This is a genomic window from Exiguobacterium acetylicum DSM 20416, assembly GCF_000702605.1.
In the GTDB taxonomy this organism is placed as follows: Bacteria; Bacillota; Bacilli; order Exiguobacteriales; family Exiguobacteriaceae; genus Exiguobacterium_A; species Exiguobacterium_A acetylicum.
Genome location: NZ_JNIR01000001.1, coordinates 2,536,931 through 2,593,679, shown reverse-complemented (window position 1 = coordinate 2,593,679; position 56,749 = coordinate 2,536,931). Strand labels below are relative to the sequence as shown.

At 46.7% G+C, this 56,749-nt stretch carries 58 protein-coding genes and 1 pseudogene (2 of these 59 cut by a window edge); 25 read left to right on the top strand and 34 right to left on the bottom strand.

Annotated elements, in window-relative coordinates; all coding sequences use genetic code 11:
* The 3 genes from P401_RS0113720 to P401_RS0113710 all read left to right on the top strand — a co-directional run.
* Positions 1 to 1,018, top strand: partial view of a glutathionylspermidine synthase family protein gene (locus P401_RS0113720; protein WP_029342930.1) — the 3' portion only. Its footprint begins 206 nt before the window's first position; the window shows 1,018 of its 1,224 coding nt (coding positions 207-1,224); its start codon lies beyond the left edge, outside the window; the stop codon is at positions 1,016 to 1,018.
* On the top strand, positions 1,015 to 1,650 hold the full coding sequence (locus P401_RS0113715; protein WP_029342929.1) for a Rossmann-fold NAD(P)-binding domain-containing protein: 636 nt from the start codon (positions 1,015 to 1,017) through the stop codon (positions 1,648 to 1,650). The genes P401_RS0113720 and P401_RS0113715 overlap by 4 nt, the downstream gene beginning before the upstream one ends.
* Before the next feature lie 239 nt (positions 1,651 to 1,889).
* Positions 1,890 to 3,383, top strand: coding sequence for a peptide MFS transporter (locus P401_RS0113710; RefSeq protein ID WP_023469735.1), 1,494 nt, complete (start codon positions 1,890 to 1,892; stop codon positions 3,381 to 3,383).
* A gap of 43 nt (positions 3,384 to 3,426) precedes the next feature.
* On the opposite strand, the gene P401_RS0113705 is transcribed toward P401_RS0113710, so the two are convergent.
* Entirely contained in the window at positions 3,427 to 4,683 is a 1,257-nt protein-coding gene (locus tag P401_RS0113705) for a purine/pyrimidine permease (protein WP_231681714.1), read from the bottom strand.
* A gap of 173 nt (positions 4,684 to 4,856) precedes the next feature.
* Between P401_RS0113705 and P401_RS0113700 the strand changes: the two genes are divergently transcribed.
* A complete protein-coding gene (locus tag P401_RS0113700) occupies positions 4,857 to 5,552 on the top strand; it encodes an alpha/beta hydrolase (protein ID WP_029342928.1) in 696 nt (231 codons plus the stop codon).
* A 107-nt stretch (positions 5,553 to 5,659) separates the two neighbouring features.
* On the opposite strand, the gene P401_RS0113695 is transcribed toward P401_RS0113700, so the two are convergent.
* From P401_RS0113695 to P401_RS0113675, 5 genes are all read right to left on the bottom strand, one after another.
* A complete protein-coding gene (locus P401_RS0113695; RefSeq protein ID WP_029342927.1) occupies positions 5,660 to 6,595 on the bottom strand; it encodes a carbohydrate kinase family protein in 936 nt (311 codons plus the stop codon).
* Entirely contained in the window at positions 6,582 to 7,517 is a 936-nt protein-coding gene (locus P401_RS0113690) for a PRD domain-containing protein (protein WP_236627121.1), read from the bottom strand. Before P401_RS0113690 ends, P401_RS0113695 begins: the two co-directional genes overlap by 14 nt.
* 34 nt (positions 7,518 to 7,551) lie before the next feature.
* Complete coding sequence (locus P401_RS0113685; RefSeq protein ID WP_023469730.1) at positions 7,552 to 8,964, bottom strand: sucrose-specific PTS transporter subunit IIBC; 1,413 nt, start codon at positions 8,962 to 8,964, stop codon at positions 7,552 to 7,554.
* A gap of 169 nt (positions 8,965 to 9,133) precedes the next feature.
* Complete coding sequence (locus P401_RS0113680; protein ID WP_029342925.1) at positions 9,134 to 9,937, bottom strand: endonuclease/exonuclease/phosphatase family protein; 804 nt, start codon at positions 9,935 to 9,937, stop codon at positions 9,134 to 9,136.
* 86 nt (positions 9,938 to 10,023) lie between these two features.
* Positions 10,024 to 11,691: a PTS transporter subunit IIBC gene (locus P401_RS0113675; protein WP_023469728.1), complete on the bottom strand. Its 1,668-nt coding sequence runs from the start codon at positions 11,689 to 11,691 to the stop codon at positions 10,024 to 10,026.
* Between the two features lie 257 nt (positions 11,692 to 11,948).
* Here P401_RS0113675 and P401_RS0113670 point away from each other — a divergent pair, with 257 nt between their 5' ends.
* Complete coding sequence (locus P401_RS0113670; protein ID WP_029342924.1) at positions 11,949 to 12,230, top strand: helix-turn-helix domain-containing protein; 282 nt, start codon at positions 11,949 to 11,951, stop codon at positions 12,228 to 12,230.
* A 55-nt stretch (positions 12,231 to 12,285) separates the two neighbouring features.
* Here the strand turns inward: P401_RS0113670 and queF are convergent, their stop codons facing one another.
* The 9 genes from queF to P401_RS0113625 form a co-directional block, all read right to left on the bottom strand.
* The gene (gene queF, locus P401_RS0113665) at positions 12,286 to 12,774 is read right to left on the bottom strand and encodes a preQ(1) synthase (protein WP_023469726.1); all 489 of its coding nucleotides are present in this window, start codon (positions 12,772 to 12,774) and stop codon (positions 12,286 to 12,288) included.
* 13 nt (positions 12,775 to 12,787) lie between these two features.
* Positions 12,788 to 13,504, bottom strand: coding sequence for a 7-carboxy-7-deazaguanine synthase QueE (queE, locus tag P401_RS0113660; RefSeq protein ID WP_029342923.1), 717 nt, complete (start codon positions 13,502 to 13,504; stop codon positions 12,788 to 12,790).
* Positions 13,501 to 13,956 (bottom strand): 6-carboxytetrahydropterin synthase QueD, encoded by a 456-nt coding sequence (queD, locus tag P401_RS0113655; protein ID WP_023469724.1) that lies wholly within the window; start codon positions 13,954 to 13,956, stop codon positions 13,501 to 13,503. The genes queE and queD overlap by 4 nt, the downstream gene beginning before the upstream one ends.
* A complete protein-coding gene (gene queC, locus P401_RS0113650) occupies positions 13,953 to 14,609 on the bottom strand; it encodes a 7-cyano-7-deazaguanine synthase QueC (RefSeq protein ID WP_023469723.1) in 657 nt (218 codons plus the stop codon). The genes queD and queC overlap by 4 nt, the downstream gene beginning before the upstream one ends.
* Positions 14,610 to 14,780: 171 nt before the next feature.
* A complete protein-coding gene (gene bshB2, locus P401_RS0113645; RefSeq protein WP_029342922.1) occupies positions 14,781 to 15,431 on the bottom strand; it encodes a bacillithiol biosynthesis deacetylase BshB2 in 651 nt (216 codons plus the stop codon).
* The gene (locus P401_RS0113640) at positions 15,428 to 15,796 is read right to left on the bottom strand and encodes a YojF family protein (RefSeq protein ID WP_029342921.1); all 369 of its coding nucleotides are present in this window, start codon (positions 15,794 to 15,796) and stop codon (positions 15,428 to 15,430) included. The genes bshB2 and P401_RS0113640 overlap by 4 nt, the downstream gene beginning before the upstream one ends.
* A gap of 61 nt (positions 15,797 to 15,857) precedes the next feature.
* Positions 15,858 to 16,673: a pyridoxine/pyridoxal/pyridoxamine kinase gene (gene pdxK, locus P401_RS0113635; protein ID WP_023469720.1), complete on the bottom strand. Its 816-nt coding sequence runs from the start codon at positions 16,671 to 16,673 to the stop codon at positions 15,858 to 15,860.
* A 131-nt stretch (positions 16,674 to 16,804) separates the two neighbouring features.
* Entirely contained in the window at positions 16,805 to 17,809 is a 1,005-nt protein-coding gene (locus P401_RS0113630) for an inorganic phosphate transporter (RefSeq protein ID WP_029342920.1), read from the bottom strand.
* Positions 17,810 to 17,825: 16 nt separating this feature from the next.
* Positions 17,826 to 18,443 (bottom strand): DUF47 domain-containing protein, encoded by a 618-nt coding sequence (locus P401_RS0113625; protein WP_029342919.1) that lies wholly within the window; start codon positions 18,441 to 18,443, stop codon positions 17,826 to 17,828.
* Positions 18,444 to 18,783: 340 nt separating this feature from the next.
* Here P401_RS0113625 and cbpA point away from each other — a divergent pair, with 340 nt between their 5' ends.
* From cbpA to P401_RS0113600, 5 genes and pseudogenes are all read left to right on the top strand, one after another.
* Positions 18,784 to 19,422: a cyclic di-AMP binding protein CbpA gene (gene cbpA, locus P401_RS0113620; RefSeq protein WP_023469717.1), complete on the top strand. Its 639-nt coding sequence runs from the start codon at positions 18,784 to 18,786 to the stop codon at positions 19,420 to 19,422.
* Positions 19,423 to 19,482: 60 nt separating this feature from the next.
* On the top strand, positions 19,483 to 20,253 hold the full coding sequence (locus P401_RS0113615) for a pyrroline-5-carboxylate reductase family protein (protein WP_029342918.1): 771 nt from the start codon (positions 19,483 to 19,485) through the stop codon (positions 20,251 to 20,253).
* 167 nt (positions 20,254 to 20,420) lie between these two features.
* Positions 20,421 to 20,978: a TetR/AcrR family transcriptional regulator gene (locus P401_RS0113610; RefSeq protein ID WP_029342917.1), complete on the top strand. Its 558-nt coding sequence runs from the start codon at positions 20,421 to 20,423 to the stop codon at positions 20,976 to 20,978.
* A 14-nt stretch (positions 20,979 to 20,992) separates the two neighbouring features.
* A pseudogene (locus tag P401_RS17820) lies at positions 20,993 to 24,209 on the top strand (efflux RND transporter permease subunit).
* Positions 24,210 to 24,428: 219 nt separating this feature from the next.
* The gene (locus P401_RS0113600) at positions 24,429 to 25,082 is read left to right on the top strand and encodes a C40 family peptidase (protein ID WP_050678422.1); all 654 of its coding nucleotides are present in this window, start codon (positions 24,429 to 24,431) and stop codon (positions 25,080 to 25,082) included.
* Between the two features lie 55 nt (positions 25,083 to 25,137).
* On the opposite strand, the gene P401_RS0113595 is transcribed toward P401_RS0113600, so the two are convergent.
* Entirely contained in the window at positions 25,138 to 26,091 is a 954-nt protein-coding gene (locus tag P401_RS0113595; RefSeq protein ID WP_029342915.1) for a LacI family DNA-binding transcriptional regulator, read from the bottom strand.
* A gap of 17 nt (positions 26,092 to 26,108) precedes the next feature.
* Entirely contained in the window at positions 26,109 to 26,369 is a 261-nt protein-coding gene (locus tag P401_RS0113590) for a hypothetical protein (protein ID WP_029342914.1), read from the bottom strand.
* A gap of 170 nt (positions 26,370 to 26,539) precedes the next feature.
* On the opposite strand from P401_RS0113590, the gene P401_RS0113585 reads away from it, so the two are divergent.
* Both P401_RS0113585 and P401_RS0113580 read left to right on the top strand, forming a co-directional pair.
* Positions 26,540 to 26,998: a MarR family winged helix-turn-helix transcriptional regulator gene (locus P401_RS0113585; RefSeq protein ID WP_029342913.1), complete on the top strand. Its 459-nt coding sequence runs from the start codon at positions 26,540 to 26,542 to the stop codon at positions 26,996 to 26,998.
* Positions 26,999 to 27,144: 146 nt separating this feature from the next.
* The gene (locus tag P401_RS0113580) at positions 27,145 to 27,777 is read left to right on the top strand and encodes an NAD(P)H-dependent oxidoreductase (RefSeq protein ID WP_023469709.1); all 633 of its coding nucleotides are present in this window, start codon (positions 27,145 to 27,147) and stop codon (positions 27,775 to 27,777) included.
* 50 nt (positions 27,778 to 27,827) lie between these two features.
* Here the strand turns inward: P401_RS0113580 and P401_RS0113575 are convergent, their stop codons facing one another.
* A complete protein-coding gene (locus tag P401_RS0113575; protein WP_029342912.1) occupies positions 27,828 to 28,553 on the bottom strand; it encodes a WecB/TagA/CpsF family glycosyltransferase in 726 nt (241 codons plus the stop codon).
* Between the two features lie 80 nt (positions 28,554 to 28,633).
* On the opposite strand from P401_RS0113575, the gene P401_RS0113570 reads away from it, so the two are divergent.
* On the top strand, positions 28,634 to 29,293 hold the full coding sequence (locus P401_RS0113570) for a uracil-DNA glycosylase (protein ID WP_029342911.1): 660 nt from the start codon (positions 28,634 to 28,636) through the stop codon (positions 29,291 to 29,293).
* A 50-nt stretch (positions 29,294 to 29,343) separates the two neighbouring features.
* Here P401_RS0113570 and P401_RS0113565 read toward each other — a convergent pair whose 3' ends face one another.
* On the bottom strand, positions 29,344 to 30,174 hold the full coding sequence (locus P401_RS0113565) for a Cof-type HAD-IIB family hydrolase (protein WP_029342910.1): 831 nt from the start codon (positions 30,172 to 30,174) through the stop codon (positions 29,344 to 29,346).
* Positions 30,175 to 30,352: 178 nt separating this feature from the next.
* Between P401_RS0113565 and P401_RS0113560 the strand changes: the two genes are divergently transcribed.
* The 6 genes from P401_RS0113560 to P401_RS0113535 all read left to right on the top strand — a co-directional run bounded on the left by P401_RS0113560 (position 30,353) and on the right by P401_RS0113535 (position 36,085).
* The gene (locus tag P401_RS0113560) at positions 30,353 to 31,558 is read left to right on the top strand and encodes a hypothetical protein (protein WP_236627120.1); all 1,206 of its coding nucleotides are present in this window, start codon (positions 30,353 to 30,355) and stop codon (positions 31,556 to 31,558) included.
* Positions 31,559 to 31,578: 20 nt separating this feature from the next.
* Positions 31,579 to 32,271 carry a response regulator transcription factor gene (locus tag P401_RS0113555; protein ID WP_023469704.1) on the top strand — a complete coding sequence of 231 codons (693 nt, stop codon included), beginning with the start codon at positions 31,579 to 31,581 and terminating at the stop codon, positions 32,269 to 32,271.
* Between the two features lie 23 nt (positions 32,272 to 32,294).
* Positions 32,295 to 33,653 carry a sensor histidine kinase gene (locus P401_RS0113550; RefSeq protein WP_236627119.1) on the top strand — a complete coding sequence of 453 codons (1,359 nt, stop codon included), beginning with the start codon at positions 32,295 to 32,297 and terminating at the stop codon, positions 33,651 to 33,653.
* A 93-nt stretch (positions 33,654 to 33,746) separates the two neighbouring features.
* Positions 33,747 to 34,124 carry a DUF1499 domain-containing protein gene (locus P401_RS0113545; RefSeq protein WP_029342907.1) on the top strand — a complete coding sequence of 126 codons (378 nt, stop codon included), beginning with the start codon at positions 33,747 to 33,749 and terminating at the stop codon, positions 34,122 to 34,124.
* Positions 34,121 to 35,548, top strand: coding sequence for a dihydrolipoyl dehydrogenase family protein (locus tag P401_RS0113540; protein WP_029342906.1), 1,428 nt, complete (start codon positions 34,121 to 34,123; stop codon positions 35,546 to 35,548). The genes P401_RS0113545 and P401_RS0113540 overlap by 4 nt, the downstream gene beginning before the upstream one ends.
* 3 nt (positions 35,549 to 35,551) lie before the next feature.
* Entirely contained in the window at positions 35,552 to 36,085 is a 534-nt protein-coding gene (locus P401_RS0113535; protein ID WP_029342905.1) for a DUF420 domain-containing protein, read from the top strand.
* Positions 36,086 to 36,127: 42 nt separating this feature from the next.
* Here P401_RS0113535 and motB read toward each other — a convergent pair whose 3' ends face one another.
* From motB to P401_RS0113520, 3 genes are all read right to left on the bottom strand, one after another.
* The gene (gene motB / locus P401_RS0113530; RefSeq protein WP_029342904.1) at positions 36,128 to 36,895 is read right to left on the bottom strand and encodes a flagellar motor protein MotB; all 768 of its coding nucleotides are present in this window, start codon (positions 36,893 to 36,895) and stop codon (positions 36,128 to 36,130) included.
* Complete coding sequence (motA, locus tag P401_RS0113525; RefSeq protein ID WP_029342903.1) at positions 36,870 to 37,655, bottom strand: flagellar motor stator protein MotA; 786 nt, start codon at positions 37,653 to 37,655, stop codon at positions 36,870 to 36,872. Before motA ends, motB begins: the two co-directional genes overlap by 26 nt.
* Positions 37,656 to 37,753: 98 nt before the next feature.
* On the bottom strand, positions 37,754 to 37,993 hold the full coding sequence (locus P401_RS0113520) for a hypothetical protein (RefSeq protein ID WP_023469697.1): 240 nt from the start codon (positions 37,991 to 37,993) through the stop codon (positions 37,754 to 37,756).
* Positions 37,994 to 38,153: 160 nt separating this feature from the next.
* On the opposite strand from P401_RS0113520, the gene P401_RS0113515 reads away from it, so the two are divergent.
* Positions 38,154 to 39,545, top strand: coding sequence for a TrkH family potassium uptake protein (locus tag P401_RS0113515; protein ID WP_034786146.1), 1,392 nt, complete (start codon positions 38,154 to 38,156; stop codon positions 39,543 to 39,545).
* A gap of 52 nt (positions 39,546 to 39,597) precedes the next feature.
* Here P401_RS0113515 and P401_RS0113510 read toward each other — a convergent pair whose 3' ends face one another.
* Together P401_RS0113510 and P401_RS0113505 are read right to left on the bottom strand one after the other, a co-directional pair.
* Positions 39,598 to 40,662 (bottom strand): SDR family oxidoreductase, encoded by a 1,065-nt coding sequence (locus tag P401_RS0113510; RefSeq protein ID WP_029342901.1) that lies wholly within the window; start codon positions 40,660 to 40,662, stop codon positions 39,598 to 39,600.
* A complete protein-coding gene (locus P401_RS0113505) occupies positions 40,662 to 42,797 on the bottom strand; it encodes a PAS domain-containing sensor histidine kinase (RefSeq protein ID WP_029342900.1) in 2,136 nt (711 codons plus the stop codon). Before P401_RS0113505 ends, P401_RS0113510 begins: the two co-directional genes overlap by 1 nt.
* Positions 42,798 to 43,110: 313 nt before the next feature.
* On the opposite strand from P401_RS0113505, the gene P401_RS0113500 reads away from it, so the two are divergent.
* Positions 43,111 to 43,497, top strand: a complete 387-nt coding sequence (locus tag P401_RS0113500) for a restriction endonuclease (RefSeq protein WP_230088865.1) — start codon at positions 43,111 to 43,113, stop codon at positions 43,495 to 43,497.
* Positions 43,498 to 43,668: 171 nt separating this feature from the next.
* A complete protein-coding gene (locus P401_RS0113495; protein ID WP_023469691.1) occupies positions 43,669 to 44,145 on the top strand; it encodes a hypothetical protein in 477 nt (158 codons plus the stop codon).
* A gap of 45 nt (positions 44,146 to 44,190) precedes the next feature.
* Here P401_RS0113495 and P401_RS0113490 read toward each other — a convergent pair whose 3' ends face one another.
* Entirely contained in the window at positions 44,191 to 44,814 is a 624-nt protein-coding gene (locus tag P401_RS0113490; RefSeq protein ID WP_023469690.1) for a DUF1836 domain-containing protein, read from the bottom strand.
* A gap of 119 nt (positions 44,815 to 44,933) precedes the next feature.
* On the opposite strand from P401_RS0113490, the gene P401_RS0113485 reads away from it, so the two are divergent.
* Positions 44,934 to 45,581, top strand: coding sequence for a diacylglycerol/polyprenol kinase family protein (locus tag P401_RS0113485; protein WP_029342899.1), 648 nt, complete (start codon positions 44,934 to 44,936; stop codon positions 45,579 to 45,581).
* Here the strand turns inward: P401_RS0113485 and P401_RS0113480 are convergent.
* From P401_RS0113480 to P401_RS0113470, 3 genes are all read right to left on the bottom strand, one after another.
* A complete protein-coding gene (locus P401_RS0113480; protein ID WP_051656314.1) occupies positions 45,513 to 46,445 on the bottom strand; it encodes a tetratricopeptide repeat protein in 933 nt (310 codons plus the stop codon). The genes P401_RS0113485 and P401_RS0113480 overlap by 69 nt on opposite strands.
* A gap of 141 nt (positions 46,446 to 46,586) precedes the next feature.
* A complete protein-coding gene (gene ald / locus P401_RS0113475; RefSeq protein WP_029342897.1) occupies positions 46,587 to 47,711 on the bottom strand; it encodes an alanine dehydrogenase in 1,125 nt (374 codons plus the stop codon).
* Positions 47,712 to 47,832: 121 nt separating this feature from the next.
* Positions 47,833 to 49,050, bottom strand: coding sequence for a PucR family transcriptional regulator (locus P401_RS0113470; protein ID WP_029342896.1), 1,218 nt, complete (start codon positions 49,048 to 49,050; stop codon positions 47,833 to 47,835).
* 144 nt (positions 49,051 to 49,194) lie between these two features.
* Between P401_RS0113470 and P401_RS0113460 the strand changes: the two genes are divergently transcribed.
* A complete protein-coding gene (locus P401_RS0113460) occupies positions 49,195 to 50,571 on the top strand; it encodes an alanine/glycine:cation symporter family protein (protein ID WP_029342895.1) in 1,377 nt (458 codons plus the stop codon).
* Positions 50,572 to 50,627: 56 nt separating this feature from the next.
* Here P401_RS0113460 and P401_RS0113455 read toward each other — a convergent pair whose 3' ends face one another.
* The 4 genes from P401_RS0113455 to P401_RS0113435 form a co-directional block, all read right to left on the bottom strand.
* Positions 50,628 to 51,485 (bottom strand): sulfite exporter TauE/SafE family protein, encoded by an 858-nt coding sequence (locus P401_RS0113455; protein ID WP_029342894.1) that lies wholly within the window; start codon positions 51,483 to 51,485, stop codon positions 50,628 to 50,630.
* Between the two features lie 115 nt (positions 51,486 to 51,600).
* A complete protein-coding gene (locus tag P401_RS0113445) occupies positions 51,601 to 53,157 on the bottom strand; it encodes a solute symporter family protein (protein WP_029342893.1) in 1,557 nt (518 codons plus the stop codon).
* Positions 53,154 to 53,480 carry a DUF485 domain-containing protein gene (locus tag P401_RS0113440; protein ID WP_023469682.1) on the bottom strand — a complete coding sequence of 109 codons (327 nt, stop codon included), beginning with the start codon at positions 53,478 to 53,480 and terminating at the stop codon, positions 53,154 to 53,156. The genes P401_RS0113445 and P401_RS0113440 overlap by 4 nt, the downstream gene beginning before the upstream one ends.
* 265 nt (positions 53,481 to 53,745) lie before the next feature.
* Positions 53,746 to 54,393: a TVP38/TMEM64 family protein gene (locus P401_RS0113435; RefSeq protein WP_029342892.1), complete on the bottom strand. Its 648-nt coding sequence runs from the start codon at positions 54,391 to 54,393 to the stop codon at positions 53,746 to 53,748.
* Positions 54,394 to 54,631: 238 nt separating this feature from the next.
* Between P401_RS0113435 and trhO the strand changes: the two genes are divergently transcribed.
* Positions 54,632 to 55,546: an oxygen-dependent tRNA uridine(34) hydroxylase TrhO gene (gene trhO / locus P401_RS0113430; RefSeq protein ID WP_023469680.1), complete on the top strand. Its 915-nt coding sequence runs from the start codon at positions 54,632 to 54,634 to the stop codon at positions 55,544 to 55,546.
* A 60-nt stretch (positions 55,547 to 55,606) separates the two neighbouring features.
* Here trhO and P401_RS0113425 read toward each other — a convergent pair whose 3' ends face one another.
* Together P401_RS0113425 and P401_RS0113420 are read right to left on the bottom strand one after the other, a co-directional pair.
* On the bottom strand, positions 55,607 to 56,389 hold the full coding sequence (locus P401_RS0113425) for an alpha/beta hydrolase (protein WP_029342890.1): 783 nt from the start codon (positions 56,387 to 56,389) through the stop codon (positions 55,607 to 55,609).
* A 15-nt stretch (positions 56,390 to 56,404) separates the two neighbouring features.
* A protein-coding gene (locus P401_RS0113420; protein ID WP_029342889.1) for a GGDEF domain-containing protein crosses the window boundary here: on the bottom strand, positions 56,405 to 56,749 show its final stretch. Its footprint extends 1,332 nt past the window's final position; the window shows 345 of its 1,677 coding nt (coding positions 1,333-1,677); the start codon falls outside the window, past its right edge; the stop codon is at positions 56,405 to 56,407.

Sequence of the window (56,749 nt, the reverse complement as noted above, 5' to 3'; positions counted from 1 at the left end):
CTTTCCAGTTGAAAGTCTCGCTTTTTTACGACTCGAGACGATGCGACCGTTGACCGTCATCGGACGCTTTGATTTCATTGCGACGGCAAATCGTATTTCACTCATGGAATGGAACTCGGATACGCCGACTTTCATTAAGGAAGTATTTGAAGTCAATGATGTCGTAGCGGAAAAACAAGGTTTTGAACGGGTCAACGATGGGGAAAACAAATGGCTGAAGGCAACGGTCCGTCGTGCGATCGAAGCCGCGACACATCGGACGAAACAGCATCCGCACGTCGTCTTCACCTCACATGGTGACCATATCGAGGATCGGTTGACGGCTGAGTATTTGCAGTCGTTTTGGAGTGATGCGACCTACTGTCCACTTCATGCTTTAGAGATTCGTCCGGAAGAAGGTTTGTACGATGAGGCAGGTAAAAGAATCGATATTTTATATCGTCAAACCTTTCCGATCGAGATGGCCTTACTTGACCGGGATGAGGACGGAAGAAATTTAGGACAATTACTCCTGCAACTCGTTGAGACGGGGCGACTGGAAATCATCAACCCGCCGTCTGCCTTTTTAATGCAAGCCAAGTCGGTTCTTGCATTAATCTGGATGTTGCATGAAACCAATCATCCGTACTTGAGCGAAACGGACCACATGATGATTGCGCGTTATTTTTTACCGACATACTTATCCGCTGATCCATTCATTTCAAGTCAGCGATCATTCGTTAAAAAACCGATCTTCGGCCGTGAGGGAGATACTGTGACGGTCCATGATGAACGCGGAAATATCATGCTAAAAAACGAACAGCATACGTTTCGTGATCAACCGGCTGTTTATCAAGCATATCAAGAATTACCGACGTACTCACTTCGGGAAGAGGGAGAAGTCGCGTATATGTACGGTGTCTTTATTTTAGGAGGAAGACCAAGTGCGATCGGTGTACGTGCCGGAGAACGGATCACTGGAAACCGTTCCTATTTCGTACCAATTGGTCGACAGCATGAAGGAGGGAGAAACGTATGAGAGCAGCAATTTTAGGAGCATCTGGTCTAGTCGGACAAGAACTCGTCGATCGTTTGTTGGCAGAAGATGCATACAGCGAGGTACATGTTCTCGTTCGCCGCCCGATGCGCCGTTTTCATCCGAAATTGGAAGAATGGGTGATTGATTTTGATCGTGTGACAGAAATTGAATTACCTGTCGTTGACCATGTCTATTGTGCACTGGGCACGACGATCAAACAAGCAGGATCGCAAGAGGCATTTCGTCTGGTTGACTACACATATCCGATTGAACTTGGTCGTGAATTGTTAGACCTCGGGGCGACACGATTTGCCTTGATTTCGGCGCTCGGTGCCCATCCGAATGCCAAAACCTTCTACAATCGCGTAAAAGGGGACACGGAAAACGGATTACGTGTACTGGGGTATGACGCGTTATTGATTTTTAGACCATCATTGTTACTAGGGGATCGAGATGAATTCCGCTTCGGCGAACAAGCGGCTGCGAAAATTTCAACGGTCTTACGCCCCTTGTTGAAGCGGAGCGCCATTGCTCCGATCGAAGCTGGTCAAGTCGCTGCAGCGATGATCCGTGAAACGTTACATGCACCGCCTGGAATTACAATCATCGAATCGAAACAGATGCAATCCTGAGCAGTCGAGTAGTCGACTGCTCTTTTTGTTATTCTTGTAACGTAAATAATATTTGACTCATCAAATGATTTGCGGTTGAATGGTAAAGTGCTGTCTCATATATAAAAAAAGAAGTGAGACAATTCAGGCAAAACAGTGTATTCGTATCCTATCTGTTTCGTCACGCTTATCGTTTGAGGAAAGCGGGAAAAGATGATGGATTATGCACTTATTTAGGATTGATGAAAGGAGCCGATCATATGGCAGAGTTTGATCGCGATCAGGTCTATAAGACCGTTCCGCAAAAAGGATTCTTCGGGAATCCAAAAGGGTTGTTCACCCTCTTCTTCACTGAGTTTTGGGAGCGTTTCTCCTACTATGGCATGCGTGCCATCCTTATCTTCTACATGTACGATTCAGTTGCCAATGGTGGGCTAGGTATTGATAAGACGACAGCTGCGTCAATCATGGCCGTTTATGGTTCGCTCGTCTACATGTCAGGGATCATTGGGGGATGGGTAGCTGACCGTTTACTCGGTACGTCACGGACCGTCTTCTATGGTGGTATCTTGATCATGCTAGGGCATATCGTCCTTGCTTTACCAGCAGGCATTACAGCCCTCTTCATCTCGATGGGACTCATCGTCATCGGTACTGGTTTCTTGAAACCGAACGTATCGAATATCGTTGGTGATTTGTACAGCAAGACGGATAACCGTCGCGATGCTGGTTTTAGTATCTTCTACATGGGGATCAACGCTGGGGCATTCCTCTCACCACTCGTCGTCGGTGAAGTGGCTGACCGCGGTGGATATCACGCTGGTTTCGCACTCGCTGCCATCGGGATGTTCGCAGGACTTGTCGTCTTCGTCTTGACGAAAAAGAAAAACCTCGGTCAAGCGGGTACGTATGTCTTGAACCCATTAAAAGGGGACGAGAAAAAACGTTTCATCACGATCGCATCAATCGTTGTCGTCGTCGTTGCGGTACTCGGTGTCGTTGCATCGATGACAGGACTGTTGACGATTTCTCGTTTTACTTTAATGGTTACGATTCTCGGGATCTTGATTCCGATTGCTTACTTCACAGTCATGCTTCGTAGTCCAAAGATCACGGATGATGAGCGCTCACGTTTGATTGCGTATATTCCGCTCTTCATCGCAGCAGCGATTTTCTGGGCAATCCAAGAACAAGGTTCATACGTCCTCTCCATCTTCGCAAGTGAACGGACGAACCTTTCATTCTTAGGATTCGAGATTCAACCAGCGTTCTTCCAATCGTTGAATCCGCTCTTCATCATCGTATTAGCACCTGTGTTTGCGAGCTTCTGGGTCAAACTCGGTGACCGTCAACCAACGACGATGCAAAAGTTCTCGTTTGGTCTTCTGTTCGCCGGACTTTCATTCATCGTCATGACACTACCAGGGATCCTGTTCGGTGTTGAGACATCAGTTAGTCCACTCTGGCTTGCACTGAGCTTCTTCCTCGTCGTCATCGGTGAGCTCTTCTTGTCACCAGTCGGTCTATCGGCAACAACAAAACTGGCGCCGGCAGCCTTCTCAGCGCAAACGATGAGTTTGTGGTTCTTGACGAACGCAACAGGTCAAGCGGTCAACGCACAAATTGTTAAATACTACACGAATGACACGGAGATTTTGTACTTCGGTATCACGGGTATCGTTGCCGTCATCTTCGGATTACTCTTGTTCGCTTTCGCACCAAAACTTCAAAAATACATGCGCGGCATTCGCTGATGCATGAAAAAGACGCTTTCTCAATCGAGAAAGCGTCTTTTTATTAATCGTTCGTCCGAATATGGCGTAACCCTTCTGCAAGCAAGGCGACCAATGTTCCGAGGACGAGACCGTTCGACATCAGGGTCGTCACAAGTGGTGGTAAATCGGCCGTTGCTCCTTTCGGTAGTAACAACGCACCGATACCGACGAGGACCGGGAGACCAACCGTGATCATCGCCGTTTGACGATTCAAGTCACGGGCTGCTTCCGTGACGCCGATGATTGCCATGCCGGCAACGATTGGTGCGACCATCGCATAACCGACAGCGACGGGGATTTTAGCGATCAATCCGACGAATGGTGTCACGATACTAAGGAAGAGACACGTGATGTTCGCATAGACGAACGCTTTCCGGTCCGTGTTATCTGTTGAGGCAATGAACCCAGCCGTTCCGGAAATCGCGACAGGACCGACTGTACCGAACAGACCAGCGAAGAGTTGTCCGATACCAGCCGTGATACCAGCTGTTCCGACTTGTCCTTTGACGGTTTCTCCGCGCTTGGCACTGATGATCCGTTCGATGACTTTAATGTTTGCTAAGACGTTCGTCATTAACAACAATGAGATGATGAGAGCTGTCGGTAATAAGCTCCAGTCGACATGAATACCGCCAAACGGCAACAAGCTCGGTAAAGTGAACAGTGGACCATCAAAGCTTGGCATCTCGGCACGACCGATTAATGCAAACATGCTCCAACCGACGAGTAGCGTGATTAATAAAGCATACTGGCGTAAGCGATCACTGCGTTCTAAATAAAGCGAGATCAAGACCGTCAGAATCGAGATGACGGCAGGTAATACTTGAATTCGTCCATCCTCGATATTGAGCAATCCTTTCATGACGGATCCGGACAGTTGTGCCGACAGCAACAGCATATAGACACCGATGACTTGCGGTGTAAAAAGAGGGACTAAGCGCCGTAAGACACCCGTCATCGTCAAGACGATACAGATGATACCGCTGAGTAGGAGTAAGAATCCAAGCGACTGTAACGTGTTTGAGTAACTGCCGTACAATGTGACACCAATCGACGAATAGAGAGCAAATACACCCCACCAAATTCCAGCAGGACCTTCCATGATCGGTAGACGATGTCCGAGCAGGACTTGAAAGAGACTTAAGATGGCAAATACGAATAGACAACGAGATAAGAAGGAAAGCGTCTCGGCACCCGAGAGTTCAAACGATGCTGCGATGGCAAGGGGCGGGGCAATGTTGGTACAAATGATGAATAAAAACCATTGAATCGTAGACACAAGGGTACGCGGCAAAACGTGAATCTCCTTTCGAAAAAACAATATTGGTTTCATCTTAAACCAATTCATGAAAAAGAGATAGGCATGCTTACAATGACTGAAAATTCTAATATTTGTTTTCATATGTGATTTAACACATAATATTGGGTATAACGGTAACAGGAGGGAATGACATGAAAAAGTGGATTATACGAATCATCGGAACGATTGCTGCGATCTTGGCACTGCTTGTATGTGCCTTCATGATCTGGGCACAGTTCGATTATGATGCTTCCTCGCAAGCGATATCTTACGTGGAAACAGAGACACCCCGTGAAGTGACGTTCGGGAAAGAGGCGAGTGACGTCGGATTCATTTTTTATCAAGGAGCAAAAGTTGATGCAGCGGCTTACAGTTATTACGGCAAACAACTAGCGAAAGAAGGGCACTTTGTCGTCATCCCGAAGCTACCGTTTCGAATTGCGTTGCTTGACTCAAACGAAGGACTCGCTATCATCGAGGAATATCCGCAGGTCAAAAAGTGGTATCTGATCGGGCATTCGCTCGGCGGAAGCGCGGCTTCGACGATCGTCGAACAACATCCGAAAATTAAGGGGATCGTTTTTCTCGCGTCCTATCCGATTGATTCGATTGATATACCCTCATTGACGATTTATGGTGGACGAGATGGTGTCTTACCCGTCGCTGATATCGAAAAAAGTAAACAGGACGTTCGAAAAGATGCGGTATTCCATGAAATCAAGCAAGGGAACCATGCAAACTTTGGTATGTACGGTCGACAAAAGGGAGACAATAGTAGCCCATTAACGCCAAAAGAACAACAGGACGAGTCATTAGATGAAATCAAACGATTTATCGATACACCTTAATCGATGCTCTTAGTGAATAAACGATTCATCAATCAAACGAAAAGGATGGAGAGATTTCGGCACTGAGTCCGGAATCTCTCCATCCTTATTTCTAATGAGTCATCGATTTAACTCAAGCGATGAGCGACTTCGTCAAGCGTTGGCAAAGCAGCCATCGCTCCTTTGACAGAAGCAGCAAGTCCGCCTGAAATTGCTGCGAATCGACCGATGTCGCGAAGTTCATCTTCAGACCAATCAAATGAAAAATCGCGTAACGCACACTGGTAGAGTAAACCGGACATGAAGGTATCTCCAGCACCTGTCGTATCGATTGCGTCGACCGTAATCGCATCGATGACAGCCATCGCACGATCCGTATAGAGAATCGATCCTTCACTTCCTCGCGTGATGGCAAGAAGACGAATCGGATATTCAGCTAACAATTCAGCAGCCCCGTCATCAAGATTCGTTTGTCCAGTTAGAAACGTCAATTCTTCCTCAGCAAGTTTGACAATTTGTGCATCCGGTAGGACAGACCGAATCGTCGTCCGCGCTTCGTCAAGATTCGGCCATAACGACTCTCGTAAGTTCGGATCGTAAGAGACGGGTACTTCGTGTGCTTTTGCACGTGCGATGGCTTTTCGTGTCGCGTTGACGGATTCTCCAGTAATCAAAGAGATCGAACCGATGTGTAATAAATCGACGGACGTGAAATCCTCTGGGACATGCGTTTCGTGGAATTGCATATCAGCGCGCTCCGCGTTGATGAACTCGAACGATCGCTCTCCATCCTGACCGTTCGTAACGAGCACAAGTCCTGTTTTTTGCGTCGAATCGTGGACGAGATGATCGGTACGAACACCATAATGATGTAACGTATCTTTCAAGAAGTGCCCCATCGAATCATCACCGACAGCTCCAAGAAAATAACTATCAGCACCTAATCGAGCGAGTCCGACAGAGACATTGGCAGGAGCACCTCCAGGATTTTTTTGAAACGTCATGTTATCAGCATCGAGAGGAATCAAATCAATCAATGCTTCCCCTAAACTAAAGATTTTCATACGTAGAACTCCTTTCAAGATCCGGACGAATCCGTTCGATGTGTAAAGCCATATAGCCGATTTCTGATTCAGGTACACGTGTATCGAGTTCGACAGTCAACCAATTGCCCATTTGACTCGCACAGGCATAAGCCTCGGCATAACGTGTTTTGACGGCAGATAAAATCACATCATCCATGTCGTGTAAGGTTTCTCCTTGTTCAATCCGGGCGAGGACCAGTTTCATATGCGTAAAGAAACGATAATACGTCATCGATGAGGTCTCGATCGTTTGTCCAAAAAAGACTTCGATCTGTTCACGTAGTTCATTGAGTAACGTGACCGTTTGTAATGCAGTAGCCATGTTCGGATGCGTTTGACGTGCATTATATAAGTGGAGCGCGATGTTCGCCGCTTCTTCTTTCGGTAGTGTGACCTGTAAAGCACGCTCGATTTCAAGAACTGCCCATTCTCCGATTGCATACTCCGGTCCATACAAAAGGCGAATCTCTTCTGCCAATCGATTATGCACGACGAGTTGTTCACGTGCTAATCGTACGCCGTGAGCAAGGTGGTCCGTCAGACTGACATGAATATAGTCATGAAACGGTGTCTGAAGCTCACCTTCTGCATGCGAGATGATCCGTTCCGATAAATCAATGATCTCGAGTGGTGTCGTTGTCAGAATCTCTTTAAACTGTTCTGCATTTTCAAATGAAGGGATGAACATTTTTTCGATTTTCGTCGCTTGAATCGGATCTTTTTTCTTTTTTCCAAAAGCAATGCCTGGTCCCATGACGATGCGTTCCTGTCCATTTTCTTTGACGACAACAGCGTTGTTATTGAGGATTTTATGAATAATCAGCCTGACGTCCTCCTTTCCGGTCTTTTCTTCTATTATAAAGCGAACTCCGGCGCTTTGCGAACCGACAAATGCGACCACCGAGCCCGAGGACTCGGTTTGGTCGCATGAAGGATTAAGCAGCAACGTCCGTTTCTTTTTGTTTTCGTGCATCGAGACGCATCAAGACGACAGTCGAGATGAAAGCAGTGACGACTGCAATGGCGAACCCAACGAGATAGTTAATCAAGTTTGATGCACCGAGTGGCGCGACGATCGCAATCATTGGAATTCCAGTTAATCCATAAGCGTTCGCAGCGACTTGTGTCAAGACGACATAACCGCCACCGATCGCACCACCAATGGCACCACCGATGAATGGTTTTCCAAGACGTAAGTTGACGCCATAAATGACGGGTTCCGTGATTCCGAGAAAGGCCGAGAACGCAGACGGTAGGGCGAGTGCTTTGAGTTTGACGTTCTTCGTTAAGAAGTAAACGGCAAGTCCGGCACCACCTTGAGCGACATTCGCCATTGACCAAATCGGTAAGAGGAAGTTCTTTCCGATACTCTTGTCGGCAAGTAATCCTGCCTCAATGGCATGGAAACTGTGGTGCATCCCCGTGATGACGATTGTCGAATAAAGTCCACCGAAGAGAAGACCGGCGACGACTGAGAACTGCTCATAGAAGAAGACGAGTACGAATGAAATGCCTTTTCCGAGTAACGTTCCAATCGGACCAATAACGATCAATGCCAAGAATCCAGTGACGAGGACAGTGACGAATGGTGTGACAAGTAGATCGAGTGTTTCTGGCGTCCGCTTACGAACTTGTTGTTCAATCTTTGCCATGACCCAAACCGTTAAGAGAACCGGGAAGACCGTTCCTTGATAACCGATCAACTCGATGTTCATTCCGAGGAACTTCATGACTTCCGGATCACTATTACCGAGCGTCCAAGGGTTTAAGAGGGACGGGTGTGTCATGATTCCCCCGATGACGGCACCGAGGTACGGGTTCGCACCGAATTCACGAGCTGCCGAGAAACCGATCAGAATCGGTAAGATGATGAAGGCAGAAGACGAGAACATATCCAGTAGTTGGACGATCGGTGAATCACCGTCAACCCAACCGAAGGCCTTGATCATACCGAGTAATCCCATCAAAAGACCGGCTGCGACGATTGCCGGAATGAGTGGAACGAAGACGTTCGAGAGCGAGCGGGCAAGACGGGCGAACGGATTTAATTTTTGCGATGCAGCCTTTTTAACGTCGAGTGGTTCTTCTCCATCGACCTTTACACCGGCAAGTGGTGCAAACGCAGCAAATACCTTGTTGACGGTACCGGTTCCAAAGATGATCTGGTATTGACCAGAACTTGAGAAGGCGCCGCTGACACCATCTAAGTCTTCAAGTGCTGCTTGATCGACCTTTGATTCATCATGCAAGACAAGACGTAAACGCGTCGCACAATGAGCAGCAGTGATGATGTTCTCGCGTCCACCGACGAGTTCGAGCACACGTTTAGCAGTTTGTTGATAATCCATCGGAAAAATCCTCCTTTTTCATGAAACGTGCTGAATGAGACAAAAAAAGGCAAGACCGAACGACACCTCTCCTAAGGAGGCATCATTTCGGTCTTGCCAGCCGTACTGTCACAATCCGCACTATTGATTTGATTTCATCATAAAGGAGAAAAGAAAGCGTTGTCAACAATCAATTTTCATTTTTTTGAATTTGAATATCGACCTCAACCCCGTAGTGATCGGAAACGACCGGTCCGTGAACCCCATCAAACACGACACCGACGCGTTCGACGTCAATTTTCCGATTCGATAAGACGAGATCGATCCGCAATCCTTGTTGATTGTCTTCCCATCCATCGATGTTGCCATTGATCGTCTCAATTCCAACCGTTTCCTTAGCTAGCAGGAAGACGTCGTGCAATCCCCGTTGCATCATATAGTCATAACCTGTATTTCGTTCTAAGGCATCGTTGTTGAAATCACCGAGGAAGAATGTCCATTCGAGTGGATCCATCCGAGCCATCAAATGATTGAATTGTTCCTGGAACGGTTCGACTTCATCTGCCCACCAGCCAAGATGGCATGTATTGAACGTAATCGGTATTCCGTCGACTTGGATCGTCGCACGAACGATTTTTCGCGATTTCCAATCGAATGTATCTTGACTGCGGCTGACATAATAACTGTCCGATTTTAAGATTGGATGTTTCGTCAAAAGAGCGAGTCCTTCTTCGTACTTATCATAGCCGATATGAGCAAAATCCCAGACGAGGGAGTAGGTTTGACCTTGGTCTTTTAACGCTTGCTGGATCAAATAGGCAAAGTTATCGTTGCGCACATCGTCATAGACGATGGGTGTATCCATCAATTGACTCACTTCTTGTAGTGCGATGACATCATAATCTTGAGCGAGAATTTGTTGGACGATCTGGTTTAATTTTTCAAGTGGTTGTTCTTCTTGCCACGAATGACAGTTTAATGTGAGTAGACGCATGAGTGGTCCTCCTGATTTTTCAAATAAGAAAGGTGAAACTCTTATAAAAGAGCTTCACCTTTAGGTAGTTCCCCAATCTCGCAGGTTTATGCGCCGATCCGGTCTTGGATATCTGATTTTAAGATATCGGCTTTTGGACCGTAGATGGCTTGCACGCCATTGTTCTTAAGGATCAGACCAAGTGCACCGTTTGCTTTCCAGTCTGCTTCTTTTGCAACAAGCGCTGGATCTTTGACAGTGACACGAAGACGCGTCATGCAGGCATCGACGTCCTCGATGTTTTGCTGTCCACCAAGCAAATCGATGATTTGTGAAGCTTGCGAACCGTCGGCAGGAGCTGATGTCGCAGCAGCCTCACCTGAAGCTTCAGTTGTAGATACGTTGATATCGTCCAGATAGTTCCCGTTACGACCTGGTGTCGCATAGTTGAACTTCTTGATGACGAAACGGAACGTGAAGAAGTTCAAGAAGAAGAAGAACACACAGACACCGATGAAACGAATTAAATCACCAATTAAACCAGCTTTTGCGATCAATGGAATCCGCGTCAAGAGTTCGATCGCACCGAATGCGTGAATCCGAAGATGCATGACATCTGCTAGTGCGAAGGCAACACCCGTCAATACAGCGTAGATGACGTAAAGAACAGGAGCGATGAACATGAACATGAATTCGATTGGCTCCGTGACACCTGTCAAGAAGACTGCAAGTCCAGCAGATAAGAAGACAGGTTTGTATGCTTTCTTCTTATCTTCATCAACTGACATGTACATTGCAACAGCAATACCGATCAATGAAGCAAGTGATGTGACGACTTGTCCTTCTTTAAAACGAGCAGGAACGACACTGTTGATTAAGTCATTGTATCCTTGTGTGTTACCGGCTTGTTTTAAGTTAACAAGGTCAGTGATCCAAGCTAACCAAAGCGGATCTTGACCCGCAACCGTCGATCCTTGAGCAGCACCTGTCAGGATTTTGTACGTTCCACCGAGTTCCGTGTAGTTCATCGGTACAGTCAACATGTGATGAAGACCGAACGGAAGTAATAGACGCTCGAGTGTACCGTATACGAACGGTGCAATGATCGGTGCAGAATCACGTGAAGAGGCAATCCAGCGACCGAAGTCATTTAATAAGCCTTGAACGAACGGCCAAACGAGTGATAAGGCGAATGCTGCCACGACTGATCCACCGATAACGACGAATGGAACAAAACGTTTTCCGTTGAAGAATGCAAGCGCATCTGGCAATTTACTGAAGTTATAAAATTTATTAAAGAGAACAGCACCAAGGAAACCAGAGATGATTCCAACGAATACCCCCATGTTGAGAGCAGGTGCCCCTAAAACTGAAGTGAAATAATCTTTTACGATGAGCTCAGAACCAAGCAATGAATCGACCGTTGCTTTTGGATCCGCGATCATGTCAGCGTTGACGCCGAAGATAGCTCCTGTGACGCGGTTGATCAAAATGAAGGCGAGTAACGCTGCGAACGCACCACCAGCACGTTCTTTTGCCCATGATCCACCAATCGCTACGGCAAACAAGACGTGAAGGTTCGTAATGATGGCCCAACCTAAATCTTCAACGATTCGAGCAATCGTTTGCATTAACGCGATATCGCCTCCGTACATGCCGATCAGTTTCCCGACCGAGATCATGATTCCTGCAGCAGGCATAACAGCGATGACGACCATCAACGCTTTACCGAGTTTTTGCCAAAAATCGAACGAAATAGCATTTTTCAAGATCATTCACTCCTTTTGTATCTCTTTTTCTCTAATATGTGTGTAAGAACAGTGCAATAATGTAAGCGATTAATGCAACCGTTTGCATATAGAATTGTAAGCGATAACTTTTTAAAAAGCTAGTGTTTTACAAGAAAAATATTTGAAATTTTATTTAGATTAAAAATTGGTAGTTCGGAAAGGTATTCAGATTTAAAAAAAGTGGGAATAAGACTACAGTGAACGTTGTCTAGTTTTAAAAGAAGAAAGGATGTTTGAAGCGGATGAAAGAAGGGATTCAACCGATCGGACAGTACGGACAGCGAATTCGTACATTACGAGAACGTCATCAGTTAGATCAGCATACATTAGCAGAGTTAACTGAGACGACACCTGAGATGATCCAGCGTATTGAAAGTAGCATTGCCCATCCCTCATTTTCAATGATTGAGCGACTGGCCCGTGTCTTACATGTCCCTTCGGATCACTTAATTCGGCATATCTGGCCACCTGAGGTCATCCGTCAGCATGATAGCACGTCCTTGATCGACCTTCCATCTAGTTGATGAGTATTAAAAAAGAGGAACAAAGGGATTTCCCCTTGTTCCTCTTTTAGTCGTCTTAACGATTATCGATCGTTTCAGGATAGAGATCGTGATTGAATAGACGGTGCTCTGCCATTTGTTCGTATTTTGTACCAGGCTTCCCATAATTGTAGTACGGATCAATTGAGATTCCACCGCGTGGCGTGAATTTGCCCCATACTTCAAGGTAGCGAGGTTCCATCAATTTCACGAGATCCTTTCCGATGACGTTGATGCAGTTCTCATGAAAATCACCATGGTTACGGAAACTGAATAAGTACAACTTCAGTGATTTTGATTCGACAAGTTTTTCGTCTGGGATGTACGAGATGTAGATTGTCGCGAAGTCCGGTTGATTCGTGATCGGACAAAGACTCGTAAACTCTGGTGCATTGAATTTCACGAAGTAATCATTCTCAGGGTGACGATTCGGAAACGCTTCGAGAACTTCTGGTTGGTATTCAAAAATGTATGGGACGGCTTTTTGGCCGAGTAACGATAAGTCGTTTAAATCTTCAGGTCGCATGAATCATTTCTCCTTAGACGCCACGATCGTTCGCGAAAACGAGGGCATGTAGTTGTGGTAGGACGCGCGCATGATTAAAGCGTTCATCACGAGCAACGCGTTCCCATAGTGTTTTTAAATCATGTAGCATGCGCGGAGCGATCGTTCCTTCTTCGTGCGGATCAGGATTACCGAGCGATAGATAAAGCGTCTTTAGCGCATATCGTTCTGAAATCATCGCCGCGAAGTCAAGGTCTTCCTCATTAAAGATGACGATTTTAACAGCACGTTGTTGTTCCGGTAAACGTTTGAAAAAGACATCCAACCGATCGAAATCAATCTTCATCCCGCTTGAAGGTGGTTTAGGGCTAAGGGTGACATCATCGATATCAAGCAACCAATTTTGCCAGTAAGAACCTTGGGTCTCAACGGACATCGTGATGTTTCGTTCTTTTAATGCCGTAACCAGTGTGCCGATTGATGCATGAAGTAACGGATTCCCACCAGAAATCGTGACATGTCCGTAAGAGCCGAGTGCATCAAGGCGTTCCACGATCGTCTCTGCCGTCAAGAGTTCTGGTTTTTCAGAGCCATCCCATGTGAAGGCGGAGTCACGCCACGAACAGGAGTAGTCGCATCCGCCGGTCCGGACGAACATCGTCTTTTGACCAATCGATCGTCCTTCTCCTTGAAATGTTGGTCCGAAAATCTCGAGAACCGGAATTTTTGGTGTTTTCGTTAAAGCACTCATGCTTCGTTCATCCACTCACGACGAACTTCAGCAAAAGCAGTCGGTGTCTCATAGAGTTTAACGAATTCGACACGGAGTCCACGTTCGTCTGGGAGGTGTTGTCCGAGCGTCTCGAAAATCCAAGCCGCCATGTTTTCAGCTGTCGTATTCATGTATGGTAATGATTCATTTAAATAACGGTGATCGAGAAGTGGTTCGAGATGTGTTTTAAAGATTTTCTTAAGATCACCAAAATCGAGTGTCATACCGCGGTGATCCAGAAAACCACTGATCCCCATATCGACATGGTACGTGTGACCATGAAGGGCACGGCATTTTCCATCGTAATCATATAAATGGTGCGCTGCATCGAACGTTAATTTTTTAACGATCATGACGCGGGATTTTGTATAGATAAGCGAGTCGCCAGTCGGGCGCTCGACCGTTTCAGGTGCTTCGTAATTGAATGTCATGTGTGTTGAACCTCCTTGATGTATGCATCTAAGCCATTTTTACGTAATTCACAGGCTGGGCATTCGCCGCAACCATCTCCAATGACGCCGTTGTAACACGTCAACGTGCGATTTCGAACGAAATCAAATGCACCGAGCGAATCGGCAAGCGCCCACGTCTCTTTTTTGTCGAGCCACATGAGTGGCGTGTGAAGTACGAATGGATAGTCCATCGCAAGGTTCAATGTCACGTTGAGTGACTTGATGAAGGCATCACGGCAGTCAGGGTAACCGGAAAAGTCCGTTTCACATACGCCAGTGACGATATGACGGATTCCGCGTCCTTTCGCAAGGACGGCTGCGAACGAAAGAAACAGGTGGTTCCGTCCATCTACGAAAGTAGAAGGAAGACCATCTTCGTTCGTCGTGATGGTTTGGCTGTGGTCAGTCAAGGCGTTACTCGTCAGTTGACTGAGAAGAGAGAGATCAAGCTCATGGTGTTTGACACCGAGCTCAGAGGCGATGTCGCGTGCGACTTCAAGTTCTTGTGCATGACGTTGTCCGTAATTAAACGTCACGACTTCGACTTCTTCGTATTGTTTCAGTGCCTGAAACAAACAAGTCGTTGAGTCTTGGCCGCCACTAAAGACGACAAGAGCACGTTCATTTTTCATAATGTACACTTCCATTCCTAGTTTTTGTAACGGAGGAGGTTACGAACTCCGGAGACATAGTCTCAACTATTCACACTAGCAGAAGCTATTGAAAAAGTCGACGTTTTCTGATGAAGACAAAAAAAGAGATGCGTATCGTCGGTCGGACGGTACGCATCTCTTGCAATAAGATTAAAGTGGATAGTGGTAGTAGCGTTCTTTGACGAGCAAGTCACGGATGTTCGAGTCTTCCGAGATGACTTTCATCAGACCACCTGTTTGTGAAGCGTGGGCTTCGAGTGCCTTGATCTTTTGATCCGTATAGACACTGACATCATGAATGAACGTTCCTTCCCCGAGTTCTTCTTTCGTATTGTTCGCGAAAGCGACCGCAAGAAACTCTGGGCGATCAGCAGGATCCATCATCCGAAGGGCACGAACGACGGCGCGAGCTGTTGCTTCATGATCGGGATGGACCGCGTAACCCGGATAGAACGAAATCAAACGAGTTGGTCGTGTTTGTTGAATCAAGGCAAGAATACGGTCGGCAAGTGCTGCTTCATCCTCAAATTCAACAGTCTTATCACGAAGTCCCCACATTTGAAGATCCGAAATCTTCATTTTCGCAGCAGCATCGATCAACTCACGTTTACGAATCGTTGCGAGCTGTTCCCGGTTCGTAAAGACAGGGCGTCCCATGTTACGTCCCATCTCACCAAGCGTCAGACAAGCGTATGTGACAGGACCACGATTTTCAGCGTGCTCGATGATCGTACCAGCAGAACTGAAGGCTTCGTCATCCGGGTGAGGGAAGACGACGAGTAAATGATCTTCGTGTGTCATGCGTCTACCTCCTCTGCACCTTGAGCGAACGGTGTCGGGCTAAGTTCAAAAGCAATTGCAAGACGTCCTTCGATATCGTGACCGGCAATCAATAATTGATCCCCAGCAAATTCGAAGTCAGTCAATCCTTCACCGTATAACCAGCCGTGTGCGAGTTTCAAACCGATCCGGTAAGGTCCGTTTCCTGTGATCAGACCACGTTCATAAGTGATTTCCGCATTACGGAAAAACATCCCTGCACTATGGAAAGTTGGATCTTGGTGCGTCGCGTAGGCACCGTTCGTCGTCTCGACGTGAACATACAGAGGTGTATTCGCATGTTCGTCGATATAACGCTGTATTTCTTGTAAATCAATGGCTTGCATAAACTTTTCTCCTCTCCTATACAGAAAGAAGTCCGCGGATATCGCGGACTTCTTAAGCGGATCAAGACTGGACTGTACGATGTGCAGCGTGATCAGTTGGTCCGACGTATTCATTCAAACGGAATGAATGACGAATCGCAGAAGTGATGAAAGATTTTGCTGTACGGACAGCAGCTTCTACCGATGCACCTTTTGCGAGTTCGGCCGTGATTGCTGCAGAGTACGTGCAGCCGGCACCGTGCGTGTACGGTGTCTCGATTCGTTCGTCCTCAATCAGGATAAACTCTTTTCCATCATAAAGCACGTCAACTGCTTGTGGATGGTCAATCTTGCTGCCGCCTTTGACAAGAACGTATTGCGCACCTTTTTCGTGAATCCGTGCTGCTGCAAGTTTCATCTCGTCGATCGTTGCTGGTGTCTTGCCAAGACCCGACAGTTGTCCGGCTTCGAAGACGTTCGGTGTGACGACCGTTGCAAGTGGCGTCAAGACATCACGGAGTGCGTTTGCCGTATCAGGGTTCAGCACTTCGTCTTCGCCTTTACAGACCATGACAGGATCGATCACGACGTTTTGAACGCCGGATGATTTAATTTTCTCAGCAACGGCTTCAATGATTTCGACAGTCGGGAGCATACCCGTCTTCATCGCATCAACACCAATACCTCCAAGGACCGTGTGGATTTGTGTCCGGACGAGTTCTGTGTCGATTGGGTAAACCGCATGGTGCCAAGAGTGATCAGGGTCTTGTGCGACGATGACCGTCAAAGCATTCATTCCATAGACACCAAGTTCTTGGAATGTTTTCAAATCAGCTTGAATACCAGCTCCACCACTCGTGTCGGAACCAGCAATCGTTAAGGCTTTACGTTTTGTCATGGGGCATTCCTCCTAAAGAAATAGACAATCCTTCTTGTTCTTCATCATAGCGAATTATGGGAAAAACAACAACTGTCGACGCTTCTAACGTACACAAAACCCCACCTCTTTTGAGTAGGCGGGGCAAGTACTTATTTAATGAATAAGAAGTCGAGAATATAGTAGATCAAGGCAGCGAAAGCCATCGAAATCGGCAATGTGATGACCCATGTAATGAGCATACGTTGTGCAGTTCCCCATTTTGCACCTTTCTTACGGTGCGATGTACCTACACCCAAGATGGCAGAAGAGATGACGTGTGTCGTCGAAACCGGAAGATGAATCGCCGTTGCACCAAAGATGATCGCTGCTGATGTTAAGTCAGCTGCAACCCCGTTGACCGGACGGATTTTCATGATTTGACCACCAACGGTTTTGATGATCCGCCATCCACCGACAGATGTTCCGAGACCCATCGCAATCGCACATGAGAGTTTAACCCAAGTCGCAACTTCGTGATCTGTTTGATAACCAGATGAGATCAAAGCAAGCGTGATGATACCCATCGCTTTTTGTGCGTCGTTCGTACCGTGTGTATACGACTGCAAAGCAGCGGTTGCAATTTGAACATGACGGAAGCGACGATTCGTCTTCGCCAAGTTTCCTTTTTTGAAGATGACTTTAAAGATTGCATAAACGATGAAACCGAGTGTGAATGCAAGCACTGGTGAAATCAGCAAGGCTTGAACGATTTTCAAGAAGCCTTTTGCTTCGATTCCTCCGAATCCGACAGAGGCAACAGCAGCACCAGCAATCGAACCGATCAGTGTATGCGAAGAACTTGACGGAATACCGAAGTACCAAGTCAAAAGGTTCCAAGCAATGGCTGAAATCAAGGCAGCGATAACGACGTAGCTACCATGTTCAAGTGTTGACGGGTCAACGATGTCACCAGAGATCGTTTTTGCGACTCCAGTGAACGTGATTGCACCTAGGAAGTTCATCGATGCAGCCAAGATGATGGCATGACGTGGTTTCAAAGCACGAGTCGACACCGAAGTCGCGATCGAGTTCGCTGTATCGTGGAAACCGTTGATGAAGTCGAAGCTAAGTGCGAGAATCACGATTATGGCGGTGATGATAAACAGGCTATCCATCTCGTTAGCTCCTCACTTAAGCGTTTTTCATGATGATCGTTTCAATGACGTTAGCTGCATCTTGGCAGTAGTCCGCGATTGATTCGAGCGATTCATAGATTTCTTTGTATTGAATGATTTTAATTGGATCTGTTTCTGTTGCGAACAATGCTTTGATCGATTTACGGCGTAGGTTGTCACAAATCGTCTCTTGCTCTTTGATTTTAATGACGTGTTCACGCATCGGTTGTAATTTACGGGCAACAAGAAGATCCATTGCCATCGCGAGTTCTGTGACAGCGATGTTGATTTCATCGACGAACTTGATCATGTGCTCGTCTGCTTGAACGATATTGTAGATTTCGAAGATCGCTGAACATTCTTCAAAGCCATCTAAGACGTCATCAAGTGCGTTAGCAAGTGCGAGTAAGTCTTCACGATCGATTGGTGTGATGAACGCGTTGTTCAAGTCGATGATCAACTGGTGCATCAAATCGTCCCCAGCTGTTTCGAAGTCTTTTACTTTATGGGCAAATTCTTTTACATCCGCGATGCCGTTGATTTTAAAGTCAACGAAGAATTGCGAAGTCGTTTTTAAGTGTCCTGCGATTTCTGATAATTTCACTGCAAATGGATCTTGTTTTTTACTAAACATTTCTTCTGCCTCCATATTAAGAACAAGAATAGAATAGTGAAGTAACTTCACGAGTTCGATTGTAGCAGACGGTATTGTAAAAGAATACATTTATGAAGCGTCTTTACGAAATCTTAATAAATCTTAATATGAAGCTGATTGTGGATTTAATAAATTGTCTGACAATAGGGAGATAAAGTGTACTTGATTGAAATGAGTTGGATTACGTTGTGATTTCAAGAGATTGTTTTGTGATTGTAAGAATAAAAGCGCATCAGAAGTGGGAAAAGAGGATATGGCGCATGAAAATCGAATGATATGATTAAGTCTGCGTAATCAGGTAAAAGAGGAGGATTTTATTATGCTCGTACAAAGTTTATGTATTCCGAAGCATCAATGTGTCACGATTTCCGAGACAGCGACGATTCGTGAAGCACTCGACACACTTGAAAAAACCGGATACCGCTGTGTTCCAGTCCTTGACCAATCAGGACAGGACTTCAAAGGTAACATCTATAAGATGCACATCTATCGGCATGGGATGAATGGTGGCAGCTTAGACGACAACGTCATGTCGCTGATTAAGAATACATCCAAATACATCTATACAGGAAGTAATTTCTTTGAAGTTTTCTTCTCGATCAAGGAATTGCCGTATATCGCTGTACTAAATGACGACGGTCATTTCTTCGGCATCCTGCCGCACGGAAAAATGCTCGGAATGCTTGAAGAAGCGTGGAACCGTGATTCTGGAAGTTACGTCCTGACAGTTGCTTTAAGTGAACAAAAAGGGGCACTTGAGAAAATTTCGAAGATCGTCAACAAATATTCGACGGTCGCGAGTCTGATGACGCTCGATGCGAAGAGTAGCGTCATGCGTCGTGTATTGATTACATTACCGACGGATTGTGACGAGAAGACGAAGAAAAAAATCGTCAAGAAACTTGACGACAAGGGACTTCGTGTCGTTGCTGTCGAAGATTTAGCCGTTCGTGTATAATGGACCCGCACAAGACCAGTTCATGACTGGTCTTTTTTTGAGGGAAAGGAAGGATAGACGATGAAATTGTTAGTAGTAGGAGCCGGTGCGATGAGTGAGGCACTCGTTCAAGGGTGGGTCGCTTCTGGATTTGCACGAGAAGATATCACGATGACGAATCGGAGTGGCGGGGCACGTTTAACGGAAGTCGCAGCGCGACATGGTGTTCAGACGGTCGAGCAGGAGGACGTCTCACTATACGATATCGTCATGCTGGGCATGCAACCCGATGGTGTACTCGACTATGTAGCGAATCAAGAATGGACGAATCAGACGATCGTTTCGATTGCCGCACACATTACACCACATGAAATCGAACAGTTGGCAAAATGTCCGACAGTCGCTGCCATGCCGAATACCCCAGTCGCACACCGTTTAGGAATGACTGGACTATGGTTCGGCTCACGTGTGAACGAAGAGATCCGAAGTGTAGTCGAGGCATTATTTGGACGTGTCGGAGAAATTGCGGAAGCAAATGAATCGACGATGCCTGCATTCATGGCGGCAGCTGGATGTAGTCCTGCTTTCTTCTATGAAATCGTAGCTGGCATGGTGCCGGTTTTGACGGATGCTGGTTTTGAAGAAGAAAATGCACGTCGAATCGTGGCTCAAGCGATGAAAGGTTCAGCCGAAATTCTCATGCGCTCCGACGCAAGTACGGATCGTCTTATTGCCGATGTTGCAGCACCTGGTGGACCAACGGATCGTGGCGTCCAAGTGCTACGCGAGCGTCAGCTGTTCGATACGATGCAAGCGGCACTGCGAGAGAGTGCACGCGAAACAGAAGAATAATGTATTTAAAAATCTTTTGCGTATATCATCGTACGCAAGCGATTTTTCGTTCACGAAAGTTTCACGTGAAACATAAGCAAAGCGATTGCATCTTGAAATCAAAATTCGTACACTGTAAAAAGAAACCGTCCAGACGGTACAGTAAATATGAGGGAAGGGGGAGACTATTGGCCAGTGCAAAAGCGCAAGAGACACGGCGTCGGATTCTTGAAGCAACGACGACGATCATTTTGCAACAAGGATTCACCCAATTGACGCTTGAAGAAGTAGCGAAACAAGCGAATGTCTCAAAAGGTGGATTGCTGTATCATTTCGCTTCGAAGGAAGCCTTATTAATGGGTGTCATCGAGGCGCAGGAAGCACGTCAATTTGAACTATATGAACAGCATCAGTTGACGATGGGACCGATGGAAGCGTTCGTGACGTTGCAAATCCAGCAGCAAGAGGAATTCCATCTCGATATGGATGCGCTTCTTTATTTATTGTCCTTGTTAAAGAATCACGCGACGTTCGTCGAGGAACGAAAGCGACAAGCGGAGCAATTCTTCCGCCAACTGACAGAACAGATGGATTCGGTTGAAGTATTATCGATTCGTTTTACATTGGACGGTTTGAAATTGTCGGAGCATTTTCAGTTCGGTGCGCCGTCTCCAGATGTGCGACAACGATTGATTCAGCAATTAATAGAACGTGCACGACGACTAGATAAACAAATTGAAGAGTGAGGGAGAACCATACGATGAAAAAGATCATCCAGTTTTCGGTGAACAATAAGTTTGCCCTCTGGCTTATGACGATCATCATTACGGTTGCCGGTATTTATGCGGGAACATCGATGAAGCTCGAGACATTGCCAGACATCACGACACCGACCGTGTCGGTGACGACGATTTATCCAGGTGCTACACCAGAACAAGTTCTAGATGAAGTCAGTCGAGAACTTGAAAGTAAGGTCGAAAATTTATCAGGAGTCGATACAGTACGTTCGACGTCCTTCCAAAATGCATCGAACCTGCAAATCGACTATAACTTCAGTACGGATATGGAAGAAGCCGAGCAAAAAGTAAAAGAAGCTCTTTCAAACGTCGAACTGCCAGAAGGTGTTCAGGAACCACAAGTATCCCGGATTTCCTTTGATGCCTTCCCGGTCATCGGTTTTGCCGTTTCGGATAAGGAACGTTCCCTGTCTGAGTTGACGAAACTCGTTGAAAACGAACTTCAACCGAAGCTTGAAGGAATCGAAGGGGCACAGACGGTTCAAGTCGCGGGTCAAGAGATTCGTCGGATCGAAATTCGCTTCGATGAGAAAAAACTCGAACGTTACGGTCTAACCGAAGAGAATGCGAAACAATTGATTCAAGCTAATGATTCCCGTTTAGCGCTTGGCTTGTACGAGTTAGGAGATAAAGAACAAGCAGTCGTATTAGATGGAAAAGCAACGACGGTCAAGGAATTAAAAGATCTTCGTCTTCCCTATACACCACCAGCATCGAATACTCCTGAAGCAGGACAAGCAGGACAAGCAGGACAAGCAGGACAAGCAGGACAAGCAGGACAAGCAGGACAAGCAGGACAAGCACCATCGTCAGCTCCTGCGTCATCTCAAACGACACCATCGACAGGTGCAGCATCAGGTCAAGCAACACAGACGGCGCCTACGCAAGTACCAACTATCACCTTGTCGCAAGTCGCGACGATCGAAGATAAAGGGATCGAAGAATCGATCTCGCGTTCGAATGGTGAACGATCGATTGGTGTTCAAGTGACGAAGTCGCAAGATGCGAATACCGTCGATGTCGTCAATGCAGTGAAGCAGACGATCAAAGACTTTGAAAAAGAAAACGGTTCGGTCAAGGCATCTGTGACACTTGATCAAGGAAAACCAATTGAGGAATCTGTTTCGACGATGATCAGCAAAGCATTGATTGGTGCATTATTTGCGATCGTCATCATTTTGCTGTTCTTACGAAACATCAAATCAACGATCATCGCTGTTATTTCGATTCCGTTATCTCTTTTGATGGCAATCTTTGTGCTGAAGCAGATGGATATTTCCTTGAATATCATGACACTCGGAGCCATGACGGTCGCGATTGGTCGAGTCGTTGATGATTCCATCGTCGTTATCGAAAATATTTATCGTCGTTTGACGGATCCGACGGAAAAGTTAAAAGGAAAAGAACTAATTATCAGTGCAACACGAGAGGTATTCATTCCAATCGCATCGTCTACGGTTGTCACGATCGCGGTCTTCTTGCCGCTCGGATTCGTTACGGGATTCGTTGGTGAGCTCTTCTTACCATTCGCGTTGACAGTCGTCTTTGCACTGTTCGCGTCCTTGATCGTTGCGGTTACAGTCGTTCCGATGTTCGCTGATTCGCTCTTTAAGCGTGGTAAAGCACCAAAACCGGAAAAAGAAGAGGGCGGAAAGCTAGCGAATGGATATCGCCGTATGCTGAATTGGTCTCTCAACCATAAACTTATCGTCTTTGGTCTCTCAGTCTTACTATTGATCGGTAGTTTTGCTCTCGTACCAACGATTGGCGTCAACTTCTTGAATCAAGAAGGAGAAAAGACACTCTATGTCACGTACAATCCAAAACCAGGTCAAACGCTAGATGATTCGTTAAAAGCAGCTGATCAAGCAGAAGATTATTTCAACAAACAAAAAAAATATCGATAATCTTCAGTTTACTGTCGGTGGAGAAAATCCATTAAATCCAGGGAACACGAAACAAGGTGTCTTCATCGTTCAATACAATCCAGATACGGAAGATTTCGCAGATGTTAAACAGACAGCCATCAAACAGCTGAATGCTGACATTCCGACAGGAGAATGGAAAGAGCAAGACTTTAGTGGTGGCGCAGCTTCGTCAGGCGTCTCGTATTCAATCTTTGCGAATAATATTGAAGACTTAGAAGCAGTAACGCCGAAATTCGTCGACGCCATCGAAGGTGAATCGAAGTATGTTCGAAAAGTAACGACAGATTTAAAAGAAGCTTATACGCAATATACGTTCGAAGTCGATCAGCAAAAAGCGGCTGAATTCGGCGTTTCAACAGCACAACTTGCGCAAGGCATTGCCAATGTCCAAGGAGAAGAAAAACCACTTTCTACTATTAAGGTAGATGGAAAGGAACTCGATGTCATCGTTCCAAACGAACAAACGACATATGATTCCGTTCAAGACTTGGAAGAGACGGATGTCGTGACACCGCTTGGCGTGCGCAAACTGTCAGATTTCGTTGAAGTGAAAAAAGGAACGACTCCTGATTCGCTCAATGAACGTGATGGAAAGCTCGTTGCTACCGTTACAGCAGAGCTAAAAACGGATAAAGCAACAGAGGCTTCTCAAGCGATTGAAAAATCTGTTAAAAACATTGATCGTCCGACAGGTGTCTCGTATGAGCAAGGTGGAGTCACAGAACAAATCCAAGAGTCGTTCACACAGCTTGGTCTAGCAATGGCAGCAGCTGTAGCGATCGTCTATCTCGTCCTCGTCATTACGTTTGGAGGAGCATTGACACCCCTCGTCATCTTGTTCTCACTTCCATTCGCAATCATCGGTGGACTGGTTGCCCTGTTGATTACAGGAGAGACGATTTCTGTGTCATCCTTGATTGGTGCTTTGATGTTGATCGGAATCGTCGTGACGAATGCGATCGTCTTGATCGACCGTGTCATTCATAAAGAAGCGGAAGGTTTATCGACGCGTGAAGCACTACTCGATGCAGCAGGTACACGTTTACGTCCAATCTTGATGACAGCACTTGCGACGATTGGTGCACTTGCACCACTTGCGCTTGGACTCGAAGGTGGCGCATTGATTTCAAAAGGGTTAGGTGTGACGGTCATCGGTGGACTGACAAGTTCGACGTTGTTGACACTCCTTATCGTGCCGATCGTCTATGAATTCTTAGCACGTTTCCGTAAAAAGAAGTCAATTGATTCTTGAAAAAACGATTAAGTGACTCAAACTGACAGGTATGTAGAAATGGCTATCCTAAGCCGTTCTACAACCTGTTTTTTTATTTTGTTACAAAAGTATTACGAAAAAGAATGCGCGTTAAAGAACTGTAATATGATGAAAATCTGGAACATGATAGGATAAATACATAAATTATCTGACAATTCAGACGTACAATACATTCATACATAAGAGGAGAATGAATCGATGAAAGCTGTCACTCGTGTTTTGTTAACCTTAACGTTACTCATCAGTAGTTGGACACTCGTCCCAGCATCAACGCAAGCTGCAACAAGTAAAAAAGTAGTGGTGTCAGTGGATGTGCTGAATATTCGTGCAAAAGCTGCTGTATCAAGTAAACGAGTCGGGCAATTGAAACTTGGACAAGCTGTAACCGTCGTAGGTCAGGTCAAAGAATGGTATCAAATTCGTCATCAAGGGAAATCAGCATACATCGCCTCTACATACACGAAAGCATATAACGCTAAAGCGACGAAAGGTCTTAGTAAAACAGGATCAACGATCGTTTCGGTAGCAGAAGGTCTCAAAGGACGTCCTTATGTTTTTGGTGCGACAGGTCCTGTTAGCTTTGATTGCTCTGGATTTACACGTTACGTCTATCAAGCACTAGGAAAATCACTCCCACGTACGGCAGCGGCTCAATACTCAGCAACAAAACGTACGGCACCTGGCGCTGGGGATCTCGTCTTCTTTACACATGGAAGTGGGATTCAACACGTTGGAATCGCTGTTGATGGCGGTACGATGATCAACGCGAACTCGTATTATGGAAGAGTCGTCAAAGAATCGTTCCGTGGCGGCTACTGGGGATCACGGTATGTAGCGGCAGGAACTCTTTAAACGAAAATGAAGCGACGAATTCAAATCGATGAACTCGTCGCTTTTTTATATGGATTCAGGTATGAGGAAGAACGGTCGTTCCATCAATGAACGCCGAAGGAACTTCGATTTGTGGACGAGCAACAAGATCTTCACGGATGGTTAATTGAAAAGCATGTCGTCCGATCGTGGCATACGGAATCGCGATGGTCGTCATCGCTAAGACTTCAGCGAGTTCACTTCCATCAAAACCAATGACAGACAGGTCTCCGGGAACCTGATAGCCTTGTTTTCGGAGTTCCAAGATCAGACCCGCTGCGACGTGATCACTTGCGGTCAAGATGGCGGTCGGTCGTTGTTTTTGTTGCATCCAACGCCTTGCGATAGTCGCGCCATCTTCAATCGTCAAGGTCTGTTCATAGACGAATTCGTCACGCACGACCTCTTGATACGCATGTTTACGTGCCAAGCTATTCGTGCTGTCCGGTCGCCCAAGACAGATGCCGATGCTCGTATGTCCTTGTTGTCGCAGATGTGAAAGTCCTTGTTGAAAGGCCGTATAGTGATCGATATAGACGGCAGCGACATCTTCATGGTGTTCACAAAAGACGATGGGTCCATAACGTTCATATGGTAAAATCGCTGATAACGGAAGACTGTGCGACACGACGATGAGTGCGTCGATTTCCTGTTGTGCCAGCGCATCCAGTGCCAGTTGCTCATGCGTTTCCACATAATTCGTTTGCCACGTCAAGAACCGATAACTCGCGTCAAAGGCAGCTTGTGCGATGCCTTGAAGAATAGCAGCGTGATACGGATGATCAACGAACGGGAGCATGACTCCGACCGTTTTTGTCATACCTGTCGATAGATGAACGGCAGTCTGATTACGGATATATCCGAGTTTTTCGATGGCTTCTCGAACAGCTTGTCGTTTCTCGTTCGCCACATAAGGGTGATCATTTAGTACACGTGAGACTGTCGTAACGGACACGTTGGCTTCACGTGCCAAGTCTCGGATGTTCGTCATCGCGCATCCCTCCTGGATTACATCTTACGAGATAATCGTCGTTCAAGTCGGCGCCAATCCTGTCGAGAGACGGGAGCCGAAAATGGAGCTGTCTGCTCAGCCAGTTCATTGATTTTTGAGAGCAGTCGCGTTTTTTCTTGAGGAGACAAATCAGGGTATTGATCGACCAACGTGTGCTGACACAAATAATAGCCTGCTGGTGTATGCAATTGTTCGATGGCCCACTCAAAAGCAACATTTCGTTTAAACAGCTGGATTAATCGTGTATGAATCGACATGATATTACCTCCTTTTTAGTGTATATCAAGACGATAGGCTATGAAACGCGTTTCACGGCAAGAACTATTTTTACGCAGCGAATCGATTGGAAAAATTCAGCAAGAATTGACCAGGTAGACAAAGAAGTCTATGATTGTGACGATACAACACAAAGAGGGGCGAACGTAAAATGGAATCGACAGACTCGAAGCTGGCATTGAAAATGCTCGTTGTTCTATCTCGGACGATGCATGCGGTGACGGAGCAAGTGAAGGCAGACATCAAAACACATCAGTTGAATTTATCGGAATTCGGCGTTCTGGAATTGCTGTACCACAAAGGGGACACGCCTCTACAACAAATTGGCGATAAAATTCTATTAACGAGCGGAAGTGTGACGTATGTCGTGGATAAACTTGAAAAGCGTGGGTTGATTGCGCGAAAATCATGTGCGACGGATCGTCGTGTCACGTTTGGGACATTAACCGAAGCTGGGCGCGAACTAATGGAAGAGACATTCCCGAAACACGAAGCCTTTTTAGCAGACCTATTCAAGGATTTGTCGGTTTCTGAAAAGGAACAATTGATTGATCAGTTAAAACGAATCGGTTTACGAGCCGAACATTATACGCCGCTCGAAAATGTGTAAGAATTAGCACTTATAAGATCAAGCAAGCTCAAGTCACGGACTTGGGCTTTTTTTTATTCGTTAAGAAGTCAAACTAATTGACAAACGAAAAGGTGGTTGGTATGTTTAGTTACAGAATTTACTTTAAATAAAAGGGAGAAATAATAATGACTAAATTACTTTATGTAACTGTTAACCCGAAAGCTACAGAACACTCTTTCAGCCTTCAAGTCGGCGAAGCATTCCTCGAAAGCTACAAAGCAGCGAATCCTTCAGCTGAAGTAGAAGTTCTTGATCTATATAACGAAACAGTCCAAGAAATCGACACAGACGTGTTAAGCGCATGGGGCAAATTCGCAACTGGCGAAGAATTAACAGAAGTGGAGATCGCAAAAGTTGGTACGATGACAAAACATCTCGAGCAATACATGGAAGCAGATGAGTATGTCTTCGTCACACCAATGTGGAACTTCTCTTTCCCAGCACGTCTCAAAATGTACATCGACAGCGTTCTTCTTGCAGGTAAAACATTCGCTTACACTGCAGAAGGTCCAAAAGGTTTGATGGAAGGCAAAAAAGCACTCCACATCCAAGCAACAGGCGGCGTCTACACAGGATCTGGTCTCAACTTCGGTGATGACTACCTCCGTCAAGCACTTGCTTTCACTGGTGTAACAGACTACGATGCACTCTTCATCGAAGGTATGGCAATGAACCCAGAAAAAGCAGAAGAAATCAAAGAAGCAGCAATCGCTAAAGCGAAAGAACTCGGTCGTTCATTCTCGACTGTCAACGCATAAGATAAGCGTAGAAAAGGCTCCCGCCGTGTCGGGAGCCTTTTTGTGTGCTCTCAAGAGAGCGTTGATTTTTTACGAAGCACGAGCGTCAGGAAAAGTAACAAATCCTTGAGTTTCTCGAATCCACGAGGGTGCGTCGAGATACGATAGAGCCACTCTAGCTTGAAGCGACGGAATAATTTAGGCGCACGTTTACTATGTCCTGACCAGACGTCGAACGCACCACCAACACCGATGAAGATGCCGTGATCGACTTGATCATAGATGGAAGCAATCCATTCTTCCTGTTTTGGCGCACCTAGCGCGACGAGAACAAGATCAGCGTCTGCTTCTGTAATGGCTTTCGTTGCTTCTTCTGTCTTTCCAAAACCATGAAACGTTCCAACGAAGTGGATGTTCGGAAAACGAATCGATAACTGACGGATCAGCGATTTCATAACTTCCGGGCGTCCACCGAGTAAAAAGACACGCTTCTCGAGTGCGTCTGCCGTCCGCAATAGTTCACGTGCGGTCTCGATTCCTGGCAATGTCGCAGTGAGCGGTGCTCCCATCCGTTTACTGGCAGCGGTCACACCGATTCCGTCTGGTGTGATGAACGTCGCCCGTCGTAAAATGGCTTCGTAGGAAGGTTCACGCAATGCACGCAATACGAGCTCTGGATTTGCGGTGACAAGAAAGGCTTTTCCGCGGTCGTGTAAGATTGTTTTAATATGGGTATACCATTGCGAAGGTGCCGAATCGACGAATGGTAGTCCGAATAATTGTTTTGTCTGAATCATAGTTTTCCACCTCATCATCCATCATAGCAGAATCAAGACGGACGAACAGCGACTTGAGGCTGAAAAAGGAGCGGATTCACATGCATCCATCTTGGCAAACCGTGTTAAAAGAAGAAAAGGAAAAACCCTACTTTCAAGAACTGTGGGCTTTTTTGAAGGAAGCCTATCAAACGACGACTGTCTATCCTCCGAAGGACCGGATCTTTCATGCGTTTGATGCGGTCGCGCCAGAAGATGTCCGGTGCGTCATTTTAGGGCAAGATCCTTATCATGGTCCGCGACAGGCGAATGGACTCAGCTTTTCCGTCCATGACGGAGTTCCGATTCCTCCGTCCCTTCGAAACATGTATAAAGAACTCGTCGCGGATATCGGTTGTCCGGTACCGACATCCGGAAATCTCGAAGCATGGTCTCAGCAAGGAGTATTCTTACTCAATACGTCGCTTACGGTTGAGGAGGGGAAAGCAGGATCCCATGCTAAAAAAGGTTGGGCACAGTTCACGGATCGGGTCATCGAAGTATTAGGAACACAGACACAACCGATCGTGTTCATCCTCTGGGGGAATCACGCGAAGAGTAAAAAAGCGCTGATCGATACGGATCGTCATCTTGTTCTTGAAGCCGTTCATCCGAGCCCTTTATCAGCGAGTCGTGGATTTTTCGGTAGTAAACCGTATTCACAGACGAATGCCTGGCTCAAAGAGCAGGGGAGAGAACCGATCGACTGGTGTTTGTCGTAAATCAAAAGCGTGTGTTCCGTTGAATGCGGAACACACGCTTTTTGAGTTAATTAACGGCTTGAAACGGTTGGTTCTTCATCCATCATGAACTTTTCGACGACGAGAGCAACACCATCTTCATCGTTCGAAGCAGTCATATACTGTGCTTTTTCTTTGACGGTATCGGCTGCGTTCGCCATCGCGACGCCAAGACCTGCCCATTCGATCATCGATAGATCGTTGTTGCCGTCTCCACAAGCAATGACTTCTTCTTGAGCGATTCCCAGTTTTTCAGACAGTAAGGCAAGGCTTGTGCCTTTTGTCACACCATCTTCTGTGAATTCAAGGAAAAATGGCTTCGAGCGAGCTACCGCGAGTTCACCCGCAAGTTCCTGTTGAAGCGTCTGTTCGACGCGCGCAAGGTGCGTCTCTTCTGCCATCATTAAACACTTGACGACAGGTGTTTGAATCGCTGCTTTAAAATCAGCGACAGGAATGACCTCCATGCCTGTCAATTGTCCTTCGAGCGTCGTATATTCATTCGGTTCCTCTGTCAGGATCTCATGTCCGACATACGTGTGGATGTAGACACCCTCCCGTTTACTTAAATCGTCGAGACGGTGGACCGTCTCCGGGGAAAGCGTGCTGAGGAAGAGCGACTCGTTCGTTTTACAATCGATGATGGACGCGCCATTGAAGCTTAGGATGTAACTTCCATAGCGTGCGAGTTCTAGTTCTTTTGCGAGATCGAGCATGGCAAAAGTCGGACGACCGCTAGCGAGCACAACCTTCTTCCCGCGACGTTGCGCAGCGAGTAAAGCTTCTTTCGTACGTGGTGAAATCGTATGGTCACTTGTCAACAAGGTATCATCTAAATCGAGAACAATCATTTTATATGTCATACATTCAAACCCCTTTCAATTATCTGTATATCGTAACAACTTGTACCCCGTTCGACAATATACTCTCCTCGAAGAGAGTATGATAAAGTGGAAACAGAGCCCGTACGGAAAGGATTCCAACTTTATGAAATATCTCTTCATAGTCATATCAAGTCTATTATTAGCAGGTTGTAGTACGATGTTTCCGCATCCTGCCTCTCTACTCGAACATCCGTCCCTTCCGGCATGGGAGCAGTCGTTGAAAGAACGGATTGACCGCGATTTGCCGAAACAGGCAGAAATCGTGGCACCACGAAATCAAGCGGTATCACGCCTATACGAACTGATCGATTTAGATCGAAACGGTAAAGATGAGGCGATCACCTTCTACCGCAGCGAGCAGGACGGGCGCTTCACGATTCATCTTCTCGTCCATGAACGACAAGGCGAAAAATGGCGACTCGTGGCGCGACAGACGGTAGCTGACGGTCGAGCCATCGATCGACTCGAAGTCATAACTGACGCACGACATAAACAAAACCACCTGGTCATCGGTATTACCAGTTATGGTGAAAATACGTTATACATCATTGAGCAGTTATTATCGAAGCAACGAGACGTCACGAAAGTCGATCGGTATGATCGTCTGTCGGTAGCTGATTTGAATCAAGATCGAGAGCGGGATATGGTGCTTCTGCAAAAGGGCAGTCCGTCTCGTTTGATTTATTATAAAGACATCCTGTCGAAAGAGCACCAAGAGACGACACTTTCAACGCAGGATGGCGATTTATTCGCAGAACATGATTTATTTGAAGTCGATACGATCAATGCTGCTCGGAATAAAGGCTTGATCGTCTCGTATACACGCGATGCAAAAATGCACATTGCATTATTCCGCTTAGCGAACGATACGTTGGAACAGATCCGTTTCGGTCAGGTCGACGAGATCGTCGAACCGATGTACACCTTCCCGAAAGATGTCGATCAAGACGGAATCGTCGAGTTTGGTCATCAATATACGCCAGAAGGTAGTAAAGGGCGTGAAGGAGAACCGAAACCACGCATCACGGCATACTACACATGGAATGGGTCAGATAATCCGCCATTTCTCGAGAGCGGGTTCGAACTGCGAGAAGAGCAATACATCGATCAAGAATACAATTTCGTCATGCGGTTCCCTGCCAACTGGGCGACGCGTGAAACGATCGAAAAACGCGAAAATCGTGTTCGGTTCATCAATCGGGAAACGAAGCAGATTGATTTCGAATTAGAGGTCATTCCGAAGAATCAATACATTGCCAATGATCAAAAAAGAAAAATCAAAGAAGGTATCGATTATGTCTATGTGATTGATGCGACGAAGGATTATGAAGTGTTCGTCAATCGTGTCACACTCGTGGAATAAAGAATCAGGGGGAGAAGAGAATGACCAAAATACTAGTAGCCGAGGATGAACATGCGATTCGCAGTTTCATTGTCATTAATTTGAAACGGGCAGGCTATGATGTCATCGAGGCGGAGAATGGGAAAGAAGCGCTTGCGCAGTTTGATCAACAAACCTTCGATATTCTGTTACTCGATATCATGATGCCGGAAGTCGACGGTTTTGCCGTCTGTGAACAGGCGCGGGCAAAGGATGAGGTCGTCGGGATCATCATGCTGACGGCACGAACACGAGAAGAGGATAAAGTCATGGGACTGAGCGTAGGCGCGGACGACTACATCGCGAAGCCATTCAGTCCAGCAGAGCTACTCGCGCGCATCCAGTCGCTCCTGCGACGGGTAGAGACGTTACGTCGTCGGAAACAGCCGCGTGAACTCGTCTCTGGACCGTTCCGGATTGATTTAGGGGCGAAGCGCGTCCAAAAAGAAGGTGTCGACGTCGAAGTGACGCCAACTGAATACGATTTACTTTGCCACTTCATCAAAAACGAAGATCAAGTCATGTCGCGAGATGAGTTACTCGATGCGGTATGGGGTGAGAATTACTTTGGTGATCGGAAGACGGTTGATGTCAACATTCGCCGTCTTCGTCAAAAAATCGAAGAGAATCCAGCGGAACCGAAGTTCATCGAAACATTGTGGGGACATGGATACAAGTGGCGTAACGAAGAATGAAGCGCCAGATATTGATGCGGTTCATGACGATTATCACGGTGACAGTCTTACTCGTCATCGGGATCCTCTCGTTCGTGACCTATAACTATTACTACGTGACGGCGACGGATGTCTTGAAACGTCATGCGAATGCGAGTGCTGTCTTATTTGTGAATAGCGGTCTTGCTTATGATTACGCCGATTCAGAAGCGACGATCCATGATGTACTCGACTCTTACGCTTATCCAGACGCTGAGATCGAAGTGTTGGATGCGACAGGGATTCCGCGTTACTCTTCGACTGGATTCATCTCAGAACGGAAGTTGACGCGAGAGGCGGTCAATCAAGTAAGGGCGGGACAGACCGTCACGAAACGATATGACGATGAGACAACGGGAGAACATTTACTGGAAGTAACAGAACCTGTCGTGTCGTTCGGTCAGACGACGGGAGCGCTTCGTTATACGACGTCGCTTGAGCGAATCGACCGACGTGTGATCGAAATTTGTTTAGCGATCGTCCTCCTGGGTACAGTAATTTGGGGACTTGCCTTCATCTATTCCTCACGTCTCGTCTCGTCGATCGTCCGACCGATTCAAGAAGTCATCGGTGCATCGGACCAAATCGCGAAACAGCATTACGACGTCAAGGTGAACGAGGAATACTCGTTCGAGCTTGGAGAATTAGCGCGGACGATCAATTATATGGGGCAACAGATCAAACAGCAGGAAACGTTGAAAGATGAATTCATTTCTGGTATTTCTCATGAATTGCGGACACCGCTGACATCAATCAAAGGCTGGAGTGAAACGTTACTCGTCGAACAGGATCAGTTGCCGGAAGAGGCGTCGCTTGGGATGGGCATCATTCATTCGGAGACGGAGCGTTTGATTTCGCTCGTTGAGCAGTTACTCGATTTCTCAAAACTCGAGACGAGTCGCCTCGTCTTATATCGTCAGGAAGTCAATTTGACAGAAATCATCGAGACCGTGACGGCGCAACTTCGTCAAAAGCTAGAAGAAAAAAATGTCCAGATCGTACAGAAGTTACCGGCGCAAGTCGTTGGTTTATACGACGAAAACCGATTAAAACAAGTCTTCTTGAACCTGCTTGATAATGCGATCCGCTTTTCTCCAGTCGGTGGCACGATCACCATTCGACTCGTTCGTTCAGAGCGTGTGTTGTTCCTCTCCTTCAGTGATGAAGGTCCCGGCATTCCGAAAGAGCACTTACGTCACGTCACAGAAAAGTTCTATCAAGTGCAAAAAGGAAAGGGCGGAACAGGGCTCGGACTATCGATTTGTCGAGAACTCGTCGAAGCACATGAAGGCAAGCTATTCATTGATAATCAGCCGGAAGGTGGCGTCATTGCGACGATTCTGTTACCTGTCACGAAAGCGTAAACACTGAGACGGGCAGAGTGAAACAGAAACTGGTAAAGTTAAGTGGATTATAGTACAAAATGGATCAGATGATAGGAAACGGAGGAATCAGTCATGGCACTTGGTGTTTCAAATGGTACGCTTCAACCGCTCTCCGGAAAACCGAACGCGGTATCTACTCAAACCGATCTACAGGAAATGAAAATGCGACCGCTCCCGTTCAAAGGAACGCTTGCAGATTCGAAGTTTCAACTCTTACGCATCCTTCAAAGCCTCGACCGCGTCAAAGTCGTCAAGGAAGAAGGAACATACATTCACGCTATCTTCACGAGTAAAGTCTTTCGCTTCAAGGATGACGTCGAATTTTACTTCGATGAAGCCGCACAGGTGATTCACTTCCGTTCGGCATCACGTGTCGGGTACTCCGACTGGGGCGTCAACCGTAAACGAATGGAAGACATCACACGTCGTTATGAGGAGGGCTCACGATGAAGACCTATCAATTAGTTGTTATCGGTGGTGGTGCGGCCGGAATGACGATTGCTGCCGGTGCAGCAAGTCTCGGCGCGCACGTCGCCCTGATCGAACGCCATACGCATCTAGGTGGAGATTGTCTTCACTACGGTTGTGTTCCTTCAAAGGCTTTGATCGAAGCGGCGCACGATGTTCATGTCATGAAGCGGACGGCTGAAAAATACAATGTGACGCTGAACGGAGACGCGGTCTATTCTAAAACGAAAGCAAGCGTCGATCGGGCACGTAACATCATTCAATCACACGATGGAACGAAACGGTTCGAAGACCTTGGTGTCGATGTCTATATCGGAGAAGCGACATTCCTCAGTGCTCATGAAGTGGAAGTGGCGGGACAGCTTGTCGTAGGTGAGAAGTTTGCGATCTCGACGGGATCGCAACCAATCATTCCACCGATTGACGGACTCGATACGATTGATTATTTAACGAACGAGACGATTTTCGAATTGACGGAGCGTCCGGAGCGACTGCTCGTCATCGGTGGTGGTGCGATTGGTCTTGAGTTATCGCAAGCGTATGCGCATCTTGGAACAGAAGTCACGGTCATCGAGGGTATGAAGACGTTACTCGGAAAAGAAGATCGCGACATGGTCGAAGTCATTCAACGTCAGCTCGAACAAGAATTGACATTACATCTCGATACGAAGGTCACGCACGTCCGCAAGTCGGCGGGGGGCATCGAAGTGACGGTCGAAGCGAACGGCGAATCACGTGTCATCGAAACGGATGCCGTGCTTGTCGCGGTCGGTCGTAAGCCACGCATCGAAGCACTACGTCTCGATCGAGCTGGTGTACACGTCGAAAAAGGATTCGTCCAGGTCGATGGTTCACTTCGCACAAGTCAACGACACATCTTTGCGGTCGGAGATACGATCAACTCGCTTCCATTTACGCATGTCGCAGGGCTTGAAGGAAAAACGGTCGTCACGAATGCTTTATTCGGTCTACGGACGAAGCCGGATTATCGGGCGGTTCCATGGGTCACATTCACGACGCCTGAATTATTCCATCTCGGATTGACGGAAGACGAGGCACGCAAGAAACATGGGGAGATCAAGGTCTATCAGACCGGTCTCGATGAAGTCGATCGTTTCGTCATCAATGGTCAGACAGAAGGGCGCGTCAAGCTCATCGCCGATAAGCGTGGAAAACTGATTGGAGCACATGCAATCGGAGAACAAGCGGGTGAGTGGATGCAAGAAGTCGTCTATGCGATGGCACGTAAAGATAAGGTCGGTCAATTGTCGCGTGTCGTCCACCCATATCCGATCCGTGGTGCTGCTGTTCAGCGTGCTGCTGATGTCTACTGGCGTGAACGTCTATTCGCTGGTCCGATCCCAAAATGGTTGAAACGTTATTTCGACTGGAAACAAGGAGAATGATTCATGCAACAACCTGCTACTAAACGGAATTTCGTTCCGCTCGTCATCCTGCTGACGCTTGTCATCAATTTGCTCGTGGCCCTTTTATTCTTTGCGCCACCAGTACAAGTTGATTCAGGATTCGATTGGACGTTGCTTCCTTTTTTGAATGCCATCTTCAATAGTTTTACCTTCATGCTGTTGCTCGGCGCTTGGATTTCCATTCGTCGTGGCAATCGGGTGAATCATCGTCGCTTCATTGGTGGTGCGATGATGACGACGACTTTATTCTTAATTTCGTACGTCACGTATCACGCCGTCAGTGAATCGACGAAATTCGGGGGCGAAGGTTTCGTTCGCCCTGTCTATTTCTTTATCCTGATTACGCACATCATCCTAGCTGCAGTCATCGTTCCACTTGTCTTGATGTCACTCGCGCACGCTGTGAATCAAAACTTCGAGAAGCATAAAAAGTGGACACGCTTTACGATGCCGCTTTGGTTATACGTCAGTTTGACCGGTGTCATCGTCTATATCATGATTCGTCCGTATTATTAAAAAAAGCTCCTTCGAGGCAACCACGAAGGAGCTTTTTTACGTTCAGGATTCGACTTTTGTTTCGTCGAGTACATTCGCTTTTAAGTCGATCAATGGTCGAATCAACACTTCGACGCGTCGATTCTGACTGCGACCTGCTTCGGTTTGATTGGACGCGATTGGTTGGAATTCACCGTAACCGCTGACGGTGAAGCGTTTTGGTTCAAGCTTTGGATTCCGTTGTAAGGCACGCATGAAACTGATCGCCCGGTCCGCACTCAGTTCCCAGTTCGACGGATACTGTGCTGTGTTGATTGGAATATTATCTGTATGTCCAGACACTTGAATCTGACGTTGCCCGGCTTTGACGAGTAGTGCACTCATCCCCTCTGCGATTTGAAGCGAGCGTCCTCTTACTTCTGCTTGAGCTGGTGAGAACAGTGCGCGGTCGCGAATTGTAAAGACGAGTCCTTCATTCGTGATTTCGACCTTGATGTCTTTTTCAAGTTTTTCATTCTTAATGTATTGATTGGCTTCTTCTTTGATTTTTTCGAGTTCTGCGATTTCATAGCTTTGTGCCTTCGTCCGCGCATCGAGTTTTTTCGAATCCTCTTCTTCTTGAGTAGAAAGTGAGCTGTTCGTGATCATTCCTGAGCCACCGTTGAAGACAGAGCTAAACGATTGGGACATCGCTTTTAACTTCACGGCATCGACATTACTCGAAGCAAAAAGTACGATGAAGAGTGCCAGAAGTAAGGTCAATAAGTCGGCGTACGGAATTAACCAGCCTTCGGAGATATGTTCGTCATGCGGCTTCTTTTTCCGCTTCATAGTTCGCACGCTCCTTCGGTGTCAAGTACACAAGTAGCTTATCCTCTAAGTTTTTCGGTGATTCACCGTTTTGAATCGAGAGAATCCCTTCAATCATCATCTCGTATAATTGAATCTCGTTCGCTGATTTTTGCTTCAGCTTCGTTGCGAACGGGAACCACAGGACGTATCCGGTGAAAATCCCGAATAGTGTTGCGATGAAGGCACCTGAAATGGCGTGACCTAATTTTTCGATATCCGATAAATCGGATAAGGCGGCAACGAGACCGACAACGGCACCGAGAACCCCGAGCGTTGGTGCGTAAGTACCGGCTTGCGTGAAAATGTTCGCATTTGCATGATGGCGTTCCGTCATGTTTTCGAGATCACGTGTCATGACGTCCTCGACATATTCGGATGGTTGTCCATCGATGACCATCATGACGCCACGCTTCATGAAGGCATTATCGACTTCTTCAAGTGCTGACTCGAGAGATAACAGACCTTCTTTACGTGCTTGTGTCGAGAGTGTCAAAAATTGTCCGAGCAACACTTGTTTTGTCATCAGCTTTTGTTCGAATAAGATGACTTTAAACAAGGCAGGTAAGACTTTCAATCGTTCCTTCGGGAAGGAAATCATGATGGCAGCTGCTGTCCCGACGAAGATGATGACGAGGGCTGCTGGGTTAAGTAAAGCGACGGGAGGCGCACCTTTTAAGATCATACCTCCGACTAGTGTGATGAGACCAAGAATGATCCCGATGATCGACACGATATCCATGATTGATGTGTGCCACCTTTCTGTATGTAATCCGTATAGGAACGAAAAATAAAAGAGCAGAAGACACTTCTTCTGCTCGGAAATCCAAAAACCGAGAATCAAGCGCCGTTTTCGTCGATTAGCATTTGAATGCTTTCGTTTCGTTCGTCACGCTCTATATCGGTCAGTACGTCGTATTTTTTTAACACTTGATACAATTCATTTAGAATCGGTTGCTCCAAATGTAATGATAAGAGTTCCTCGAATTGATAATACAATTGCGCAGGCATCCATTGTGATTGTCGTTCCAGCCTTCGCCAGACATCCTCAATCGAATGATCAGCCGTCTTAGGGTCCACTGTTTCCCTCAACCTCCTTTAATGATTACACGTCCACTTTTATCTAGTTTACCAAAAAAATACGAAAACGTTTAGTCGATTGCATATTTCGATAGAACTTCTTAATTCGAGGGAGTATGATAAAGACAATTCTGTCTGAAAACAATCTAGGGGGAGTAAGATGTTCTCGCATAAAAGACGTTCACGACTCGCACGCTTCGGGCGTTTAGGTGAATTGATGTATCATCAGCTGTTCGATAAACCGGCACGTTTTATCGCAACTGGCTTTACATTGACGATTTTACTGGGTGGTTTTTTATTGTGGCTTCCGATCTCGCAGCAAGAGGGGCAAGATGTATCATTCATCGATTGCCTATTCGTTGCGACATCGGCAGGAACCGTCACAGGACTGTCACCGATTAATATTGCCGAATCCTATAATTTACTCGGTCAAATCATCATGATGCTCTTAATTCAGGTCGGTGGACTTGGATTCATGACGATCGCGCTCGTCTTGCTCAGCGTCACGGGACGAAAAATCGGGATTCGTCAGCGGATCATTATCCAAGAGATGTTTAATCTCGATAGTCCGGGCGGAACGATTCGTCTCGTTCGTAATATCATCGTCACGACGGTCCTCGTTGAGATCGTCGGCATGTTTTTGATTGCGCTTGATTTGTTCATTCAATACAAATACAGCTTCGGAAAAGCACTCTATTACGGTTTGTTCCACGCCGTATCTGCCTTCAACAATGCAGGATTCGCACTTTGGGGTGATAATCTAATCGGTTTCCAACAAGATACGACATTCATTCTGACGATTGCAGCGCTCTTGATGATTGGTGGTCTTGGTTTTACGGTCATCGCGGATATCGCTGGTAAACGAAACTTCAAGAAAATTTCGCTCCATTCTAAATTGATGGTGCTATCACTACTCGTCATCAATGGACTAGGTGTTTTAGCAATGATGCTCTACGAGTGGGTTTCGAACTTGGGTTCATTAAAAGATGAATCGTTCTTCAGTGCGCTCCATATCGTGTTCTTTCAAGTCGTCACGACACGAACGGCTGGTTTCCAGACGATCGATTTAACGACGATGGTGCCGCTCTCGATCGGTTTGATGATGGTTTTGATGTACATCGGGGCAGGTTCCGCATCAACAGGTTCCGGGATCAAGGTCACGACGGCAGCGGTCATCTTGAAGAATGTCTGGACGTATATACGCGGACAGCGTGAAACGGTTCTGATGCGACGGACTGTTCAGACGCAAGCGATTCAAAAGGCATATGCGATTGCTGTCTTCAGTTTATTGTTCATCGCTTTGATCACGACGTTCCTGGCATTGACCCAGCCGAATATTTCCTTTATTGGTCTATTCTTTGAGACCGTTTCGGCATTTGGAACAGTTGGTCTTTCTTTGAACGTAACAGCTGAGCTCAATAGCTTTGGTAAGTTTTTGATCATGTTCATGATGCTACTCGGACGTGTCGGCTCCTTGACGATTCTGTGCACGTTCGCGACGCAACGAGACCGGACGATTCGTTATCCAAAAGAAAATATGTTGATCGGGTAACCGATTTAAAAAGTCCAATCGACTTCCCTTGTGGAAGAACGATTGGACTTTTTTAGTGTGTTGCGTGTGTTTGGTAATACTGGACGAGTCGAGGCATCGTTTCTGCAAGGTCTGGACAAATAATACCAGTGTCCCGTAAGTCACGTAAGGCATGTGTCGTGTCATATTGAACGGGATGAATGAAGTAGTCAAGTGTCTGCCGTTGCATCTGAAGTCGTTTCGCGACAGCTGGAGTCAATGCCGTGCTAACGAGTCGAAACGGAACGATTCCGCGCGGATAACGTCCATAATAGGCGACGTGTAACATCTCAAAAATCGCGCGTGCGCCATGTGGGAATGGATCCGTCAGATGATAGGTCTTATTTCTTCCGACCGGTGCATGACTGAGATAAGCGGTCGCTTCAATGACGTAATCATAGGGCACGAGATTGACGAGTGCGTTTGCTCGACCTGGGTACGGAAGAGGGGCGAAGGATTGCAGGAGACGCATCGCGTTCAGAACAAAATACACCCCATCCCACTTCGGTGTTTCGCCCGTTTCGGAATGACCGACGACGATCCCAGGACGGATGATTGTATAGGGAATCGTTCCGATTTCTTTACGGAAACGTACCTCTGCTAAATATTTCGTTTCTTCATAAGCATTTTTAAAGGCACTTGCTTGTAACTCATCTTCTAGAACCATTCCGGAACGAAGACCCGAGACATACGCTGTACTGAAGTAAATGTAGCGCTCTAAGGTCCGACACGTATGAGCAAACTGTGTCACGTTCGCGGTACCGATCACATTGATTCGAAAGGCGGGTTCATATGCTGTTGCTAAATCATATAGCGCCGCGAGATGAAAGATGTGTGTGACGTCTTGTTGCAACATCATCCGCGCCTCTGATGATAAAGCAAGCTGTTCGACCGTGATATCGCCTTCGTGCAATACAAGTTGCTCCGATCGTAAGGATGTACGTTCTAGAAGATCCTGGCGTCGCTTAACAGCTGCGTTTCGCTCTGGCGGTAAATGAAGCAAATGAAAACAAGCGATTTGGTCCGGAACACGTGCCAGTTGTTCGATCAGTTTGGTCGCTAAAAAACCGGGGAAACCCGTCATAAAGTAGGTCCGCATCAATTCCATTCCTTTCTTGGATCACGTTCGAGTACAACGGTGAAAGTCGAACCATCATTGATTTCTGATTCAACGGAAATCGCACCTCCGTGCGATTCGATGATTTCCTTACAGATGGCAAGTCCGAGTCCGGTTCCGCCGATTTTCCGGATGTCTGAGTTATCAACCCGGTAAAATTTCGTAAAGAGCTTTTCAAAAGCATTTTGTGGAATACCGAGTCCGTGATCTGTCACAGAGAACGTTGCTTGTTCCGGATTGGCTGAAAGAATGACTCGAATATGATCCGCCTGTGGAGAATACTTAATGGCGTTCGAAAGCAAGTTCAAGATCACCTGCTTGATTTTGTGCTCGTCCGCAAAAATCAGAACAGGATCCTCTGGTAGTTCTAGATCAATCCGATGCGTCTCGACGGTTTCGCCATAGGCATCGACGGTTGATGCGAGAAGATCGCGTAACGAGAACGACGTGAAGGTATACTCCTGTTTTCCACCTTCTAGACGTTGAATGTCTAAAAACTCATTTAATAGCGTCGTTAATCGTTTCGTCTCTTCGTGGACGATCTCAACATACCGTTCGATTCGATCAGCCGATTGTTTTTTATATCGTAGTAATTCCATATAGCCAAGAATGGAGGACAGCGGCGTGCGCAACTCATGCGATACTGTACTGACGAGTTCGTCCTTTACTTGATCCATCTTCGCTTCCTCTGTCCGATCACGGAAAACAAATAGGAAGCCATGACGAGAAATGCGGCTCTTCTCCTTTTTGATCGCAGTCGCATAAAATTCGAAATAAAGTGGGCTGGACTCATTTGGTCGCTGTAACGTGAAACGAAACGATAGTTCAGAATGTTTTCCGGCGAGTAATTCTTCTACTTGTCGGAGCATCTCGAATCGAGTGTTCAAATCGAGATTCGGAATCAGACTGATTCGTTCTTGAATCTTACTTGGTGCAATGCCTGGGACATCGAGTAATTTGCGTGCTTTGACGTTCATGAAGATGAAACTCCCATCCTCTTCTGTCAGTAGGAAACCTTCATTGGATGCCTGAAGAATCGATTGTGTGATATCACGCTGACGCATGATGGCATTTTTTTCGCGTTCAAGCATTTTTTCAATCTTTTTTCGTTCTGTAATATCACGAACGACGGCGACACGCATCCGGATGTTGTTGTAGATGATTTCACGCGGAAACACTTCGATTTCGACAGAAGTTCCGTCGGCACGTTGACCGAGGACTTCGTATGGTTCTTCTCGATGCTCCTCGATGCGTTGTAAGACACGCGCGTGATGATCCGGATGAATCAATTCAAGCGTCGTCTTGCCTTTCATTTTCTCGAGTTTCGTCCGGAAAATGACTTCTGCTGCGCGATTGGCATCGATGATGATGCCGTGGTCATGAAAGATGACGGCTTCAACGACGGATTCCGAGAAGAGTCGGAAGCGGCGTTCGCTTTTCGTCAGATGCCATTCGATTTGTTTTTGCGGTGTGATGTCCTGAATGAGCAGGAAGTACGTATCGTTTGGCAACCGTGTCATATAAAGGCGTCCATGGAACGTTGAGCCATCCAAACGATGATAGGTCCATTCATTTTCGGCTTCCCGTCCATGCAGTAAAAACAGTTGCGCGTCCGATAAGTCTTTTAAGTTCAATTGTTCGAGATGTTGACGGCGGGTAGCGATTTCCTTCGCATCATGTAGAATCGTCGTTTGGAGACCAATGATGTCTTCGGCATGCTCGAAACGGAATAAGGTGCTTGCCACTTCGTTACAAGTTTGAATCCGAAACTCCGAGTCGGTGATGAATAGAGCAGTATCTAGTGTTGAATTGAATAAGTCTTCGATTTTCAGGGGAGCGACATGGACAAGAAAATAGTCCGTCGCTTCAATCGCTGTGACTGTTAATTGATGTGTCGTTGCAATGACGGCTTCCTTCTGTAATGGAAAGAAATCATCCGTGATGGGAAACAGTTCCTGAACGGTTTCGATATTCGGGGCGTTCATGAACTGGTGTTGAAAAGCATCATTATGAAATTGAATCTTTCCGTTTGCATCGACTAGAAGAACGGGGTCTTTCATAGCACGTATCGTCGCGTGAATGATTCGTAGCGATGAAGGGGATGAATGTTCTGCCATGAGCTACCTCCTGACTGGTCTTCGACCATGGATTTTAAGACGGTCTTTCCTCGTTAGTTTACTTCAGTTTACTTCTGCAAGACGAGTCGTATTTCCTGTTGAAGGAAGCAACCGACGAAGAATTTTAGTATAGTGAAAAAAAGGTCACGATACAGTAGAGGGGAAAAGCACGATGAAACGATTGAAACGAAAACGATTGTTACTAGCAGCTTTGTTTGCAATGATAGGAATTTTCGGAACTTATTTTTTTTCGAGTTCTTGGGAACCTTTAATCTTAATCATCAGTATAGTAGGGTGTATCCTTTTTCTTCTTTTGTCCATTTTAACGCCGTCGCTTGAAAAACGACTCGATCGAATGGAAGGACGAGAATTTGAAGAATGGCTTGCCGATTTATTTGAAACAGCTGGATATCGGGTCGAGTTGACACCTGCTTCACGCGACTTCGGAGCAGATTTGTTGATAGAGGATGAACGAGGGTATAAGATTGCCATCCAGGCAAAGCGATATAGTGCGGCTGTAGGGCTCGAAGCGGTTCAACAGGTCGCTGCCTCGGTTCCATTTTACGGGATGGATGAGGGATGGGTCGTTACGAATTCGACCTTTACGGAAGCCGCGTATCAGCTAGCGGAACCAAATCAGGTTCGCCTCATTGATCGGGAAGAATTGCTCGCATTTGCAAAGGAGATGAACCTGCATTGAACATGTCGAATGATTGTCGACAAAAGGGGGTTGTCAATTTGGAGAAACGGTGCAATAATCATTTTCGTTAACGAAATATCATACAGATAAAGAAAGTTAAACTATACAGGATGTCTAAATAAACTGGGGACGAAAAACCAGCACGTTTTAGCAGTGAGAGGAGAATTTCTGTTGCGCAAAGTTGTCTATGTGCAGGGTTGCGTTTTTTCGCAAGGTCATGCCGCGATTTATGATGAAGCGCACCAAATGATCGGTGCGGTTCAACACGACGAGAATGGTCGTGTTCAAGTAATGAATGGTGAAGGTAGAGGGGTAGCGTTTGGTAAGTTCATTCCGACGTGTAAGAAATGGGTCGTGATGAACCATGATGGACAAGAGGTAGGTCAAATGCGTGAGAAGTTTTCGCTCTTCTCGAAGAAATGTGAGTACAACGTGTATGAGCGTGGTACGTTCACGATTTCCTTCGACCTGACAAAAGGAAAATTCTCCGTACGGAGTGCAGCTGGAGAAGTCGTTGCGGAATTGTTGCAAGACGGTGATGAGTACCGTCTCGTCAAGGATGCAGACAAACTCTCGATGTACGAACTACTCTCTGTCTTGAAAAGTCTGACGAACAACGTCCACTATAAATCACTGACAGCCGTCTAAATAAAAAAAGATGCCTTCCATGACATGGATGGCATCTTTTTTTCATCATGTCGTTTGCAGAACATGATGGAGACGTTGTTTCGCTTCGTGCGTCAAATGCGATACACGACGGGCATAGAGACACAGTTGCAGGACGTGGACAGTTTCAGGGCGGTAAGCGTTAATACGCTCGAGCGAGCGTCTGAGACGCTTCTCCGTCAATTCGATTGGACCACTTGTCTCCGCGTGTTGCGTGTAGACGAGATAAAAATTAAGCGGACTGATTAAATCATCCTCATCGATATTCGGATTCTTGAAGACGATTGTCAGCAGTTCCCGTGTTTCTTCTAACGAGAAAAGGTGTTTTAAATCATCTAGCAGATAGATGATCGAAGCCTGATTGATCGAGTACTTCTTTCCGCGATGCGGTACGCCGATGATGTCCCGGACTTCACGTTTCGTCCAGTTCTGAATCGTCGTCGCTGACATATGTTCGCCGATCAGGGCATTTGCCAAATGAACGATTTCATTGATGGATAGACCATTTTTTAATGGATCGAATTGCTTCAAGCGATTGATGACCTTCGGCAATTCTGTGCCTTCCGTTGCGACGAGGGGTTCGATTCCTTTTCCTTCGTTCAAGCGTTGCAGACAACTTGATAATGTTTGTACTGCTTGAGCATCATACATTTCCAAAACTTCCTCTCTAGGACGTCATTTGACCTTATGTTATCAAATGAAGGTTCAATAGGGCAAATGGCAACTGAAACAACGTACAATAAATAATAGGAAAGAAAGGGGGAATGACGATGGAATGGATAGCTGCTCTTGGCACGATTGGAATCGTCGGGCTAGTTCTCGTCATCCTGGAAATCATTGGACGCCGTTTCGGCTTTTCTCCCGAGACGGTTCGGAAATGGATTCATATTGCAGTTGGTCACTGGGTGTTTCTTGCGCTACTATGGCTGGATCACTGGTACGTTGCGATTGTACCGTTATTATTCTTTGCACTCGTTAATCTACTGACACTACGAAAAGGAATCGGTCAGATGCACGACGTCGATCGTCCTTCTTACGGAACGGTCTATTACCCACTCGCTCTAGCGGGACTCGTCCTGTTCTTCTTCGAACGACAGCCGATGGCGCTCGTTGCGGGAAGCATGGTGCTTGCTTGGGGCGACGGTCTCGCTGCTCTCGTCGGAAAACGCTATGGGAAGACGTTTTACGTCCGTGGTGAGACGAAACGATCCTTTGAAGGAAGTATCGCCCTGTTTTTGGCGTCATTCCTCGTTTTGACCGTGACGTTCTTATTTTATGGACAACCGGTTTGGCTCGCTGTCAGTTATGGCTTCTTGCTTGCGAACATCGCAGCCTTGATCGAAGCCATCTCATATCGCGATCTCGACAATTTGATCTTGCCTTGGACGATCGCGGCACTCGTTGCGTTTGCTTTTTAACGTCCAGTCGCGTAGTAACAATTGTTTGAAATAGAGAAAACGTAGTCGAATATAGTCTGGGTACGCGCGCCAACCTGCATGACGAATGGTCATATCCCGACACATGTCCCGAAAAACATGGCGATAGATCTTTTCTTCGGAATCGTCGTAAACAGCTGCGTACAAGCCGTGCTCGAGCATGTTAGAAAGGCATTCGTCGAGCTTGGCGTAGAGGGTCTCGTCGCTGTCTTCGCGCAATGTAGCATGCAGCATCTCATATTGAATGCTTTGATTGACAGAAGCTGTCGCATGAAAGACGGCGGTTTTGTCGAGATGAGGTACGCCGATGATTAACGCATAGAGTGCTTCCAACATGTCGATCGAATGACCGTCCAGTTGTTGGATGGAATCAATGGCCATCAGTGTATCGATTCCAGATGCGCCAACCTTCTTTAAATATGTAAACGCATGAACGGCTGATTCCCCATAAAATTGACGATGATTGTAATGGACGGCAAGAAAACGATGTCCTGCCGGCTCTTCAGGGAACCGTGCGATGGCCGAAAGGAAAAACTGTTCTGCTTCGTGCATATACCCTTCCTCTTCACTGATGATACCGAGGAGTATGTATCCTTGCACATGTTCGCCGAGTTGCTGATGTGTCTCTTCGATCAGCCGGCGCGCTTGAGTGTGTTCGTTCTTGAAATAAAGGGAATGGGCTGTAGCAATGTTGAGCAATGGATGAGATGGGACAAGAACACGTAAGCGCTCGGTTGCGGCAATACGTACGCTCTCTTCTGTATCGGATGATAGTGCTTCGAGTAACGCTACTTCAGCGACGTGGCTCTGGAGTTCATGAGAATGGGCGGTTATGGTTTGTGTCATATAATGAGATCCCCTCTACTAGTTCAAAATCATAAGTCTTCGTTTCTCATCATATGACAAGCCGAGTGGTGCCTCAAGAAGTAATAAAAAATAGTCGATGGTTCCTCGAAAAGGAATCATCGACTATTTGTACTTTCAAGATCATGCGTGTAGGTGAAGCACATCTTCAACGGATTTGTACGTGTATCCGAGATCGCGTGCGACCGCTTCGTACGTGACGAATCCTTGTGCGACATTCAATCCTTTTTCAAGAGCATCGTTTTCAGCAAGCGCACGGTGTGTGCCTTTGTTCGCGAGTTCAAGGACATACGGGAGCGTTGCGTTCGTCAATGCAAGTGTAGACGTACGTGGAACGGCACCCGGCATGTTCGCGACTGCGTAATGAACGACACCGAATTTTTCATATGTTGGGTCATCATGCGTTGAGATACGGTCGACCGTTTCGAAGATACCACCTTGGTCGATGGCAACGTCAACGATGACAGCGCCCGGCTTCATGCGTTTGACCATGTCGGCAGTAACGAGTTTCGGTGCTTTTGCACCTGGAATCAAGACAGCACCGATGACGAGATCACTCTCAGCGACAGCTTCAGCAATCGTGTACGGATTTGAGATCAACGTGTTGATCGAGTTACCGAAGATATCATCCAACTGGCGAAGGCGTTCTGGACTAACATCGATGATCGTGACATCTGCACCGAGACCGACAGCGAGTTTCGCGGCATTCGTTCCGACGACACCGCCGCCGATGACTGTTACTTTTCCACGGCGAACCCCAGGAACACCAGCAAGCAAGATGCCCATACCACCGTGTGGTTTTTCCAAGAACTGTGCACCGATTTGGGATGCCATACGTCCTGCGACTTCACTCATTGGTGTTAACAATGGAAGTGTGCGGTTCTTTTCAACCGTTTCATAAGCGATTGCTGTGATGTTCGAATCCACAAGTGCACGTGTCAATTCTGGCTCAGCCGCTAAGTGAAGATACGTGAACAATGTCAGATCCGGACGGAAGTATTGGTACTCTGAAGCGATCGGCTCTTTAACTTTTAAAGCGAGTTCGGCTGTTGCCCAGACTTCAGCAGCAGTCGCGATGATTTCAGCACCGGCTTTGACGTACTCTTCGTTCGTGAAGCCACTCCCCATACCTGCCATTGATTCAATGATGACACGATGTCCTTGTGCATGTAACGCTGCTACCCCGGCAGGTGTTAATGCAACACGGTTTTCGTTGTTTTTGATTTCCTTTAATACTCCAATGATCATGTGAACGCGATCCCCTTTCGCAAATAAACAAATCAATTTCTCTTCTTCTTCAGTATACGAGAAATGAAAGCGTTCTACTTTATCGGCGTTTTCAAAAATAACCGATATCCTTTGTGTAAAATCACAAAGGATATCGGTCTGCTTTTAGGTACAAATAAAGTAAGGAGCGTTCGGGTAAAGATTCCATTCGAATGCCCGCTTCCTCCTCGATCCGTCGCATCCGATAGAGGATTGTATTCGGATGGACATGGAGATGGGAGGCGACTTGCTTGACGTTCCCATCATAATGAAGGAACCATTCTAGCGTCTCACATAAAGAGGAAGCATGCTTCACATCGTAAGCACGCAGCCGTTCGATTTCTTCCAAGCGAACCGTTCGTCGTCGCAGACGTTCCGAGAAAATCGGTAAGAGCTGGAATAAGCCGAGGCGTTCGTAACGGGTCACGTTCTTCAGCTCAAATGGAAAGGCATCTTTTAAACGCAAGACGATGCCCGCTTCTTCATAGCGTTCGGGAATCGCTTGGACGCCGGTGAAGACTTCACTACTTGCCGCGACGAAATCCGTATAATCGAATCGCTCCGCGAGCAATTGACGGAACGACTGGATGAAGGCGTCGAACTGTAGGCGTTCTTGTTCCGCATCGCGATCGTTTGTGCTGATCCACAAGATGAAATCCGTCTCGTCATATGCGTAAAGTAATGGACGAACCGTCTGCTGAATCGTCAATAAATAGCGCAGACGATCGGCGAGACGTGGTGTGATCGCCTCCGAAAAACGGATGACCGTCAAGCGACTGATGCCAGGTGGTGCGACATGTAGTTTAGAGAACATCTTCAGGATTTCCGACTCGGATAGTTCTTCATGTAATAACTCGAAGAAGAACTGTTCCGTCTGCTCTTCCTTCCGTTTTTTCTGCATGTCGATTGCCAGCAACTGACGTTGAGCAAGTAGAGCCCCTTTCTTTAAATCGGCTAGTTCCGAAGGAGTAAACGGAGTGCTTCGCGCAATCGACCAGATATAGCCGAGAATTTCTGAATCTTGTTTGATCGCAATGGCGACACGGTCATTCAGTCCGACACCGGTGCGTGCAGAAATGATGAGTGGATCATCCTGTGTAGCAAGGCTCTGGATGACTTCATCTTTCCAGAGTTGGTCGATGACCGATTCCGGTACCCGACGACCGATGATCGTCGCGACACGGGCAGGGTCTGTATCAGCCGTATGCGTACTGTACGCAAGAAGGCGGTGATTGCGATCTTCAATCGTAATCGGAGCATTCAAGGCAATACCGATCGCTTCCGCTAAGTCGTCTAAGGAATGATATGAAGCTTCTAACATGGAATTTCCCTTCTTTCTCTTTCAATCGATAGTTTTAGTATATCTTCTATTGTGTAAAATCACAAAAAGTATTCTTTTGTATTGTAAGAAAACACAACTACATGCTACGGTAAGCCTCGGAAAAGAGAGAGAGGATGAAATGGCATGGAAGTATTACGTCTGATATCGGCTTGGGTCTGGGGGATTCCGAGTATGATGTTGTTGGTAGGAACAGGAGTGTACTTTACGATCCGCTTACGCGGTCTTCAGTTTCGGCGTCTAAAACAAGCGTTTCAATTGTCTGTTCAAAAGTCAGGACAGGGTGAAGGAGAAATCAGCAGCTTTCAAATGTTGATGACGTCCCTTGCGGCGACGATCGGAAACGGTAACATCGCAGGGATTGCAGTCGCCTTGACGATGGGCGGACCGGGCGCAGTCTTTTGGATGTGGGTCATCGGTTTAATCGGAATGGCGACGAAATATGCAGAAAGCCTTCTTGCCATTCTCTTCAGAAGTCGAAACGAACGCGGCGAAGCTGTCAGTGGACCAATGTATTATATCGAGAAGGGATTAGGACCTAAATTTAAACTACTCGCCATCTTGTTTGCGGTATTTGGTTTGATCGCATCGTTTGGTGTTGGGAACACGGTGCAAGCGAATGCGATGGCAACGGTACTCGAGCAATCGTTCCACGTGCCGCTGCTAGTGTTCGGCATTCTGCTTGCAATTGCGGTCTATGTATCGATTCGTGGTGGACTTGAACGCGTCAGTGCGATTTCGACGATCTTCGTTCCGATCATGAGCTTACTTTATATCGGTGCCGCTTGTGTCCTTTTAGTATTGAAGGCAGATCAGATTCTACCAGCCTTTGGTTTAATCTTTGAGTATGCCTTCCAGCCGCTTGCGCCAGCGGGAGCCTTCACCGGTGTATCGATCATGATGGCGATGCAAGTCGGTGTAGCACGAGGCATTTTCACGAACGAAGCAGGACTTGGGACGGCAGCCTTGATTGCTGGATCTGCAAAAAGTGAGCGTCCAGTCGAACAGGGATTGATTTCGATGACGAGTACTTTCATCGTAACCTTGATCGTCTGTACGATGACGGCACTCGTCCTTCTGACGACAGGTTTTTGGGATCCGTCAGGCGGACTACATTCAGGCATGACACACGATGCGAATCTTTCCGGAGCCGCGCTTACGGCAACCGCCTTTGCGAGTGTCCTTGGATCATTTGGAGAATGGACGGTCGCTTTCTCCGTCTTCTTCTTCGGTTATTCAACGATCATTGGTTGGTATGTCTATGGAGAGAAATGCTTGGAGTACTTGAGCGGTACGACACGCTTCAACGAAGGATACCGCGTGTTCTTTGCGCTCGCAGCCTGTTATGGTGCAGTCGCGCAATTAGAACCTCTGTGGCTCGTCGCAGATATTGCGAATGGACTGATGATGATTCCGAACTTGATCGGAATGTTGTTCTTGTCACACTTAGTCATTGAACAAACGAGAGACTATGAACGAGCCGGTCACAAACGAGTGGCTTAACGGAAAAAAGCGGTGATGCCTGATAGGGGGCATCACCGCTTTTCTGATGAGACGATTCACCCATTCGTTCGACGACGACTGTAGATGAGGAGTGTCAGTAAGAAAATCAAACTAAGCGCAACGAGAACGGAGAGTGAAGCGACGTTCCAGCCGATGACTTCGAGGAGGACACTGACCGCAACCGTCAAATAGAAAATCCCGAGGTACTTTTTGACGAACGGACTTTCGAAATGCGTCAACTGCTTCGCGCCAATCGGTGCTCCGAGCAAGGCGCCGACAATCAGCATGATCCCAACGAGAATATCGATATTCGTACTCGCGACCGTATAGTTGACGAGTCCCGATAGGACAATCAGTAACGCGGAAGCAATACTCGTTCCGACCGCACGTTTCAACTCATAGCCAACGATCCCGACGAGTAACGGTGTGATGATGAATCCACCGCTGACACCGAGGAGCGAAGAGATGAATCCAGCGAACAGACCAGTGAAAGCAAGGGCGAGATATCGATTTTTCCAACCCGTCTGTTCACCGGTCGTCGATTTTGGACGTAAGAACTTATTCGCGAAGTAGAGTAAGAGTCCGATATAAACGATCGAGATCACGAGATGGGCACCGTTAACTTCCTCTAAACGAAGGACGAGTGGTGTCGCGATCGTCGAACCGATGATTCCGACGCCACCGACGACGAGACTATCGCGCCAGACGACATTTTTAAGGCGTAAGTGAGAGATTGTACCTGAAACGGTTGAACCAAGTGTTAGCATGAGGCTGGTCGCGATCGCAACACTTGGGGCATATCCTAAAATGAGCAGTAGCGGCGTTAAAATGATACCGCCACCGATTCCGAAAAAGCCGGAGATGATTCCAATGAAAAATCCGAGGATTAAGAAATAATAAAAAGCGAGATCCATGTACAGTCTTCCTTTCCCTTTTCTTCTCTATTATCCACTTAGTATGGCAATGAATGAGAAGAATGTAAAAGGGGACGGCTCCTTCAAGGGGGTTGAAGGAGCCGTTAAGGGGAACTTATTCTTTTGACGCGGCGACTTCCGTGGCTGCATCGATACCGGTATTGGCCTTAACTATGATTCGTTCGAAGTTACCGGCAACTTCGTTCGATTTCGTCAACAATGTCCCGACGATGGCTCCGAGGAAACCAAGTGGGATGGAGACGATTCCTGGATTCGTCAACGGGAAGAGGGCTTCCCCGACGAACAAGGCTGAACCGTCGACTGCCCAAAGATTTGGACTGAGTGCGACGAGAATCAGTGATGAGAATAACCCGACGACCATACCTGTGACTGCCCCGCCAGTATTGAAACGGCGCCAGAAGATCGTCAAGAGAATAACTGGCAAGTTGGCACTTGCTGCGACAGCAAAGGCAAGCGAAACAAGGAACGCGACGTTCATCGTTTGTGCGAATAATGCGAGTACCATCGAAATCATGGCGACGGCGATAGAAGCGAGTCGTGCTGCTGTCATCTGTTCTTTTTCCGTCGCTTGTCCTTTACGTAAAATATGACTATAGAAATCATGGGCAAAGGCAGATGCTGCGGATAAGACGAGTCCCGCAACAACAGCGAGGATCGTCGCAAAGGCGACCGCGGCAACGAACGCAAAGAGTAAATCGCCACCAAGTGCTTGGGCGAGAAGTGGTGCCGCCATGTTACCAGCAGCATTGGCAGCAATGATATCTTCAGAACCAACGAAAGCAGCGGCACCAAAGCCGAGGAAGATCGTCAAGATGTAAAAGGCACCGATGATCCATGTCGCATAAACGACAGATTTACGAGCTGTCGGGGCATCCTTAACAGTAAAGAAACGAATCAAGATATGTGGTAATCCAGCCGTTCCGAGAACGAGTGCGAGATTTAATGAGATCGTATCGAGTGGTAACTTGAACTTGTTTCCGGGATTCAAGAATGAATCACCGAGCGGTGTCGCTTGTTTGACTTCTGAGAACATCTTGAAGATCGAGAAATCAAACTTTGCGAAGACCATGAATGAGATGACAGCTGTTCCTGCCATCAAGAGGATCGCTTTGATGATTTGAACCCATGAGGTCGCTGTCATACCACCGAAGACAACATAGACTGTCATCAAGATACCGACGATGATGACACTCGTCGTGTAAGGAATTCCTAACAACAGTTCAATCAAGGCACCCGCACCGACGAGTTGTGCAATCATATAGAAAATCGAGATCGCGATTGAGTTCATGGCGGCGACTCCGCGAACTTTTGAAGCATTGAACCGAGCGGCAATCATATCCGCCATCGTGTATTTCCCAAGGTTCCGAAGTGGTTCGGCAACGAGGTACAAGACAACCAGATAGGCAACGAGGAAGCCGATCGAGTAGAAGAATCCGTCGAATCCGGCTAAAGCAATCATCCCAGCAATTCCGAGGAACGAGGCAGCAGACATATAGTCGCCGGCAATCGCCATCCCATTTTGTGCACCAGTGAGTCCACCGTCCGCTGTATAAAAGTCGTTAGCAGTTTTTGTTTTACGAGCAGCAAAGTATGTAATGACGAGCGTCAAACCGACGATCGCAGCAAATAAAGCAACGGCAGTATAATTCATTTCGACTCCTCCTTGATTTGTTCGACGAGTCGATCAAAGGCACGTGCTTTTTTGCTATACATCATACAGAACGTCCACGTCATGATGAACTGAGCAAAAGCGAAGATCCAAGCACCCGTAATATCACCGAACACCGGCTGATTTAAAATCGTGAAGTAGCTTGTTAAAATCGGAAGCGTAAAATAAAAAATAAGACAGAAACTGATGGCTGGAAGAATGAAGCCATTCTTTTGACGCATCAATTGTTGAAAGGTAGCGCTCTCGACGATTGCTGGAGCGGATTGAGTCGCTTCATTTTTTTGAACTTCGGACACTTGATGCATGAGGACGCCTCCTTTAAAGAATGAATGTAAATTCATTATAAGGATGTCGTTTCTGGAAAAGCTATCCTAATTTTTAAGAAGAAATGCGCATTATTATATTAATATTGGTCATACCAATTTAATGTAAGCGTTTGCAATATTGAACATTGTTTGAACGTTATTTTTATATATTAATTGCGCTGGAAAATGATTCAAAAGACCTAGTACGACAAAAAACGAAATTAACTCAAAAAAGCCTGTCTATGAAATCATAGACAGGCTTGAGTCATTTTTCAGTTGGACGTTCGATTTTGTCTTCGATTTCCCGTAAATGATCCGCGCGTTTTGAAAGGGCGCGACGCTTTAACCACTCTTCCGTTCCGCGACTGACTCCCCAAATGGCGAGTAAAATCAAAAATAGAAGAACGAGACGCATCGGACGTTCAAGGAACGTCGACCATTCCTTTCCGATCAGTGAGAAGATGATGACGACAATCAAACGACCGGCACCAGCAGCAATCAAATACGTCCGTAGCGATAGCTGAATCATGGCGGAAATGGACGTGATGATGAACGCAGGCATGAACGGAAGCGAGAAAAAGAATCCGAGTGAGATGGGACTCATGTGACGAACACGTTCGATCCACTGTTGCGCGGCATGGTGTTTTTCAAGCCAACGTGTGACCGGGCGACGAAATAGATATCGAATACAAGCGAAGACGACGAGTGATCCAAGCATGCTCCCGACCCATGATACGAGAACACCCATACCAAAACCATAGGTTGCCGCATTCGCGGAAATGATCAGGACGAGTGGCAGGAAAGGAAATAGAGACTCAAGAAACGGGGCAATCAAACCGGTGGCAGCTCCTCCAGGTAAGTCTTGGAGAAAGAAAATCATCTGCTCGATCCAGTCACGAAGTGTATGGAGCATTCGGAATCCTCCTTGCAAGATGTACTACTGTGTTTTATTTTACCTCTTTCTGATTCAGAAAGGGAATGAAATTCCTTGAAAGGGATTCAGGAATTGTGGATTGTACATTCGAAAGGGAGTTGGTATTATACTTAAATGGGTACGTTTTGCAGGCGTTCCCAGCTAGTCAATAGCTAGACGCTTCGTTTGCCAACGTTCGTTTTACTGCAAAAAACTGACATGGGGGCTAATGAGGAATATGAAACCTTATCGCGTACTATTATTTTATAAGTATGTTCCGATCGAAAATGCGGAACAGCTAACGAAAGAGCATCTTGCTTACTGTAAAGAGCTCGGTATTAAAGGACGAATCTTGATCGCACCAGAAGGTATCAACGGCACACTCTCTGGAACGGTCGAACAAACGGAACAATACATGAAGGACTTGACGGCGGATCCACGATTCGCTGACATCGAATTCAAAATCGATGAAGTCGAAGAGCACGCCTTCAAAAAAACGTTCGTCCGTTACAAAAAAGAACTCGTCACATGGCGTTTTGAGGACGAATTCAATGTACCAGAAGAACATGCTGCGTATCTTGAACCAGCAGAGTGGAAAGAAATGATGAAACAAGATGACGTCGTCATTCTCGATGTACGAAACAACTACGAATATGACCTCGGACACTTCAAGAATGCCGTAAAAGTCGATGTCGATGCTTCACGGGAATTCCCGGAATGGCTCGACGAGAACGAGCATTTGTTTGAAGGGAAAAAGGTTCTCACATATTGTACGGGTGGCGTTCGTTGTGAGAAATTCACGGCGTACTTCCGTAAACGGCAACAGAGTGACGATATCTTCCACCTGAAAGGCGGAGTCGTCATGTACGGAAAAGATGAACAGACACAAGGAGAAGACTGGGAAGGCGAACTATACGTCTTTGATGAGCGTGTACAAGTTCCTGTCAATGCCGTCAATCCGTCTGTCGTCTCAGAATGTTACTACTGCGGAAAACCGGAGACGCGCTATGTTAATTGTGCAAACCCGGAATGTAATCGACAGCACTTCTGCTGTGAAGAATGCGAACCGAAAGTCATGCGTTCGTGTTCCGATGAATGCCGGGAGCATCCGCGCAACCGTTATGAAAAAGAGCAACAAGAAGAACTAGTATAAGACAAGACTAAAAGTCGGATGATTTCTACTTAAAGAAATCACCCGACTCTTTTTGTGTACTCAAGAGGAAGGAAATAAGTAACGCAAAATATCCGGTAAACGTTTCGCCCAGGCGGTTTCATGATGAATCGCTTCCGGGATGATCGTATAGCGACTTTGAGTAAGTTTCTGTTCGACCGCTCGTGCTAAGACATCATTCGTGTGTAAATAATCTGTCTCGGTCATCGGACCGCTCACTTCATTAGTACCAACATCCATATAACAGCGATGAGCGGCAGATAGAGACGGACTACGCTCGATGAATTCAAGGAGTGAGGAAAAGTTTGCCCATCCGGCAGTCGACAAAGCAGCGACACGCGTGATGACTTCCGGATATGCGAATAAACCATAGAGCGAGATGACACCACCCATCGAACTACCGATCATCGTCGTATCATCAGGACGTGTCGCGTAGTTGGCGTCAATATATGGTTTTAACTCGCGGATAATCCAGTCCATGTAGACCTTACCGTTTCCCCCGATTGACGTCCGGTGCGAGGGATAGGCAGTCCGCATCAGTAAAGCTTCGTCACTCCAGGGGGCGTAGTCATCGTAACGATCCATGCCGTCTTCTGGACTGTCAATCGCAACGACCATTGCCGGAATTTGTGTCTGTTGTAGTGCAAGATGAATCTCCCAGCCTTTTCCGAACGAGGCGGTTTCTCCACTAAAAACATTTTGTCCATCGTGCATATAAATCACCGGTAAGGCTTCGTTCGGATCTAAATGGGGCGGACGATGAATCCGAATCGTCCGGTGGGCTTGTGATGTCGGTAGCGTCATTTCAATTTCTGTAATCGACAATAGAGTCACGACCTTTCAAAGGTTTGCATAATGCGCGGTACAGTTGCGTCCGTTGTGTTTTCCGCCGACATAGAGTGCATGGTCGGCTTGACGTAACGACTCTTCGAACGTCCGTTGATACCCTTCTTCCACTGTATCAATTCCGAGGCTGACGGTTAAGGACAGTCGGTGACCATCGACGAGGAAGGGACGATCCATGACCGCATGGCGGACCGTCTCGGCAATCTGGATGGCAGCCTCTTGACTACCATTTCGTAAGAGAAGTACGAACTCCTCCCCGCCATAACGAGCAGCAAAGACCTCATCATGTTGCAATTGGATCGCTTGGATACGTCGACCGAGTTCACGAAGGACAAGATC

Excerpts from the sequence above, each read along its gene's own strand:
- P401_RS0113715 (WP_029342929.1), top strand. The coding sequence starts at position 1,015 with ATGAGAGCAGCAATTTTAGGAGCATCTGGTCTAGTCGGACAAGAACTC.
- P401_RS0113710 (WP_023469735.1), top strand. The coding sequence starts at position 1,890 with ATGGCAGAGTTTGATCGCGATCAGGTCTATAAGACCGTTCCGCAAAAA.
- P401_RS0113700 (WP_029342928.1), top strand. The coding sequence starts at position 4,857 with ATGAAAAAGTGGATTATACGAATCATCGGAACGATTGCTGCGATCTTG.
- P401_RS0113695 (WP_029342927.1), bottom strand. The coding sequence starts at position 6,595 with ATGAAAATCTTTAGTTTAGGGGAAGCATTGATTGATTTGATTCCTCTC.
- P401_RS0113685 (WP_023469730.1), bottom strand. The coding sequence starts at position 8,964 with ATGGATTATCAACAAACTGCTAAACGTGTGCTCGAACTCGTCGGTGGA.
- P401_RS0113680 (WP_029342925.1), bottom strand. The coding sequence starts at position 9,937 with ATGCGTCTACTCACATTAAACTGTCATTCGTGGCAAGAAGAACAACCA.
- P401_RS0113675 (WP_023469728.1), bottom strand. The coding sequence starts at position 11,691 with ATGATCTTGAAAAATGCTATTTCGTTCGATTTTTGGCAAAAACTCGGT.
- P401_RS0113670 (WP_029342924.1), top strand. The coding sequence starts at position 11,949 with ATGAAAGAAGGGATTCAACCGATCGGACAGTACGGACAGCGAATTCGT.
- queF (WP_023469726.1), bottom strand. The coding sequence starts at position 12,774 with ATGCGACCTGAAGATTTAAACGACTTATCGTTACTCGGCCAAAAAGCC.
- queE (WP_029342923.1), bottom strand. The coding sequence starts at position 13,504 with ATGAGTGCTTTAACGAAAACACCAAAAATTCCGGTTCTCGAGATTTTC.
- queD (WP_023469724.1), bottom strand. The coding sequence starts at position 13,956 with ATGACATTCAATTACGAAGCACCTGAAACGGTCGAGCGCCCGACTGGC.
- queC (WP_023469723.1), bottom strand. The coding sequence starts at position 14,609 with ATGAAAAATGAACGTGCTCTTGTCGTCTTTAGTGGCGGCCAAGACTCA.
- bshB2 (WP_029342922.1), bottom strand. The coding sequence starts at position 15,431 with ATGACACACGAAGATCATTTACTCGTCGTCTTCCCTCACCCGGATGAC.
- P401_RS0113640 (WP_029342921.1), bottom strand. The coding sequence starts at position 15,796 with ATGCAAGCCATTGATTTACAAGAAATACAGCGTTATATCGACGAACAT.
- pdxK (WP_023469720.1), bottom strand. The coding sequence starts at position 16,673 with ATGACAAAACGTAAAGCCTTAACGATTGCTGGTTCCGACACGAGTGGT.
- P401_RS0113630 (WP_029342920.1), bottom strand. The coding sequence starts at position 17,809 with ATGGATAGCCTGTTTATCATCACCGCCATAATCGTGATTCTCGCACTT.
- P401_RS0113625 (WP_029342919.1), bottom strand. The coding sequence starts at position 18,443 with ATGTTTAGTAAAAAACAAGATCCATTTGCAGTGAAATTATCAGAAATC.
- cbpA (WP_023469717.1), top strand. The coding sequence starts at position 18,784 with ATGCTCGTACAAAGTTTATGTATTCCGAAGCATCAATGTGTCACGATT.
- P401_RS0113615 (WP_029342918.1), top strand. The coding sequence starts at position 19,483 with ATGAAATTGTTAGTAGTAGGAGCCGGTGCGATGAGTGAGGCACTCGTT.
- P401_RS0113600 (WP_050678422.1), top strand. The coding sequence starts at position 24,429 with ATGAAAGCTGTCACTCGTGTTTTGTTAACCTTAACGTTACTCATCAGT.
- P401_RS0113595 (WP_029342915.1), bottom strand. The coding sequence starts at position 26,091 with ATGACGAACATCCGAGACTTGGCACGTGAAGCCAACGTGTCCGTTACG.
- P401_RS0113590 (WP_029342914.1), bottom strand. The coding sequence starts at position 26,369 with ATGTCGATTCATACACGATTAATCCAGCTGTTTAAACGAAATGTTGCT.
- P401_RS0113585 (WP_029342913.1), top strand. The coding sequence starts at position 26,540 with ATGGAATCGACAGACTCGAAGCTGGCATTGAAAATGCTCGTTGTTCTA.
- P401_RS0113580 (WP_023469709.1), top strand. The coding sequence starts at position 27,145 with ATGACTAAATTACTTTATGTAACTGTTAACCCGAAAGCTACAGAACAC.
- P401_RS0113575 (WP_029342912.1), bottom strand. The coding sequence starts at position 28,553 with ATGATTCAGACAAAACAATTATTCGGACTACCATTCGTCGATTCGGCA.
- P401_RS0113570 (WP_029342911.1), top strand. The coding sequence starts at position 28,634 with ATGCATCCATCTTGGCAAACCGTGTTAAAAGAAGAAAAGGAAAAACCC.
- P401_RS0113565 (WP_029342910.1), bottom strand. The coding sequence starts at position 30,174 with ATGACATATAAAATGATTGTTCTCGATTTAGATGATACCTTGTTGACA.
- P401_RS0113560 (WP_236627120.1), top strand. The coding sequence starts at position 30,353 with ATGTTTCCGCATCCTGCCTCTCTACTCGAACATCCGTCCCTTCCGGCA.
- P401_RS0113555 (WP_023469704.1), top strand. The coding sequence starts at position 31,579 with ATGACCAAAATACTAGTAGCCGAGGATGAACATGCGATTCGCAGTTTC.
- P401_RS0113550 (WP_236627119.1), top strand. The coding sequence starts at position 32,295 with ATGACGATTATCACGGTGACAGTCTTACTCGTCATCGGGATCCTCTCG.
- P401_RS0113545 (WP_029342907.1), top strand. The coding sequence starts at position 33,747 with ATGGCACTTGGTGTTTCAAATGGTACGCTTCAACCGCTCTCCGGAAAA.
- P401_RS0113540 (WP_029342906.1), top strand. The coding sequence starts at position 34,121 with ATGAAGACCTATCAATTAGTTGTTATCGGTGGTGGTGCGGCCGGAATG.
- P401_RS0113535 (WP_029342905.1), top strand. The coding sequence starts at position 35,552 with ATGCAACAACCTGCTACTAAACGGAATTTCGTTCCGCTCGTCATCCTG.
- motB (WP_029342904.1), bottom strand. The coding sequence starts at position 36,895 with ATGAAGCGGAAAAAGAAGCCGCATGACGAACATATCTCCGAAGGCTGG.
- motA (WP_029342903.1), bottom strand. The coding sequence starts at position 37,655 with ATGGATATCGTGTCGATCATCGGGATCATTCTTGGTCTCATCACACTA.
- P401_RS0113515 (WP_034786146.1), top strand. The coding sequence starts at position 38,154 with ATGTTCTCGCATAAAAGACGTTCACGACTCGCACGCTTCGGGCGTTTA.
- P401_RS0113510 (WP_029342901.1), bottom strand. The coding sequence starts at position 40,662 with ATGCGGACCTACTTTATGACGGGTTTCCCCGGTTTTTTAGCGACCAAA.
- P401_RS0113505 (WP_029342900.1), bottom strand. The coding sequence starts at position 42,797 with ATGGCAGAACATTCATCCCCTTCATCGCTACGAATCATTCACGCGACG.
- P401_RS0113490 (WP_023469690.1), bottom strand. The coding sequence starts at position 44,814 with ATGTATGATGCTCAAGCAGTACAAACATTATCAAGTTGTCTGCAACGC.
- P401_RS0113485 (WP_029342899.1), top strand. The coding sequence starts at position 44,934 with ATGGAATGGATAGCTGCTCTTGGCACGATTGGAATCGTCGGGCTAGTT.
- P401_RS0113480 (WP_051656314.1), bottom strand. The coding sequence starts at position 46,445 with ATGACACAAACCATAACCGCCCATTCTCATGAACTCCAGAGCCACGTC.
- ald (WP_029342897.1), bottom strand. The coding sequence starts at position 47,711 with ATGATCATTGGAGTATTAAAGGAAATCAAAAACAACGAAAACCGTGTT.
- P401_RS0113470 (WP_029342896.1), bottom strand. The coding sequence starts at position 49,050 with ATGTTAGAAGCTTCATATCATTCCTTAGACGACTTAGCGGAAGCGATC.
- P401_RS0113460 (WP_029342895.1), top strand. The coding sequence starts at position 49,195 with ATGGAAGTATTACGTCTGATATCGGCTTGGGTCTGGGGGATTCCGAGT.
- P401_RS0113455 (WP_029342894.1), bottom strand. The coding sequence starts at position 51,485 with ATGGATCTCGCTTTTTATTATTTCTTAATCCTCGGATTTTTCATTGGA.
- P401_RS0113445 (WP_029342893.1), bottom strand. The coding sequence starts at position 53,157 with ATGAATTATACTGCCGTTGCTTTATTTGCTGCGATCGTCGGTTTGACG.
- P401_RS0113440 (WP_023469682.1), bottom strand. The coding sequence starts at position 53,480 with ATGCATCAAGTGTCCGAAGTTCAAAAAAATGAAGCGACTCAATCCGCT.
- P401_RS0113435 (WP_029342892.1), bottom strand. The coding sequence starts at position 54,393 with ATGCTCCATACACTTCGTGACTGGATCGAGCAGATGATTTTCTTTCTC.
- trhO (WP_023469680.1), top strand. The coding sequence starts at position 54,632 with ATGAAACCTTATCGCGTACTATTATTTTATAAGTATGTTCCGATCGAA.